Annotated in this window: 43 protein-coding genes; 19 read left to right on the plus strand and 24 right to left on the minus strand. The window is 63.4% G+C overall.

Going from position 1 to position 42,488, the window contains the following annotated elements; translation table 11 throughout:
• Positions 1–46: 46 nt before the first annotated feature.
• Positions 47–1,543, plus strand: a complete 1,497-nt coding sequence (locus tag LPW29_RS09370; RefSeq protein ID WP_238627777.1) for an SLC13 family permease — start codon at positions 47–49, stop codon at positions 1,541–1,543.
• A gap of 238 nt (positions 1,544–1,781) precedes the next feature.
• On the opposite strand, the gene pgi is transcribed toward LPW29_RS09370, so the two are convergent.
• Positions 1,782–3,458, minus strand: a complete 1,677-nt coding sequence (gene pgi / locus LPW29_RS09375; protein WP_238627778.1) for a glucose-6-phosphate isomerase — start codon at positions 3,456–3,458, stop codon at positions 1,782–1,784.
• Between the two features lie 375 nt (positions 3,459–3,833).
• Here pgi and glgA point away from each other — a divergent pair, with 375 nt between their 5' ends.
• The 3 genes from glgA (at position 3,834) to LPW29_RS09390 (ending at position 8,512) form a co-directional block, all read left to right on the plus strand.
• Complete coding sequence (gene glgA / locus LPW29_RS09380; protein WP_238627779.1) at positions 3,834–5,282, plus strand: glycogen synthase GlgA; 1,449 nt, start codon at positions 3,834–3,836, stop codon at positions 5,280–5,282.
• Positions 5,282–8,122, plus strand: coding sequence for a phosphoenolpyruvate carboxylase (ppc, locus tag LPW29_RS09385; protein WP_238627780.1), 2,841 nt, complete (start codon positions 5,282–5,284; stop codon positions 8,120–8,122). Before glgA ends, ppc begins: the two co-directional genes overlap by 1 nt.
• A 192-nt stretch (positions 8,123–8,314) precedes the next feature.
• Positions 8,315–8,512: an SAP domain-containing protein gene (locus LPW29_RS09390; RefSeq protein ID WP_143050449.1), complete on the plus strand. Its 198-nt coding sequence runs from the start codon at positions 8,315–8,317 to the stop codon at positions 8,510–8,512.
• Between the two features lie 84 nt (positions 8,513–8,596).
• On the opposite strand, the gene panD is transcribed toward LPW29_RS09390, so the two are convergent.
• The 7 genes from panD to LPW29_RS09425 all read right to left on the minus strand — a co-directional run bounded on the left by panD (position 8,597) and on the right by LPW29_RS09425 (position 14,339).
• A complete protein-coding gene (gene panD / locus LPW29_RS09395; RefSeq protein WP_090253187.1) occupies positions 8,597–8,977 on the minus strand; it encodes an aspartate 1-decarboxylase in 381 nt (126 codons plus the stop codon).
• Positions 8,978–9,045: 68 nt separating this feature from the next.
• Positions 9,046–9,906: a pantoate--beta-alanine ligase gene (gene panC, locus LPW29_RS09400; RefSeq protein WP_238627781.1), complete on the minus strand. Its 861-nt coding sequence runs from the start codon at positions 9,904–9,906 to the stop codon at positions 9,046–9,048.
• Between the two features lie 2 nt (positions 9,907–9,908).
• A complete protein-coding gene (panB, locus tag LPW29_RS09405; RefSeq protein WP_238627782.1) occupies positions 9,909–10,724 on the minus strand; it encodes a 3-methyl-2-oxobutanoate hydroxymethyltransferase in 816 nt (271 codons plus the stop codon).
• A gap of 49 nt (positions 10,725–10,773) precedes the next feature.
• On the minus strand, positions 10,774–11,436 hold the full coding sequence (locus LPW29_RS09410) for a deoxynucleoside kinase (protein WP_238627783.1): 663 nt from the start codon (positions 11,434–11,436) through the stop codon (positions 10,774–10,776).
• Between the two features lie 340 nt (positions 11,437–11,776).
• Complete coding sequence (gene folK, locus LPW29_RS09415) at positions 11,777–12,268, minus strand: 2-amino-4-hydroxy-6-hydroxymethyldihydropteridine diphosphokinase (protein WP_238627784.1); 492 nt, start codon at positions 12,266–12,268, stop codon at positions 11,777–11,779.
• Positions 12,265–13,623: a polynucleotide adenylyltransferase PcnB gene (pcnB, locus tag LPW29_RS09420; protein ID WP_238627785.1), complete on the minus strand. Its 1,359-nt coding sequence runs from the start codon at positions 13,621–13,623 to the stop codon at positions 12,265–12,267. The genes folK and pcnB overlap by 4 nt, the downstream gene beginning before the upstream one ends.
• Before the next feature lie 80 nt (positions 13,624–13,703).
• Positions 13,704–14,339 carry a TetR family transcriptional regulator gene (locus tag LPW29_RS09425; RefSeq protein ID WP_238627786.1) on the minus strand — a complete coding sequence of 212 codons (636 nt, stop codon included), beginning with the start codon at positions 14,337–14,339 and terminating at the stop codon, positions 13,704–13,706.
• Positions 14,340–14,446: 107 nt separating this feature from the next.
• Between LPW29_RS09425 and LPW29_RS09430 the strand changes: the two genes are divergently transcribed.
• Together LPW29_RS09430 and LPW29_RS09435 are read left to right on the plus strand one after the other, a co-directional pair.
• Entirely contained in the window at positions 14,447–15,598 is a 1,152-nt protein-coding gene (locus tag LPW29_RS09430; protein WP_238627787.1) for an efflux RND transporter periplasmic adaptor subunit, read from the plus strand.
• A gap of 5 nt (positions 15,599–15,603) precedes the next feature.
• Complete coding sequence (locus LPW29_RS09435) at positions 15,604–18,738, plus strand: efflux RND transporter permease subunit (protein ID WP_238627788.1); 3,135 nt, start codon at positions 15,604–15,606, stop codon at positions 18,736–18,738.
• 188 nt (positions 18,739–18,926) lie between these two features.
• Here LPW29_RS09435 and LPW29_RS09440 read toward each other — a convergent pair whose 3' ends face one another.
• The 6 genes from LPW29_RS09440 to LPW29_RS09465 form a co-directional block, all read right to left on the minus strand.
• A complete protein-coding gene (locus LPW29_RS09440) occupies positions 18,927–19,214 on the minus strand; it encodes a hypothetical protein (protein WP_090253171.1) in 288 nt (95 codons plus the stop codon).
• Between the two features lie 131 nt (positions 19,215–19,345).
• Positions 19,346–20,647, minus strand: coding sequence for a peptidoglycan DD-metalloendopeptidase family protein (locus LPW29_RS09445; RefSeq protein WP_370642801.1), 1,302 nt, complete (start codon positions 20,645–20,647; stop codon positions 19,346–19,348).
• A gap of 524 nt (positions 20,648–21,171) precedes the next feature.
• Positions 21,172–21,918: an acetoacetyl-CoA reductase gene (gene phbB / locus LPW29_RS09450; protein ID WP_090253166.1), complete on the minus strand. Its 747-nt coding sequence runs from the start codon at positions 21,916–21,918 to the stop codon at positions 21,172–21,174.
• Positions 21,919–21,974: 56 nt separating this feature from the next.
• A complete protein-coding gene (locus tag LPW29_RS09455) occupies positions 21,975–22,343 on the minus strand; it encodes a phasin family protein (protein WP_238627790.1) in 369 nt (122 codons plus the stop codon).
• A 134-nt stretch (positions 22,344–22,477) separates the two neighbouring features.
• Positions 22,478–23,032 carry a polyhydroxyalkanoate synthesis repressor PhaR gene (gene phaR / locus LPW29_RS09460; RefSeq protein ID WP_238627791.1) on the minus strand — a complete coding sequence of 185 codons (555 nt, stop codon included), beginning with the start codon at positions 23,030–23,032 and terminating at the stop codon, positions 22,478–22,480.
• Positions 23,033–23,148: 116 nt separating this feature from the next.
• Positions 23,149–24,336, minus strand: coding sequence for an acetyl-CoA C-acetyltransferase (locus tag LPW29_RS09465; protein ID WP_090253161.1), 1,188 nt, complete (start codon positions 24,334–24,336; stop codon positions 23,149–23,151).
• A 321-nt stretch (positions 24,337–24,657) separates the two neighbouring features.
• Between LPW29_RS09465 and phaE the strand changes: the two genes are divergently transcribed.
• A complete protein-coding gene (phaE, locus tag LPW29_RS09470) occupies positions 24,658–25,863 on the plus strand; it encodes a class III poly(R)-hydroxyalkanoic acid synthase subunit PhaE (RefSeq protein ID WP_238627792.1) in 1,206 nt (401 codons plus the stop codon).
• A 14-nt stretch (positions 25,864–25,877) separates the two neighbouring features.
• Positions 25,878–26,951, plus strand: a complete 1,074-nt coding sequence (locus tag LPW29_RS09475) for a class III poly(R)-hydroxyalkanoic acid synthase subunit PhaC (RefSeq protein WP_090253156.1) — start codon at positions 25,878–25,880, stop codon at positions 26,949–26,951.
• A gap of 57 nt (positions 26,952–27,008) precedes the next feature.
• Here LPW29_RS09475 and LPW29_RS09480 read toward each other — a convergent pair whose 3' ends face one another.
• Positions 27,009–27,422, minus strand: coding sequence for an NUDIX domain-containing protein (locus LPW29_RS09480; protein ID WP_090253153.1), 414 nt, complete (start codon positions 27,420–27,422; stop codon positions 27,009–27,011).
• A 7-nt stretch (positions 27,423–27,429) separates the two neighbouring features.
• A complete protein-coding gene (locus LPW29_RS09485) occupies positions 27,430–27,822 on the minus strand; it encodes an RNA-binding S4 domain-containing protein (protein ID WP_090253149.1) in 393 nt (130 codons plus the stop codon).
• Between the two features lie 49 nt (positions 27,823–27,871).
• Here LPW29_RS09485 and LPW29_RS09490 point away from each other — a divergent pair, with 49 nt between their 5' ends.
• Positions 27,872–28,543, plus strand: coding sequence for a glutathione S-transferase family protein (locus tag LPW29_RS09490; RefSeq protein ID WP_238627808.1), 672 nt, complete (start codon positions 27,872–27,874; stop codon positions 28,541–28,543).
• A 9-nt stretch (positions 28,544–28,552) separates the two neighbouring features.
• Here LPW29_RS09490 and LPW29_RS09495 read toward each other — a convergent pair whose 3' ends face one another.
• Both LPW29_RS09495 and LPW29_RS09500 read right to left on the minus strand, forming a co-directional pair.
• Positions 28,553–29,014, minus strand: coding sequence for a YcgN family cysteine cluster protein (locus LPW29_RS09495; protein ID WP_338018688.1), 462 nt, complete (start codon positions 29,012–29,014; stop codon positions 28,553–28,555).
• Positions 29,011–29,691, minus strand: coding sequence for a hypothetical protein (locus tag LPW29_RS09500; protein WP_238627793.1), 681 nt, complete (start codon positions 29,689–29,691; stop codon positions 29,011–29,013). Before LPW29_RS09500 ends, LPW29_RS09495 begins: the two co-directional genes overlap by 4 nt.
• A gap of 210 nt (positions 29,692–29,901) precedes the next feature.
• Here LPW29_RS09500 and LPW29_RS09505 point away from each other — a divergent pair, with 210 nt between their 5' ends.
• From LPW29_RS09505 to LPW29_RS09525, 5 genes are all read left to right on the plus strand, one after another.
• Entirely contained in the window at positions 29,902–30,138 is a 237-nt protein-coding gene (locus tag LPW29_RS09505; RefSeq protein WP_238627794.1) for a hypothetical protein, read from the plus strand.
• 16 nt (positions 30,139–30,154) lie between these two features.
• A complete protein-coding gene (locus tag LPW29_RS09510) occupies positions 30,155–30,673 on the plus strand; it encodes a hypothetical protein (protein WP_238627795.1) in 519 nt (172 codons plus the stop codon).
• 111 nt (positions 30,674–30,784) lie between these two features.
• On the plus strand, positions 30,785–31,168 hold the full coding sequence (apaG, locus tag LPW29_RS09515) for a Co2+/Mg2+ efflux protein ApaG (RefSeq protein ID WP_090253138.1): 384 nt from the start codon (positions 30,785–30,787) through the stop codon (positions 31,166–31,168).
• Positions 31,169–31,248: 80 nt separating this feature from the next.
• Positions 31,249–31,911, plus strand: a complete 663-nt coding sequence (locus tag LPW29_RS09520; RefSeq protein WP_238627796.1) for a class I SAM-dependent methyltransferase — start codon at positions 31,249–31,251, stop codon at positions 31,909–31,911.
• A complete protein-coding gene (locus LPW29_RS09525) occupies positions 31,911–32,741 on the plus strand; it encodes a symmetrical bis(5'-nucleosyl)-tetraphosphatase (RefSeq protein ID WP_238627797.1) in 831 nt (276 codons plus the stop codon). The genes LPW29_RS09520 and LPW29_RS09525 overlap by 1 nt, the downstream gene beginning before the upstream one ends.
• A 39-nt stretch (positions 32,742–32,780) precedes the next feature.
• Here LPW29_RS09525 and LPW29_RS09530 read toward each other — a convergent pair whose 3' ends face one another.
• Complete coding sequence (locus tag LPW29_RS09530) at positions 32,781–33,548, minus strand: lysophospholipid acyltransferase family protein (RefSeq protein WP_238627798.1); 768 nt, start codon at positions 33,546–33,548, stop codon at positions 32,781–32,783.
• Positions 33,549–33,625: 77 nt separating this feature from the next.
• Here LPW29_RS09530 and LPW29_RS09535 point away from each other — a divergent pair, with 77 nt between their 5' ends.
• The 4 genes from LPW29_RS09535 (at position 33,626) to LPW29_RS09550 (ending at position 36,826) form a co-directional block, all read left to right on the plus strand.
• Entirely contained in the window at positions 33,626–34,138 is a 513-nt protein-coding gene (locus LPW29_RS09535; protein WP_238627799.1) for a protease complex subunit PrcB family protein, read from the plus strand.
• A gap of 512 nt (positions 34,139–34,650) precedes the next feature.
• Positions 34,651–35,466 carry a prolipoprotein diacylglyceryl transferase gene (gene lgt / locus LPW29_RS09540; RefSeq protein ID WP_238627800.1) on the plus strand — a complete coding sequence of 272 codons (816 nt, stop codon included), beginning with the start codon at positions 34,651–34,653 and terminating at the stop codon, positions 35,464–35,466.
• A gap of 3 nt (positions 35,467–35,469) precedes the next feature.
• The gene (locus tag LPW29_RS09545; protein ID WP_238627801.1) at positions 35,470–36,303 is read left to right on the plus strand and encodes a thymidylate synthase; all 834 of its coding nucleotides are present in this window, start codon (positions 35,470–35,472) and stop codon (positions 36,301–36,303) included.
• Between the two features lie 10 nt (positions 36,304–36,313).
• Positions 36,314–36,826 (plus strand): dihydrofolate reductase, encoded by a 513-nt coding sequence (locus tag LPW29_RS09550; RefSeq protein ID WP_255705617.1) that lies wholly within the window; start codon positions 36,314–36,316, stop codon positions 36,824–36,826.
• A gap of 28 nt (positions 36,827–36,854) precedes the next feature.
• Here LPW29_RS09550 and znuB read toward each other — a convergent pair whose 3' ends face one another.
• Positions 36,855–37,667 (minus strand): zinc ABC transporter permease subunit ZnuB, encoded by an 813-nt coding sequence (gene znuB, locus LPW29_RS09555; RefSeq protein ID WP_370642799.1) that lies wholly within the window; start codon positions 37,665–37,667, stop codon positions 36,855–36,857.
• Complete coding sequence (locus tag LPW29_RS09560) at positions 37,667–38,470, minus strand: ATP-binding cassette domain-containing protein (RefSeq protein ID WP_238627803.1); 804 nt, start codon at positions 38,468–38,470, stop codon at positions 37,667–37,669. The genes znuB and LPW29_RS09560 overlap by 1 nt, the downstream gene beginning before the upstream one ends.
• Positions 38,471–38,736: 266 nt before the next feature.
• Between LPW29_RS09560 and znuA the strand changes: the two genes are divergently transcribed.
• Entirely contained in the window at positions 38,737–39,720 is a 984-nt protein-coding gene (gene znuA, locus LPW29_RS09565; RefSeq protein WP_238627804.1) for a zinc ABC transporter substrate-binding protein ZnuA, read from the plus strand.
• A gap of 152 nt (positions 39,721–39,872) precedes the next feature.
• Here znuA and LPW29_RS09570 read toward each other — a convergent pair whose 3' ends face one another.
• The 3 genes from LPW29_RS09570 to gcvPB form a co-directional block, all read right to left on the minus strand.
• Positions 39,873–40,376, minus strand: a complete 504-nt coding sequence (locus LPW29_RS09570) for a GlcG/HbpS family heme-binding protein (RefSeq protein ID WP_238627805.1) — start codon at positions 40,374–40,376, stop codon at positions 39,873–39,875.
• Positions 40,377–40,498: 122 nt separating this feature from the next.
• Positions 40,499–40,861 (minus strand): diacylglycerol kinase, encoded by a 363-nt coding sequence (locus tag LPW29_RS09575; RefSeq protein ID WP_238627806.1) that lies wholly within the window; start codon positions 40,859–40,861, stop codon positions 40,499–40,501.
• The gene (gene gcvPB, locus LPW29_RS09580) at positions 40,861–42,357 is read right to left on the minus strand and encodes an aminomethyl-transferring glycine dehydrogenase subunit GcvPB (protein WP_255705618.1); all 1,497 of its coding nucleotides are present in this window, start codon (positions 42,355–42,357) and stop codon (positions 40,861–40,863) included. The genes LPW29_RS09575 and gcvPB overlap by 1 nt, the downstream gene beginning before the upstream one ends.
• Positions 42,358–42,488: the final 131 nt, after the last annotated feature.

The following is a 42,488-nucleotide window of genomic DNA, read 5'->3' on the forward strand; positions in this document are numbered from 1 at the left end:
CCCGGTCTACAATCCAACCGACTGACACACGAACGGATACATCACCATGAGCGAATCCCAGGACACCACTGCGCCCGCGCCACCCAAGCCGCAGCCATCCCTGTGGCGTCCAAGGCTGGGCCTGGCACTGGGCCCGATCATCTTTGCCACCATGCTGCTGCTGGGCCCGCCCGGCGATATGGCACCCGAGACCTGGGCCGTGGCGTCGCTGACGGCGTTGATGGCCATCTGGTGGGTCAGTGAGGCCATCCCCATACCAGCCACCGCGCTGCTCCCGGTGACCCTGCTGCCCCTGCTGGGTGCCAGCACCATCTCCGACGCAGCGGCGCCCTACGCCAATCCCATGTTCTTCCTGTTTCTGGGCGGCTTCATGATCGCCCTGGCCATACAGCGCTGGAACCTGCACCGGCGCATTGCCCTGTTGATCCTGGGCCTGGCGGGCAAGCGCCTGGATCACCTGGTGGCCGGCTTCATCGCCGCCACCGCCGGGCTGAGCATGTGGGTGAGCAACACCGCCACGGCGGCCCTGATGCTGCCCATCGGCATCTCCGTGCTGGTGCTGCTGGAGGACAAGGGCGTCGAGAGCGAACAGATCCGCAACGTGGGCCTGGCCCTGCTCCTGGGGATCGCCTTTGGCGCCAACATCGGCGGCATGGCCACCCTTATCGGCACGCCGCCCAACGCCCTGCTGGCGGCCTACATGACCGAAAACTACGACGTGAACATCGGCTTCGTGCAGTGGATGATGGTGGGCCTGCCCCTGGCCATCACCCTGCTGATCATCACCTGGTGGGTACTGTGCCGCTGGGCCTTCCCGGTCTCGCCACGGCCGGTCGAGGGCATTGAAACCCTGCTGCAGCAACAGCGCTCGCAACTGGGTGCCATGACCACGCCGGAAAAGCGGGTCGCCCTGGTCTTTCTGGGCGTTGCCCTGGCCTGGATCTGTCGTCCCCTGCTGGAGAAGGCCTTCCCCGGCATGGCCATCACTGATGCCGGCATCGCCATTGCCGGCGCCCTGGCCCTGTTCCTGATCCCGGCCAATTTCAAGCGCCACCAGTTTTTGCTGGACTGGGAATCCACCCGTCAACTCCCCTGGGGCGTGCTGGTCCTGGTGGGTGGGGGCCTGAGCCTGGGCACAGCCATCGGCACCAGCGGCCTCTCGGACCATGTGGCCACGGCCTTGAGCCAACTCAGCAACTGGCCTACCTGGACCCTGGTGGGTGTCGTGGCCCTGAGCGCCATGCTGCTCAGCCATGTCACCAGCAACACGGCCACGGCAGCCACGGTGCTGCCCCTGGCCGCCACCCTGGCGGTCTCCCTGGGTCATGACCCGCTGCTGCTGGCCATCCCCGTGGCCCTGGCGGCCTCCTGCGCCTTCATGCTGCCGGTGGCCACGCCGCCCAACGCCATTGTCTTCAGTAGTGAACGCATCACCGTGCCGGACATGGTGAACGCGGGGTGGCGTTTGAGCCTGATTTCGATCGTGCTGGTCACCCTGGCGGTCTTCGGGCTGGCCATGCCCCTGCTGGGGGGCGGAGCATAGACTATTGTTTTACCTATTTTTTTCGTAGGGGCGCTTCGAGAAGCGCCCGGCGGGGGCAGCCAACATCATCACCCCCGCCACAAGCTCGTTGACCTCGGGCACACTGCGCGGGCCGTTCGCGAACGGCCCCTACAGAATCAGTTGTCTCCTTGGAAGCCCGGAGTCTCGCCGCTGCAGCGTTTCAAGCTCGTTGACCTCAGGCACACCGCGCGGGCCGTTTGCGAACGCCCCTACGGAGTCAGTTGTCTCCTTTGAAGCCCCCAGGTTCGCCACTGCAGCGTTTGTAGTAGTTGATCAGGCCATTGGTGGAGGCATCATGCCCTTCCACCGGATCCGGGTCACGCAACTCCCGCAGCACCGTGCGGGCCAGTTGCTTGCCCAGTTCCACGCCCCACTGGTCGAAGGAATTCACGTTCCAGATGACCCCCTGCACGAAGATTCGGTGCTCGTACAGGGCAATGAGCGAACCCAGGGTGCGTGGTGTCAGGCGCTCGAACAACAGGGAATTGCTGGGCCGATTGCCCTCGAAGACCCGGTGCGGTGCCAGTTCCATGATGCGCTCCTCCTCCATGCCCGCGGCGCGCATCTCCGCGCTCACCTCCTCCAGGGTGCGCCCACACATCAGGGCCTCGGTCTGGGCAAAGAAGTTGGACATGAGGATGGCGTGATGCTCGCCCAGCGGGTTGTGTGACCGGCAGGGGGCGATGAAATCACAGGGCACCAGCCGCGTCCCCTGATGGATCAACTGGTAGAAGGCGTGCTGGCCATTGGTTCCCGGCTCCCCCCAGATCACCGGCCCCGTGTGCCAGGACACGCGGCGACCCTGGCGATCCACCGACTTGCCGTTGCTCTCCATGTCCCCCTGCTGCAGATAGGCGGGGAAACGGTGCAGATACTGGTCGTAGGGCAGGATAGCCTGGGTGTGGGCGCCGAAGAAATTCACATACCACACACCCAGCAGCGCCATGATCACCGGCAGGTTTCGCTCCAGCGGCGCGGTGCGAAAGTGCTCGTCCATGGCTTGGGCGCCCTCCAGCAGCTCTTCGAAGCGATCCATGCCCAGATAGAGCGCAATGGGCAGACCGATGGCCGACCACAGGGAATAGCGCCCCCCTACCCAGTCCCAGAACACGAACATGTTCCGCGGATCGATGCCAAAGTCACGCACCTGGGGTTCGTTGGTGGACACCGCCACAAAATGCCGGGCGATGGCCGACTCATCCACCAGATGCTCCAGGAGCCAGGCCCGGGCGCTATGGGCATTGGTGAGGGTCTCCTGGGTAGTGAAGGTCTTGGAGGCGACGACGAACAGGGTGGTCTGCGGGTCCAATTGTGCCAGGGTCTCGGCCAGGTGAGTGCCGTCCACGTTGGAGACGAAATGCATCGTCAGGCGCTCGTGTCCATAAGGGCGCAGGGCCTCGCAGACCATCAACGGCCCCAGATCCGAGCCCCCGATGCCGATATTGACCACATGGCGGATGGGCTGGCCGGTATGCCCCATCCAGGCCCCGGAGCGCACCTGCTCCGTGAACTCCCGCATCCGGGCCAGCACCGCCCGCACCCCGGGCATGACGTCCTCACCGTCCACCGTCATCGGCCGGTCGCTGCGGTTGCGCAGGGCGGTGTGCAGCACCGCGCGGCCCTCGGTGGCGTTGATGGCCTCGCCCGCGAACATGGCCTCCCGCCACTGGGGGACGCGCGCTGTGCGGGCCAGCCCCATGAGCAGATCCATCGTCTCCTCGTTGACCCGGTTCTTGGAGTAGTCCAGCAGCATGTCCTCGAACTGCACCGTGAAGCGCTGAAAGCGCTGCGGATCACGCTCGAACAGCGTGCGCATGTGCACGTCGCGGATCGCCTCGAAATGGCTCTCCAGGGCTTGCCAAGCCTGGGTCTTGTTGGGGGAGTGCGTGGTCATGGGTATCCCGGGATGGATTGAGAGCAGAGCATCGTGGACAAGATACAAGAGACCCGGGACAGCGGCAAAACTGCCCGGCGGCCGTGGCGCGCCTCCCCCCTCATCCCCAGCCCTTCTCCCCCAAGGGGAGAAGGGAGCTCAAGCTCTCACTCGAACGGGACATTTGAGCCCCCTCCCGCTGGAGGGCTCTCACTTGAAGGTGGCATTTGAGACCCCCTCCCGCTGGCGGGAGAGGGGTTGGGGTGAGGGTGGGGGGCACCATCCACGTCAACGGTTCACCCCCCCATGGTTATTTCTTTATGATGGGAGGCAACATCAACCACCATCAGGGAGCCATGCCCGCGTCACGCACCAAGGGACGGGGCAGACATCACCATGCGCATCCTCTTCGCTTCCAGCGAGGCCCACCCGCTGATCAAGACCGGTGGGTTGGCAGACGTATGCGGCAGCCTGCCGCCGGCCCTCAAACGACTGCGGCACGATGTGCGGCTGATATTGCCCGCCTATCCCTCGGCGATCGCGGCGGCCGGCAAGATCAGCCCCGTGGCCGAATTCCAGGTGCCCGGCTGCGATGCCCCGGTGCGCATCCTGGAAGGGGTGCTACCCAAGACCCGGGTCAAGCTCTACCTGGTGGACTCCCCTCTGCACTTCGACCGGGCCGGCGACCCCTACCGGGCCTCGGACGGTCGTGACTGGCAGGACAACCACCTGCGGTTCGGGGTGTTTGCCCGGGCCCTGGTGAAGCTGGCCATGAACCAGGCAGGTCTGGATTGGGCACCGCAGATCCTGCACTGCAACGACTGGCAGACGGGCCTGGCACCCGCCCTGCTCAGCCAGCATCCCAACCGGCCGGCAACGGTGTTCACCATCCACAACCTCTCCTACCAGGGGTTGTTCCCGCGTCATGCCATGGAGGACCTGATACTGCCGCCGGAATTCTGGGATCTTCACGGGCTGGAATACCATGGCCAGCTCTCGTTCATCAAAGGCGGTCTGGTCTTCGCCGACCATCTCACCACCGTGAGCCCCACCTACGCGCGAGAAATCCAGACGGCGCAGTTCGGCAACGGCCTCGACGGCCTGCTGAACGCCCGGGCCCACGATCTGACGGGCATCATCAACGGTGCCGACTATCGCCACTGGGACCCGAGCAAGGACAAACTGCTACCGGCCCGTTACCACGTGGACAACCCAGCGGGCAAAGCCATCTGCAAACAGCGGCTACAGGAGCGCCTGGGTCTGGAGGTGCTGCCGGATCGGCCCCTGCTGGTCCATGTGGGCCGCATGGTGGCCCAGAAGGGCGTGGACCTCATCCTGGCAGCCTGCGAGCCACTGCTGGCCGCTGGCCAGATTCAGCTGGCCATCCTGGGCAGTGGTGACAGGAACCTGGAGGCCCGCGCCCGGGCCATGGCCTCACGCCACCCCGGACGCATGGGCCTGCAGATCGGTTACGACGAGGGCCTGGCCCACCAACTGGAGGCCGGCGGGGACATCTTCCTCATGCCCTCGCGCTTCGAGCCCTGCGGCCTCAATCAGATGTACAGCCTGCGCTACGGCACCCTGCCCCTGGTGCGCCGCACCGGTGGGCTGGCGGACACGGTGGTGGATACCCATGCCCAGACCCTGGCTGAGGGCACGGCCACCGGCCTCGTCTTCGAGGCACCCACCATCGAAGCCCTGAGCGAGGCCATTGGCCGGGGGCTCTCCCTGTACCAGGACCAGGCCCTGTGGAGTGAACTCATGCACCGGGGCATGACCCAGGAATTCAGTTGGGACCGCAGTGCCCAGGCCTATCAGGAACTCTACCGGGAGTTGACCCGCTGATGACCCTACCGCCAGATCGCGTACAGAACGGCAGCCCTGGGGACAAACCCCTGAGGGCTCGCGTGAAACTCTTCGGCAAGCTGCTGGGCAACATCATCCGACGTCTGGAAGGCCCGGAGGTCTTCCGTGCCGTGGAAACCCTGCGGCGCGGCTTCGTCGCCCTGCGCCAGCAGGAAGATCCGGCGAAGCGCGCGCGCCTGATGCAGCTGATTGACGAGTTGGACCCAGACCGTCTGGAGACCATCATCCGGGCCTTCAGCATCTACTTCAGTCTCGCCAACCTGGCGGAAGAGGATTTTCTTTACCGGGAGCGTCGGCGCCAGGTCACGCGGGGCGGCCCCCTGTGGCTGGGTTCCTTTGACCATACGGTGCGGGAATTCAAGGCGGCCGAGGTCAGCCCCGAGCGATTGCAGTCCCTGCTGGAGCAGGTGAAGTACATGCCCGTATTCACCGCCCATCCCACCGAGGCGCGACGACGCACCATCATGGAGGCCCAGCGCCGCATCTTCCTGGCTGCCGAGCCCCTCAACAGGGGGCGCATCGGTCGCGAGGAGCGACGCGAGGTGATTCGTCATCTGGAAACCCAGATTCAGGTGCTGTGGCGCACCAACGAGGTACGGGTGACCAAGCCCGAGGTCCTCGACGAGATCAAGTATGGGCTGTTCTACTATGTGGAGAGCCTGTTCACCGCCGTGCCCCTCACCTACCGGCTGCTGGAGAAGGCCATCCGCCGTACCTATGGCACGGACGAGGCAGGCCAACCCACGGTGCGTATCCCCAGCCTGCTGCGTTTTGGTTCCTGGATCGGCGGTGATCGGGACGGCAACCCTTACGTGACCCCGGCGGTCACCGAGAAGGCATGCCGCCTGGCCATGGAACAGGTGCTATCGGAGTATCTCAGGCGGGTGCACGACCTGCGCTTCGTGCTGACTCACTCCTCCCTCATGTGCCAACCCACCCAGGCCCTGATGGACAGCCTGGCCGAGGATGACAACATTGCCTCGGTGGTTTTCCGGGAGGGGCTCAATGAGATGAAGACCGAGCCCTACCGTCGCAAGCTGTACTTCATCCGCCACCGGCTCTCCGAAACCCTGAACACTGTACGCCGCCGCCTCGAGGGTGAGGCCGCCGTGTTGCCGGGCCAATCCGCCTACCATGGCCCGGAGGATCTGCTGCGGGATCTCTATGTGATCCGCGACTCACTGGAAAGCCATGGGGACGGCAATATCGCCAGTGCTGACCTGACCGACCTGATCCGGCTGGTGGAGACCTTCGGGTTCCACCTGCATCACCTGGACATTCGCCAGGAGTCGCTGGTGCACACAGCAGCGGTGACCGAGATCCTCGCCAGCACCGGAGAGGTTGCCGATTACGACAGCCAGGATGAGTCCGAGCGCCTGGCGCTGCTGGGGCGCCTGCTGACCCGGGAGGATTTCACCTGTGACCCACAGGCCCTGTCGGCGGAAGCACGTCAGACCCTGGACGTCTTCCACACCATGACCAGACTGCGCGATGAGGTGGGCGGCGATGGTATCGGCACCTATGTGATTTCCATGACTCACGCCGCCTCCCATGTCATGGAGGTGATGTTGCTGGCCCGCCTGGCAGATCTGGCTCGGCTGGGCCCCGGAGAGGCCTCCGCAGCCGATGTCTGTCATGTGCGGGTCTCGCCCCTGTTCGAGACCATCGAGGATCTGCATCACGTGGAGTCAGTGCTGACTTCCCTGCTGGGCGATTCGGTCTATGCGCGCCTGCTCAAGGCCTCCGGCAATCGCCAGGAGGTCATGCTGGGCTACTCCGACTCGTGCAAGGACGGCGGTATCCTGGCCTCTGCCTGGAACCTCTACGATGCCCAGCGGAAGATCATCGACATCACCCAGGCCCATGGCGTGGAATGCCGTCTGTTCCATGGCCGGGGTGGCACCATCGGCCGGGGGGGTGGCCCCACCCACGAATCCATCATGGCCCAGCCCCCCGGTACCGTGCAGGGCCAGATCAAGTTCACCGAACAGGGGGAGGTGCTGTCCTACAAGTACAGCAACGTGGAAACCGCCGTTTACGAACTGAGCATTGGCGCCACCGGCCTGATCAAGGCCAGCCGGGGCCTGATTGGCCAGGGTGGCCGGGACAATCCGGATTTCCTCGGCGTGATGGACGCTCTGGCACAGCGTGGTGAGCAGGCCTATCGGGATCTCACTGACCACACCCCCGGCCTGCTGGACTATTTCTACGAGGCCACCCCCGTGGAGGAGATCGGCCTCATGAATATCGGCTCGCGTCCCTCGCATCGGCGCAAGGCGGAGCGTTCCAAAAGCTCCATCCGGGCCATCCCCTGGGTGTTCGGCTGGGCCCAGTCCCGGCACACGGTCCCCGCCTGGTACGGGATCGGCACGGCCCTGGAGACCTGGCATAACGGTGATCCCGAACGGCTGGCTCAACTGCAGTCCATGTACCGGGAATGGCCCTTCTTTCATTCCCTGCTGTCCAACTGCCAGATGTCCTTGTCCAAGGCCGACATGGGCATTGCCGAGGAATACGCGGAGCTGTGCCAGGATCAGGCTCAGCGGATCTACCGGGTGATCCGGGACGAGTACCAGCGCACGGTGGCTCAGGTGCTGGCAGTCTCGGGCGCTGGCTCTTTGTTGGAGGAAAACCCCAGGCTGGCCCTATCACTGACCCGCCGCGACCCCTATCTGGATCCGTTGAACCATATTCAGATCATCCTGCTGCGCCGATATCGGGCACTGCACGCCCAAGGCGAGAAGGCGGAGGATCCCTGGATATCGCCGCTGCTGCGCTCCATCAATGCCATTGCCGCGGGCATGCGCAATACCGGTTGACCAGCGGACAGAAAAAACCGATAACTGATAGACAGTTAGGAGGTAAAAAACTGGCACCGGCGGGAGAAACAGCCATACTTAGGCGTGGCAATCAAGACTCTCGCCCATGCCACCCGCCCCGATGGGGCGCACCCTGAGGACAGGATGACATTCCGGCGAGGCAGGCTCACCGTCATTGAGGATGTCCGACCCATGAACCTTGCCACTGTTCGCTACATTGCCCAAAACAAAGGGGTTACACCGGGTTCGCTGTGCAAGCAGGATCTGATCCGGACGATACAGGTCAATGAGGGTAACGTGCCCTGCTTTGCGACTGCCGAGGAGGGGTTCTGCAAGGAGGTGGAATGCCACTGGCACGAGGACTGCCTGAGGCGGTCGCGGCGTCGCTGAGCCGCACCGAGAATCTGGGAATCGTGCCCGCCGCGGCCCCTCATCCCCGGCCCTTCTCCCCAGAGGGGAGAAGGGAGAAGCATCTCAAGCCGCCTGGGTGGCGATCTCGTCGCCCGTGCCTGTTACCTGGTTGGACTCATTCAGGTAGATCAGCGTCGGCTTGAACAACTCCACCTGCTCCTCGCTCATCTGCGCATAGGCACAGATGATCACCCGATCGCCGGGGCTGGCCTTGTGGGCTGCGGCGCCGTTCACGGAGATCACCCGGCTACCCGCCTCGGCGCGGATGGCGTAGGTGGTGAAGCGCTCACCATTGGTCACATTGTAGATCTGGATCTGTTCATAGGGGCGGATACCGGACATCTCCAGCAGATCCGAGTCAATGGCACAGGAACCTTCATAGTCCAGTTCGGCATGGGTGACCGCGGCGCGGTGAAGCTTGCATTTGAGCAGGGTCAGAAACATGGGTAAACACATCCTCCAGGTCTTCGGCCCCCCTGGTCATCCCCCGGGGCCCACGTGATGCCGGGTGTTCAGTCTCCGGTCGGCACGTCCATCATCAGGTTGTCGATCAGGCGGGCCCGGCCAAGCCAGGCTGCGGCCAGAACCACCAGTTGAGAATCCTGCGGCCCAGGGGGCAGCAGGTCGGCGCTTCGCCGCACTGCAACATAATCAGGCTCAAAGCCTCGTATTTCAAGCCCTTTCATCGCTTCATCCTCCAGACGGAGGTAATCCCTTGCCCCTTCAGCCACCTGCCGCCCCACCTCGGAGAGGGTCTGGTACAACCCCGGGGCTCTCTCCCGCTGGGGCCTGTCCAGGTAGGCATTGCGGGAACTCAAGGCCAGGCCATCGGGCTCGCGCACCGTTGCACCGCTGAGCACCTCGACCGGGAGATCCAGATCATCCACCATGCGACGGATGAGCATGAGTTGCTGAAAATCCTTTTCTCCAAAGATGGCCAGGTCCGGCTGCACCAGGTTGAAGAGCTTGCATACCACCGTGGCCACCCCAGCAAAATGCCCGGGCCGGTGGGCGCCTTCCAGCAGGTCCGACAGGCCGGGCACCTCCACCCGGGTGATATCGCTTCGGGGGCGGCGATAGAGTTCGTCATCCCCCGGTGCAAAGACCAGATCCACGCCTTCCCGGGCCAGCAGTTCACAATCCTCCGCCAGGGTACGCGGGTAGGCTGCCAGATCCTCCGGCCGATCAAATTGCAGGGGATTGACGAAAATGCTCACCACCACCCGATCCGCCTGAAGGCGGGCCTGGCGCACCAGGGCCAGATGGCCCTCGTGCAGATTACCCATGGTCGGCACCAGTGCCACGGAATCGTGAGCGTCGCGCCAGCCAGCGCGCACATCACGCAGTGATGTCACCCGATGTATGGTATCCATGATCAGGAGGAAAAGGCGTGTTCCGGGGCGGGAAATTCGCGACGCTTGACGGACCACACGTAGGCGGCCAGCGCATCCTGGATGCTGTTGTGACCCACCAGGAAGTTGTGGGAGAACCGGGGGGCGCGGGCGGTCATACCCAGCACATCGTGCAGCACCAGGATCTGACCGTCGCAATCCACACCGGCACCAATCCCGATCACGGGGATGCGGGCCATGGAACGAATCTCGACGGCCAATTTGGACGGCACACATTCCAGCAGCAGGATATCGGCACCGGCTTCTTCCAGGGCCAGGGCGTCCTTCAACATCTGTTCCGCCTCGTTTGCGGCACGGCCCTGCACCCGGTACCCACCCAACTTGTGGATTGATTGCGGCCGCAGGCCCAGGTGCGCGCACACCGGAATCCCGTGATGAGAGAGCGCGCTGACCACGGCCACCTGCTGGGCATCGCCCTCCAGCTTGACCACCTGCGCCCCCCCTTCCTGCATGAGTCTGGCTGCGGTGGTCACGGCCTGATCAATGCTGGCATAACTCATGAACGGCATGTCTGCCATCAGCAGGGCACGATTCAGCCCTCGGGACACGGCCCGGGTGTGGTAGATCATGTCATCCACCGTGACGGGAATGGTGGTGTCGTGGCCCAGCACCACCATCCCCAGGGAGTCACCCACCAGAACCACGTCCACTCCCGCCTCGTCCAGCAGACGGGCCTGGGTGGCATCATAGGCGGTGAGACTGGCGATGGGCTCGGCCTGCTCTCGCAAGCCCTGCAGGTCGCGCAGGGTCAGTTGCTTTGTCTGAGTCTGTACGCTCACGCTTTATCCGCGGGTTTAACACTGTGAAGGGGCGGCGCCCCGGCGCCATTCAGACGGCGGAAGGCAGGGGATTGAAATAATGACGTCCGGCACGGACCGTGCGCATGAAATCCAGCAATTGCTGGAAATCGTCATCCCGATTGACCCAATCGATCTCACCGGCATTCACGATCAGCAAGGGCGCCTCTGCATAATGATAGAAGAAACTCGCATAGGTATCACTCAGGCGCTGAAGATACACGCTATCCATGAGTTTTTCATAGGGCCGCCCCCGCTGGGCAATGCGTTCGCGGAGAATTTCCACAGGTGCCTGCAGGTAGATGACCAGATCGGGGCGGACCACATCCCGTTGAAGGCCCTGACGGATACGTTGGTACAGGCGATATTCCTCTTCCTCCAGGGTCACCTGGGCGAAGAGGTCATCCTTGTCCAGCACAAAGTCGGTCACTCGCAGTGCCGGCATGTCGCTTGCGTTGCGCCGCAGCCCCTGCCATTGATCCAGCCGCCGGGTCAGGAAGAACAACTGCGTGGCCAGGGCCTGATGACGTGGATCCTGATAAAAACGCTCAAGAAATGGATTGTGATCCGGAGATTCCAGTACCCGTTCGGCTCCAAGGGCCTCGGCCAGGCGGGTGGCCAGACTGGTCTTGCCCACGCCAATGGGGCCTTCCACCGCAATCAGGCTCGGTTCCGTCAATTCAGTCTGGTTCATGGCAGAGGGTTCGGGGCGTTAGGGGGACAAAGGGTCTATGAGGCGGATCTTACTAGGCATGCGCGGGGCAAAGCCAGTCCGCAGCGGCCAAACATGCTTGCGTGGGAGCGGCCCTGGCCGCGAAGGACCCACACGGTAATTCTAGTGCCCGGATACCCAGGTGTGCCCGGGTTCAAGCTACGTGGCAGAACCCTGGCGAGGTGGGGTCCCTGTCCGCGGGACGCCGTGAATACGTCCCTGTAGGCTTGACCGCCGCATCCATGCGGCGAACACCCGCAGACAGGGACCCCACCCCGCCAGGGTTCGCAGGGTTGTGAGGCTTCGTGGAATACCCTTCGTTTCAGCCGGAGAGAGGCTGGAGGCCATCCCCTGGACAGTGTTTCAACAACTCTTGCAGCGCGCCGAGCCCGGGGACACTCAGGTCCGGAGCAATCTCCGCCAGAGGATAGAGCACAAAGGCGCGCTCGGCCATGCCGGGATGGGGGATCTTCAAGTGCTCTTCCTGGATGGACTCGTCCCCGTAGAGCAGGATATCCAGGTCCAGGGTGCGCGGGCCCCAGCGGGTACCGTCCCGCAGGCGACCGTGCTGGGCCTCCAGGGCCCGCAGTGCGTCCAGCAGGGCCTCGGCAGAGAGCCTGGTGCTCAGGGCGCAGACGGCGTTGATGTAGTCAGGCTGATCCGGTGGTCCCATGGGATCACTGCGATAGAGCGCTGAACGGCTCACCTGGCGAGTATCGGGCAACTGGCACAATTCCTCCAGGGCCCGGCTCACATGGGCGATGGGGTCATCCAGATTGGCGCCCAGGCCCACATAGGCGATGACCGGGTTCATGTGGAGGCGGGTTTGCGACGTCGCCGCCGACGCTTGGAGCGAGCGGACTTGGACTTGCCCTGTGCCTCCACCATCCGACGCTGCTCGGCCTCGTTCACCTCCTGCAGGCGCGTCCACCATTCGCAGCCGTCCTCAAGGGCCTCCCCGGAGCGACCCCGCAGGCAGTAGAAGTCATAGCCGGCACGAAAGCGTGGATGGGTGATCAGTTTCAGGGGGCGGACACCCTGGCGTATCTCGAAACGTGGCTGCATCTCCCAGATCTCCCGCACGGGCAGGGAAAATCGCTTGGGGATGGAAATGAATTGGGCCTGCTCGGCGAGGATCTGACCGCCGGCCCGTTGTAATGCGGGCAACTCGGAGGCACCGTCCTCCATGAACCGCTCCGCCAGGTGGCGCACCGGCTCCCACAGAAGGACCGCATAGAGAAAGGCAGGATTCACGCCCTTGCCGCACTGGATGCGATCGTCTGTGTTGCGCAGGGCATTGGCCACAAAGGTGATGGGAAACCCCTGTTCCTCGTGTTCCAGCGATTCTTCCGTCAGCGGGAACAGGTACTGGAACAGGTCGTAGTGACGCAGCATCTCGAAGGTCTGCAGGGCATGCCCCCCATGGAAGAGCTTGACCACCTCGTCAAACAGTCGTGCCGGCGCCACGTCTTCCAGCAAATCCCCCAGTTCAACCATCCCCTCCTCGGCCGCCGGATCCAGGCGGAACCCGAGTTTGGCGGCAAACCGGACTGCCCGAAGCATGCGCACCGGATCCTCCCGGTAACGCACCTCCGGATCGCCGATCAGCCGCAGCACGCCATTCTTGAGGTCCTCCATGCCATCGGTGTAATCCACCACGGAGAAATCATTGATGTCGTAGTACAGGGCATTGATGCTGAAATCGCGGCGCCAGGCATCCTGCTCGATGGTGCCGTAGACATTGTCGCGGATGATGCGGCCATCCTCCACCAGGGCCTGCCGGCTGCCGGCGTCGTCGGCCTCCAGATCCTGATCATCGGTGGAGTCTTCGTGGGGGGCACGGAAGGTGGCCACCTCGATGATCTCGCGCCCGAAATACACATGGGCCAGACGGAACCGACGGCCGATCAGGCGGCAGTTGCGAAAGACCTTGCGCACCTCCTCCGGATGGGCGTCGGTGGCCACATCGAAGTCCTTGGGCTCGCGCCCCAGCAGCAAGTCGCGTACCCCGCCACCCACCAGGCAGGCGCGGAAGCCCGCGTCCTTGAGTCGGTAGAGGACCTTCAGGGCATTGTCGCTGATATTGGCGCGGGAGATGCCGTGTTCGGCGCGGGCGTACACCCGAGGGGAGCGCTGTTCAGGGGGATTGAAACGGGATTCTTCGGGCACGCATGTCATCGTGATGCTTATGGACTTATGCATGATAACAGCTTCGGGCGGCCATGAGGATTGCCCCGTGTCCCTGGGGGTCAGGACTGGGGCCAAGACTGAGGGACCGGGCGGATCATTCCTTCCAGAAATACCCGGAACAACGGCCGCGCCTGGTCGGCCATATTCATGCTCCCCGGTTCCAGCAACCAGCGGTAGATCAATCCCGTGAAAAAGGCCATCAGGCCATCCACCGCCGCATCGACACTCAGCAGGGGATGCAGTCGCCCGGCGCTCTCCACGGATTGAAGGCAATGACGGAACAGATCTTCGCCCTGCTGGCGTTTTTCCAGCTCCCCTACCGGCTGGGGTTCCCCGGGGCAGCGCTCCTGCCGGTGCAACACGATGGTGTAGACGCGTCGCGCACGCGCGTCCGTCAGCAGATGGGTGATACCCGAGAGGCAGACCCTTTCCAGCGCGGCCACAGGGTCCTGATCCACGTCCCGGGCGTAGGCAGCGTCGACAACCTCCAGGGGGAAGACCACCCGACGCACCATGGCGTTGTAGAGATCATCCTTGTCCTGAAAGTGCCAGTAGATGGCCCCCCGGGTCATGCCTGCCGCTGCGGCAATATTGGCCAGGGTCGTGCCCGACACCCCTTTGCTGAGAAATACCTGCTCGGCGGCATCCAATAAATTTTGACGGGTTTGTTCTGCCTGTTCTTTGGTTCTGCGCATAATGCCTATTCTGCCACGAGAGCGGGCGAACAGTTTATACCTGCATGTTTGTATGTTAAATTCTTCCCCGTCCCTCTCCCCGCCTGTCCCTCCAGAGGCATTCTTATATGGCCCCGTTACGCACCCCGCCCCCCCGATCCCGGCACCTGGCAACCCTAACCCTGTGCGCCGCCCTGGCCTTGATGCTGGCCCCGGCCGCCGCGCAGCAGGGAGGCGATCGCCCGCCGGTACCCGTCACCCTGGCACCGGCTCAGGTGGATTCTCTCCAGGTTCAGGGCGTATATGCCGGTCGCGCCCGAGGTTCCCGCGAGGTGGAGGTGCGGGCCCGGGTCGATGGCATCCTGGAGGAGCGCCTGTATGTGGAAGGGCAGACGGTGGAACAGGGTGATGCCCTGTTCCGCATCGAGGAGGAACCCTACGAGATTGCCCTGCAGCACGCCCAGGCCCAACGGGCCAACGCCCAGGCCGCCCTGAATCAGGCCCAGCGGGAGTGGGACCGGATCTCATCCCTGTATGCACGCGATGCCGTCAGCCAACGGGAACGGGATCGCGCCCTGTCGGACAGGGAGCTGGCCGAGGCACAGATGGCCGTGGCCGCCGCCGCCGTGAACGATGCCCGCCGTAACCTGGGCTATACCCAGGTTACGGCGCCCATCACCGGGGCCACCGAGCTGGAGGTGCTGCCGGAGGGCAGCCTGGTGGAACGAGGCACCCTGCTCACCATCCTCACTCAGCATGACCCGGTGCACATCCGCTTCGCCCTGCCGGAGGATGATGCCACCGTGCAGCGCGCGGCCCGCCAGGCCCGTATCGCCGCCGGTGACCCCCTGCGCCATGAGGCCACGCTGCGCCTGGGCGACGGGAGCGCTTATGAACACACCGGCACCGTGGACTTCACCTCCACCACCATCGAGCCCCGCACCGGCAGTGTCACCGCCCGGGCCGTCTTCCCCAACCCCGACCGGCGTATCGTCCCCGGCCAGTTCCTGCGAGTGCGCCTGGTACTGGAGCAACTGGAGGATGTGGTGGTCGTGGATGAGTCCGTGGTCAGCGAAGGCCGGGAAGGTCCACAGGTGTTCGTGGTGGATAACGACAACGTGGCCCATGCGCGCAGCGTGACCCTGGGCCCGGTTCACGAGGGCCGCCGGGTGATCCTGGATGGATTGAAGCCGGGCGAGAAGGTGGTGGTCCGGGGCCATGTGGCCCTGGATGATGGCATGACCGTGGATCCCGGTAACACCGCAGGCCAGAGGGAGTAAGTCGAATGCTACGTTTCTTCATCGACCGGCCAATCTTTTCCTCGGTCATCTCCCTGATCATCGTCTTCGCCGGCCTGGCCGGACTACGCGCCTTGCCGGTGGAACTGTATCCGGACGTGGTACCGCCGGAGATCGTCGTCAGCGCCCAGTATCCGGGCGCCAGCGCCGACGTGCTGGCGGATGCCGTGGCGGCACCGCTGGAGCAAGAGATCAATGGGGTGGACGACATGATCTACATGCAGTCCACCAGTACCGACGCAGGCACGTTGCAGATCGCCGTATCGTTTGCCATGGGCACGGATCCGGACCAGGCAGAGATCAACGTCAACAACCGGGTGCAGGCCGCCCTGCCCCGCCTGCCCCAGCAGGTGCGCGACCAGGGCGTGCGCGTGGAGGCCCGCTCCACCAACATCCTCATGGTCGCCGTGCTGCGCTCTCCCGATGGCAGTCATGACACCATCACCCTGAGCAACTATGCCCTGCTCAACGTGATCGATGAACTGGTTCGCCTGCCGGGCGTGGGCGATGCCTCCCTGTTCGGAGCCCAGGACTACTCCATGCGCGTGTGGCTGCGACCAGACGCCCTGGCCCAGTACGATCTCACTCCCGCCGATGTAGCCAGCGCCATCCGCGAGCAGAACGCCCAGTTTGCCGCCGGCAGGATGGGTGCTGAACCGGCACCTGACGGGCAGGCCTTCACCCTCACGGTCACCACCCGCGGCATGCTGGCTGACGTGGAAGGGTTCGAGAACATCATCCTGCGGGCCGACGACAGTGGCGGCACCCTGCGACTGAAGGACGTGGCTCGCGTGGATCTGGGAGCTCAGAACTACGCCTTCTCAGCCACCATGAACGGTGAGCCCGGCGTGCCCATCGGGATCTACCAGGCGCCGGGGGCCAACTCCCTGGATGCCGCTGACCGGGTACGCGAGGCCTTTGAAGAGATGTCCGGGCGTTTCCCCGAGGGCATGGAATACGTCATCCCCTATGACACCACCGAGTTCGTGGATGTCTCCATCCGCGAGGTGTTCGTCACCCTGTTCGTCGCCATCGTCCTGGTGGTGGCGGTCACCTTCCTGTTCCTGCAGCACCTGCGGGCCACCCTGATCCCGGTGGCGGCCATCCCGGTGTCGCTCATCGGCACCTTCGCCGGCATGCTGGCCCTGGGCTTTTCCATCAACCTGCTCACCCTGTTCGGCCTGGTACTGGCCATCGGCATCGTGGTGGACAACGCCATCATCGTCATGGAGAACGTGGAACGCCTCATGCGTGAAAAAGGCCTGCGCGCCCGGGAGGCCTCCATCGAAACCATGCAACAGGTGGCCGGCGCCGTGGTGTCCTCCACCCTGGTGCTGGTGGCCGTGTTTGCCCCGGTGGCCTTCCTCGGAGGCCTCTCCGGCGAACTCTACCGGCAGTTTGCGGTGACCATTGCCGTGTCTGTGGTGGTGTCGGGTATCGTGGCCCTCACTCTGACGCCGGCCATGTGTGCCCTGCTCCTGGACAAACAGGCCCATCGTGTCGCCAAACCCTTCGAACTATTCAACCGGGGCTTTGAACGCGTGACTCAGGCCTTCGTCTGGACCGTGGGCTTCCTGCTGCGCAACCGCATTCTGGGCGTCGGACTGTTTGCCCTGTTCGTGGGCGCGGCGGCCCTCATGATGGATCGCCTACCTTCGGGCCTGGTGCCTCAGGAGGACCAGGGCTTTGCCCTGGTGGTGGCGCAACTCCCTCCCACCTCGGCCCTGTCGCGCACGGAACGGTTCCGTGACGAATTCTCCGCGCAACTCACCTCCCTGGATGATGTGGACATGTTCACGGCCTTCGCCGGCTTTGACATCATGGCCGGTTCTCTGCGCACCAACGCGATGGTGGGCTTCATGAACCTCACCGACTGGTCCGAACGACGCCAGGTTGACCAACACGCCTCAGCCCTGGCCCAGCAGGCCATGGGCATGGGCTTTGGCCATCAGGACGCCAATGTGTTTGCCTTCGTGCCACCGCCCATCCCGGGGCTGTCGCTTACAGGCGGCGTGGAGGGTTTCCTGCAGGTTCGCGATGACCTGTCGGCTCGGGAGATGGACGACCTGCTCCAGCGCATCGTGCAAAAGGCGAGTGAACGTCCCGAACTGATGAATGTGCGCACCACCCTGGACACCCGCATCCCTCGCTATCGGGCAGAGGTGGACCGGGAGAAGTCCATGGCGGCCGGCGTGCCCATCAATGCTGTCTTCAACACCATGCAGGCTACATTCGGCTCCATGTACGTGAATGACTTCACCCGCCAGGGGCGGCTGTGGCAAGTGAACCTGCAATCCGAAGGAGAGTTCCGCAGCCATCCGGACGACCTGCGCCACGTGTTCGTGCGTTCCCACTCTGGTGACATGGTGCCCATCAGCTCCCTGGTCACGATGGAGCGGGAATCCGGTGCCGACATCATCAACCGCTTCAACCTGTTCCCCGCCGCGCGCATCATGGCCGACCCGGCCCCAGGCTTTACCACCGGGGAGGCCAAGGAGGCCCTGGATCAGATTGCCCTGGAGATGAGCAACGAAGCCAACACCCTGATGGGCTGGATCGGCGAGGCTTATCAGCTGGAAGTCGCCTCGGGCGCCGGCGGGATGGCCTTTACCGTGGGCCTGCTCATGGTGGTGCTGATCCTCGCCGCCCAGTACGAGCGCTGGACCCTGCCCCTGGCAGTGATCTCGGCCGTGCCTTTCGGGGTGCTGGGAGCGGCGCTGTTCGCCCTGATTCGGGATTTCCCCAACGACATCTACTTCCAGGTGGGCCTGCTGGTACTCATTGGCCTGGCCGCCAAGAACGCCATCCTGATCGTGGAATTCGCAGCCCAGAACCGATCCGAGGGACTGAACTCCACCGAAGCGGCGCTGGCCGCGGCCCGACAACGTTTCCGGGCCATCATGATGACCGCCCTGACCTTCATCATCGGCACCCTGCCATTGATGTTTGCCACTGGGGCCGGCGCGGCAAGCCGTCAGGAGATTGGCACCGTAGCCGTGGGTGGCATGATCGGCGCCAGCACCCTGGCCTTGCTGTTCGTACCTTTGTTCTACAAGCTGCTGAACGATGCTGCCACCTGGCGCGAGGAACGGCGGGATCGCAAGCGGGGTGAAGCGAGCTGATGGTGGGCGCAGTGCCCGCCGTCCCCTCATCCCCGACCCTTTTCCCCCAAGGGGAGAAGGGAGAGACCGTATCTAGCCCAAGGGGGGAAGGGAGAGGCCGTATCTGGATTCAGGGGCGGAGTCGTTCAACCCCTCTCCCGCTGGCGGGAGAGGGGCTGGGGTGAGGGGGGGAGGGTGAGAAAATCCTCTTACTTGAAGCGGTTCATCGCATCCTTGAAGGCCTGACTCATGCTCTCCCAGGCCGACTCCATGCCCTCCCGCATGCGATCCCAGGCATCCTCGCTGGCATCCTGCATCTCACGCATTTTTTGTTTGCCCTCTTCCTGCTGCTTCTTGAGCTCCTGGATCTGTTCCTGGTACTTCATCTTGGCATCCGCCTCGGCCTGCTCGGCCTTGGCGGATAACTTGTCGATCTCGGCCTGCCATTCATCCAGCTTGGCCTGCATCTTCTGAATCCACTCGTCACGTTCACTCATCCGGCGTCCCTCCAGTCAGGTTTGAATTGAACCCTGGGGCTCCGCGGTGGTGGAGCATTCCGCCCTCCGCGAAACCCCCTGTCGAGACGATAGGATTGACAAGGCAGGAGTGTCAAGCGCCCACGCGCGGATTACATCGCCATATCGGAGAAGGGAGACATGGCCACGCGGCGCGTTTCACCGGATTGCTTCACCTCAGCCAGCAAGGCGCTGCTGATCTCCTTGAAACGCTCGAGTTCTTCCCCGGCCAGTGAATCACTTTCTGGCAGTTCGGCGCGCATGGCGTCCACCGGGCGACCGCTGACGTGCAACTCATAATGCAGATGCGGGCCAGTGCTCCGGCCGGTATTGCCAGAGAGGGCAATGCGATCGCCACGCTCCACCGTCTGCCCCGGACGCACCAATGCACGGCTCAGGTGCAGGTAGCGGGTGGTGTACCCCTGTCCGTGCTCAATGACCAAAAAACGCCCTGCCAGGGGGTGACTGTCAACACGTGTGACACGACCGTCTGCCGGGGCCTGGATGAGCGTACCGATGGGCATGGCGAAGTCGGTACCGTGGTGGGGTGCCACCCGACCCGTGATCGGGTGCCGCCGACGGGTATCGAAGGGAGAACTGATGCGATAATGGCCCGCAAAGGGACGCCGATCAAACGGCGGCAACAGACCCTCGCCATCCGGGGTGTAGAAGCGGCCATTGGCATGCCGGGCGGCGGTGGCGCTCAAGTGCTCCCCCCGGTAGTCAAAGGCCAGCAAGCGCAGATGGTAAGGCTCATCCTCACCCGGCAGGGTCTCCTGTTCCACCAGCAGGGTGAAGCTGTCGCCGGTGCGGGCACGCGCCCGCACCGGCAGGTGTCGGTCCAGCAACACGGCCAGTGCGCCGGCGGCCCGCCCGGAGAGCTCCTGTCGCTGGGCGAGCGCGGCGGAGATACTGCCATCCACCTGAGCGGTGATCACCAGATGACTGATCTCGCCCTGGTTTTCGACTGTCTTTCGGGTGAAGTCCCAGCCATCCTCCTCCCGCTGCCACTCGGTTCCCTCGGTACGGGATGTCCATATGCGCAGGCGGGTGAGGTAACCCTCTTCATCGGTTTGCCACTCTACGCGCTGGCCATCGCGCACCCGATTCAGGACGCGCGCATTATCCCGGTCATTCAGTAGTCGATACAGGGTGGCCCGGGGCAGATCCCAGTCGTTCGCCCACAGTGCGGAGAGCCGGTCCCCGCGCCTGAGCGTGTACTCATTCCATTCCGGGCGGGCAACTTCGGTGTCTTCCAGTTCAAAGGACTCGTACGAGGTGGGGTTCTCCGGTGCATCCAGCGCCGTGCGGATATCATCCTCCTGGATCATGGCCGCCTGCTGGGCGAGGGCGGGGTTTTCCAGGGAACCGGAGGACCCGGGCGGGTCAGCCGGACCCCGGGAAGAACGCGCCATGGCCACCTGAGTGTGCGCACTGGCGTCTGCACCCTCCACAGGCAGGGCCAGGGATTGGACCATTCGCGCGGAGGAATCCCCCTCGTCCATGCCAAAACCGGAGAGGATCTTGGGATATATCCCGGTGATGATGAGGCCAACGGCCACCGCGGCCATGACGATCTTGAAGCTGGGCGCCTTCAGACGCGATTTGGCAAACGGCATGGTGCCCCCATTGTTCTTGGAATCAACCGCCTGGGGTCCACTTCCAGCAGTCGAATTGATTGCCCTGAGCGGCTGCCATCCGGAAACCCCCAAAGCACGCAGGAGAATAACACCATCGGTGCGTGCATGAGAATAATGATCAGCAAATCAAGCGGGACCAATGCTTTTTTATCAGACGACTTTCACTTTTTTGAAATATGATTTGCGGATAAAGAGGCGTCAGGGAGGAAACAAAGACGCACAGACAACGGGCCCCTGAAGAGGGGCCCGTTGCGGAACAGCCTGACCGACAAGCGCCCAGGGCGCCCACCGGGAATGGCTTAGAAGGACGTGAACAGACCGCCGTTCACGGGGAGGTTGGCACCCGTGATGTAGCCAGCATCCTCGTCACACAGCATGGCCACCGCGAAGGCGATGTCCTTGGTGCTGCCCATGCGGCCCGCCGGAACCTGCGCGACGATGGCATTGCGCACATCCTCGGGCATGGCTTCGGTCATGGCCGTGGCGGTATAGCCGGGGGACACGGTATTCACGGTCACGCCCTTGGCAGCGGTCTCCTGAGCCACGGCCATGGTAAAGCCGTGCATGCCTGCCTTCGCGGCCGAGTAGTTGGCCTGACCGAACTGGCCCTTCTGACCATTGACGGAAGAGATGTTGACGATGCGGCCAAAGCCGCGGGAGGTCATCCCTTCCACCACCTGACGCGTCGTGTTGAAGACGCTGTTCAGATTGATGTTGATGACGTCCGTCCACTGCTTCTCTTCCATCTTGCGCAGAGTCTTGTCCCGGGTGATACCGGCACAATTGACCAGGATATCGATGGGGCCGACGCGGGACTCCACATCCTTGACCATCTCGGCACAGGATTCGAAGGAGGACACGTCGCCAGAGGCGATATCCATCTCGAACCCTTCATCCTTCATCTGCTTCTGCCAGGCTTCCGCCTCGTCCTTCAGGGCAGGCAGGTAGTTGGCCACGACCTTGTGGCCCTGCTGGGCCAGCTTCTTGCAGATCTCGCCACCGATACCACCGGTACCGCCGGTCACTAACGCTACTCGTTTGCTCACGATTTCAGGCTCCTAGGCTTTGGGGTTATGGCCATCAAGGCTGACGGTCACCGTGCTCAGGCAGCCTTCTTGATGCTCGTGGCCTGCTTGACGGTCTCTTCAGCGGACTTCACGGACTCGTCCATCAGCTTGGTCATGGACTCACGTGCCTCGTTGAGGACATCGTGACCCTGCTTGTAGCTGGTCATCAGGGTCTGGCTGCAATCGCGAGCCAGATCGGCCTGGCCACTCAGGAGTTCCTGGTAGCCCTTGGCCTTGGAGACCAGTTCAATGTTCTTCATGCTCACATCGACCATGGCCGTGGTCAAGTCCAGTTGCTGGGACAGCAGCTTTTCCATGGCCTTCTGATTGATCTCGTTCACCTTGCACAGGGTATCGAACACGGACTGGTTGGCCTTGCTGAAGGTTTCGAACATTTCATTCATGAGATAAGCCTCCTGTTTGCTGAAAGGGACGCGGGCCGCCTTTGCTGCACCGCGGCATTGCTGCAGTGCAACGTATAACCTCACTTCCCCCTCGCGTCAAGCCCGACCCCCGGCTCCAGCACGCGTTTTGAGAACTACTTCTTACGATCCGAGCCCGGGGACTTCCCCCCTTTGTCGCCGCTCGGCATCTCCTTGCCGTGGCTCTGGGTGGACGACTTGCCAGAAGGCGAATCCTCCTCTCCGTTGAAAACGGTTGCCTTGAAGAACTGCCCCTGCATGTCCTGCCAGAATTCCAGGTTGCGGCGCGTCATTTCAGCCATGTCCCAGGCCGCCCGCCCACCCAGGACATCACGCATCCGCTCGTTGAACTCTCGCTGCTGATCGGCGAAGAACTTGAGACTGTGATCCAGGTAGTTGGAAAAGGCGTCGTGCACGGCCTCGTCGTAAAAACGAATGAAACGGACCAGCATCTCCGTGGTGAACAGGGGCTCCCCTCCGGTCTCCTGCTCCGTGATGATCTGGATCAGGATGCCCCGGGTGATGTCGTTGCCCGACTGGCTATCAATCACCTTCACCTCGACCCCGCGCCGCACCAGCTGCTGCACGTCGGCCAGGGTGACATAACGACTCTCTTCCGTATCGTACAGGCGCCGGTTAGGGTACTTCTTGACTATTCGCGGCTCGTTCACCCGTTTCTCCCATCTACAGATTGGTTTTGCAAAACACATTAACGGGCGGCCCCCGGAGGTGCCGCCCGTCGTGGCGGCCAGGCGCCCTTGTAGTGATGTTGTCGGCAGGAGCCGGATCAGACGCTCTCCACCGCCAGCGCCACGCCCTGTCCACCACCGATGCAGAGGGTTGCCAGCCCCTTCTGGGCCCCCGTGCGCTTCATGCCATGCAACAGGGTGACCAGCACACGGGCACCCGAGGCGCCGATGGGGTGGCCAATGGCAATGGCACCACCACTGACATTCACCTTGGACAGATCCCAACCCAGGGACTTGTTCACAGCGATGGCCTGGGCCGCAAAGGCCTCGTTGGCCTCCACCATGTCCAGGTCTCCGGGCTTCCAGCCAGCCTTTTCCAGACACTGGGTGGCCGCCGGGATGGGGCCGGTCCCCATGATGGCCGGATCCACGCCCGCCGAAGAGAACGACACGATGCGTGCCAATGGGGTCAGACCCAGTTCACGCGCCCTGGACTCGGGCATCACGATCACGGCTGCGGCGCCGTCGTTGATGCCGGAGGCATTGCCGGCGGTCACGGTACCGTCACGACTGAAGGCGGAGCGCAACCGGCCCAGACCCTCTGCAGTGGTGCCATGCCGGGGGAATTCGTCGGTATCGAAAACCGTGAATTCGCCCTTCTTGCGACCGGGCACTTCCACGGGAATGATCTCATCCTTGAAGTGACCGGCCTTCTGGGCCGCCTCGGCTCGCTGTTGCGACTGGGCGGCAAAGGCGTCCTGCTCTTCGCGGCTGATCTTGAACTCGGTCGCCACATTTTCGGCGGTGGTGCCCATGTGATAGTCATTGAAGGCGCACCACAGACCGTCGCGGATCATGGTGTCCACCATCTTCCAGTCACCCATCTTGGTGCCCTGACGGGAGTTGGGGAGCACGTGAGGCGCGGCGCTCATGTTCTCCTGCCCGCCTGCGATCACCACACCGGCATCACCACAGCGAATGGCCTGCCAGGCCAACTGAACCGACTTGAGGCCGCTACCGCAGACCTTGTTGATGGTCATGGCTGGCGAGGTATAGGGAATGCCTGCCTCCACGGCCGCCTGGCGGGCGGCGTTCTGGCCCACGCCAGCCTGGAGCACCTGCCCCAGGATGATTTCGTCGACCTGTTCGGGGGACATCCCCGAGCGTTCCAGCAGCCCCTTGATGACCAGGGCTCCCAGGGTGGAAGCGGGAATCTTCGCCAGTGAGCCGTTGAAGGTACCGACGGGGGTGCGGCCGGCACTGACGATGACCGTGGAATCAGCCATAAATCCTCCTGCTTTGGAATCGTTATCGAAAAATTCGTCACACGACACACACCGTCGGGGTGAACATCTACAATGTTGTCGTGCACAACAGCTTGTTTATACCAGAACCAGGACACGCGTGACCAATGAACCCACGATGGATACCCGCAGCATTGTTGCAGTGCACAACCAGTATGCTAATCTTGACCCATCAAGCCGGGTAAGCGTTGGGTTCCTGGCTTTTGCCGTTATGCTTAATAACCGAGCAATGGCTTTATACACTCGCAAACCCGACCCACCGGGGCCCTCCCGGTGATGACAGGATCCACAGGAGAAGACTGAATGGCTGATTCGAACCCTTTTGCTCCCGATGAATGGCTGGATGCCCAGCGCAAGTACTGGGACGCCTGGCTGGACATGAGCCGCAAGGCGATGGGCGGCCAGAGCAACGCGCCCAGTTGGCCACAGGGGCTCGATCAATGGTGGCAGGCCGCCTCCCAGGGCCTGCCTGGCGGCAACAATCAGATGATGGATCAGATGATGCAGATGGGCCGCAACTACTTCGCCATGGCGGAGAACTTCTACAAGGGCACCAATGGCCAGGCGGATGCCGGTCAGGCCGTCACCCAGTGGCTGGACCAGATGACCAACGCCTTCAAGAACATGGGTCTGGGCCAGATGCCTGGCAAGAGCATCAACCCCTTCTGGCAGATGCCCATGGACACCTGGAGCCGCGCCGGTTCCAGTTTCATGCCCATGCCAGGCGACTTCATGCAGGCCCTGCGCCCCGCGGCCCGTCCGCCCTACGGCGATGTGGTACAGGAACAAATGGACCGCTTCCTCTCCGTGCCGGGCGTGGGCTACACCCGCGAATCGCAGGAGCAGTACCAGAACCTGGCCAAGCTGATGATGGAGTACCAGCAGGCCATGCAACAGTACCAGCAGGCATTCGCCAAGGTGGGTCTGGACTCGGTGGATCGCTTCCGTGCTCGCCTCGACGACGCCGGTCGCCAGGACACGCCCATCACCTCCATGCGCGGCCTGTACGATGAGTGGGTGGATGTCTCCGAGGAGGTCTATGGCGAGTTCGTCATGTCCGAGGAATATGCCAAGGTTTACGGCGACATGGTCAACAGCCTGATGGCGGTGAAGCGCCAGGGCACCCGCCTCATGGACGAGGTGACCGAAAGCCTCAACATGCCCACCCGCCGCGAAGTGAATACGCTGCACCGTCGCCTGCAGGAGAGCCGCCGCGAGATGCATCAGATCAAAGCGGCCCTGCGCGAACTTCAGCAGGAAGACAAAAAGGAAAAGGCCAAGGCCACCCCCAGCCGCAAGACCTCGTCGACCCGGTCCAGCACCCCCAAGTCGGGTAGCACCGGCACCCAGAACAAGGCCGCCAGCACGCAGTCCTCGGCCAAGGCGGACAGCACCAGTGCAGGTGGTTCCAGCGCAGGCAGCGCCAGCAACACCACCAGCAACGCATCCTCCGCCGCGAAGACCCCGAATGCGGGCGCCGCCAAAAAGGCTGACGAGCCCAAGAACTGAAGGAGAGACAGGACATGATCCCGATTCAGATCCGCCCCGATCAGGTGATGGATGAGATTTCCACATTCCAGAAGAAACTCACCACTGGCCTGCAGAACCTGGCCGACGCTGACGACATCCCCAGTGGCGTGACGCCCAAGGAAGCCGTCTATCGCGAGGACAAGCTGACCCTGTACCGCTTCCAGCCTTCCACCTCGGCAGTCCAGAACCCCGTGCCGGTGCTGATTGTCTACGCGCTGGTGAACCGCCCCTACATGACCGATCTGCAGGAGAACCGCTCCACGGTTCAAGGCCTGCTGGACGCAGGCATGGACGTGTACCTGATCGACTGGGGCTATCCCGACCGCGCCGACCGGTTCCTGACCATGGACGACTATATCAACGGCTATGTGGACCGTTGCGTGGACGAGATCCGCTGGCGCCATGGCGTGGACAAGGTCAACCTGCTGGGCATCTGCCAGGGGGGCACCTTCAGCCTGTGCTACAGCGCCATGAACCCGGAGAAGGTGCAGAACCTGATCACCATGGTGACCCCGGTGGACTTCCATACGCCGGACAACATCCTCTCCCACTGGGTCAAGCATGTGGACGTGGATACCCTGGTGGATACCATGGGGAACATTCCGGGTGAACTGCTCAACTGGACCTTCCTCAACCTCAAGCCCTATCAGCTCATGGGCCAGAAGTACCTGGACATGGTCGAAGTGCTGCAGGACAAGGACAAGCTGGACAACTTCCTGCGCATGGAAAAGTGGATTTTCGACAGCCCCGACCAGGCTGGCGAGACCTACCGACAGTTCATCAAGGACTTCTACCAGCAGAACAAGCTGATGAACGGTGGTCTGCACATTGGCGATCACGAGGTGGACCTGTCCAACGTGACCATGCCGGTGCTGAACATCTTTGCCGAGCAGGATCACCTGGTGCCACCCGACGCCTCCAAGGCCATGGGCAAGAAGCTGGGCACCAAGGACTACACCGAGCTCTCCTTCCCCGGTGGCCACATCGGCATCTACGTGAGTGGCAAGGCCCAGAAGATGGTGCCCCCAGCCATCGGCAAGTGGGTGAACGAGCGCACCGAGAAGTAAGCAGGCAAAGGCCCTTGATCGGTGGCTTGGGCCATGCCCATGCCACCGACCCACCGCTCAGGAGGCTCGCTGGTCCAGATAATCGGCCAGGATACGAGCATGATCGAAGGCCAGCGGCACCCCCGGTGCCGCTGGGTCCACCCACCTGACGGCTGCTGCGTCATCGGCTGCCTGGGGCTCACCCCGGGCACTGGCCAGATAGACGGCACTGACCGTATGCCCCCTGGGATCCCGCCCGGGATCCGAATACAGCCCCAGCAATCCCTCCAGACTGACCTCAAGGCGTGTCTCTTCCAGCGCCTCGCGGACGGCTGCCTGCTCCACGGTCTCCCCTACATCCACAAAGCCTCCGGGCAAGGCCCATCCATGGGGTGGATGAAGACGCTCGATCAATAGGATGCGGCCATCCTCGTCTTCATGACGACGGATGATCAGATCGGCGGCAATCAGGGGTGTCACGGGTCTGGGCATGGGGACTTCAATCCTTGCCGATGAAACGGCGGATATGACGACGATCCCGGCGGTCCGGGCGATGATCGGTATGGGGCGTGGCCAGGCGGGCCAGACGCCGAGCCTCGGCTTCCTTCTCCCGGGCGGCCTGCCCCTCCGGGGTTTCCTCATACAATTCCCGAGCCTCGGCAGCCGGGCGACGCTTGTCATTGAGGCCCAGCACATCCACAACCCAACTCTCACCCGAGCGGTTGATCCGCAACCGATCCCCCACCCGCACCCCCCGGGAGGGTTTTACGCGGTCCCCGTTCACATGCACCCGTCCGCCACTGACCGCTTCGGCCGCCAGGGAACGGGTCTTGAAAAATCGTGCGGCCCAGAGCCATTTATCCAGACGCACGGATGTCGCGGGTTCGTTCATGGTTCCCCCTTTCGGACTGCTAGACTCTCACACCAGGCCCACATCCTTGATACCCATGCCACTGAAACTCATCAGCTTCGACCTTTGCCCCTTCGTGCAACGCAGTGTCATCACCCTGCGGTACAAAAAGGCGCCTTATGAGATCGAGTACATCGACCTGGAAAATCCACCCGCCTGGTTCTCGCGGGTATCGCCTACCGGCAAGGTGCCGGTGCTGGAAGTGGATGGCAACACCCATTTATTCGAGTCGGCCGTGATCAACGAGTATGTGGATGACATCACTCCACCCACCCTCAAACCCGCCGACCCCCTCACCCTGGCCTTCAACCGCGCCTGGATCGAGTTTGGCTCCACGGCCATCATTGACCAGTACCGGATCATGACGGCCGAGACCGAGCAGGACATGGAAGACCACCTGGCCTCGGCCCTCGCCGGACTGCACCGCCTCGAGGCGCAACTGGGCCAGGGGCCCTGGTTCAACGGCGCGGACTTCTCCCTGGTGGACGCCGCCTTTGCCCCGCTGTTGATGCGTTACCGCCTGATGAATGCCAGTACCCCGCTGTTCGATGAGGATGAGTTCCCCCGCATCAAGGCCTGGGGCGATCAGTTGCTCGGCCTGGATGCCGTTACCGGCTCGGTACCCGACGACTTCCCACAGCGGCTGCGCCACTACCTGAGCGGAAAGGATGGCTACGGGCCAAAACGCTTCAGCAACGCCTGAGCCATTGGCTCAGGCTGGCCAATCAACGATGTGATCTTCCCAATCACCGGTCATGGCCTCTTCGTCCACGATGCGCCCTCGTACCGAGATCCCGGCGGCATGCACACTGTCAGGATCTCCGGTGATCAGGGGATGCCACTGGGGCAGGGGTTGCCCCTCTGCCAGCAGCCGGTAGGCGCAGGTCCGCGGCAACCAGGGGATCTGCTTCACCTCCCTGGCCGTGAGCGAGACACAATCGGGAACCTCACGGGCCCGATGATCATAATCTCCGCAACGGCACGAGTGCCCATCCAGCAGGCGGCAGGCCACATCCGTGTAGTAGATCTCGTCCGTGTCCTCGTCCTGGAGCTTGTGCAGACAACAGCGCCCACAACCATCACACAAGGCCTCCCACTGCCGTGTGTCCATCGCCTCCAGGCTCAGTGCCTCCCAGAAACGGGCCCCCGCCCTGGACCGGGTTCCGTCGGTCACGGCAGGGGCCTTTGCAGGGATTCACCCTCTTCGATGCGCGCCCGCAAGGCATCGAAATGCCGAGGCGAAACAAAATGCAGGGTATCCCGTCCACCGGGCGTCAGCAGGATGGCCACCCCAGACTCGGGGTACAGGAAATACTGGCGCCCGTCATCCATGGTCAGCTTCTGAGGCTCCCGACCAAAGCGCTCCAGCACGGTCTCCTCGTCATACCGGGCACGTGGCACATAGGACAGCTCAGCCACCGGCAGATCCAGGGCCCGGCGGGTATCCTGCTCCGAGAGCGTCAGTCGACGCGCACCGCTGGGCATGGGCTTGTCATTCACGGAACGCGCAGCCATGGCGTCCAGGGTGCCCTCATCCACCTTGAGGCGCGCCAGCAGATTGGTCTCGAACGGCCCCAGCTTCACCGAACCAAAATAGGCCTCCAGTCGCCGGTCCCCGTCGGGGGAAACAAACAGCGCCAGACTCGGGAACAGCTTCAGGCGCTCGCGCAACACCTGGAGCGGTGTCTGCTCCAGGGTGACACCGAACACCCGCGACTTGCCGTCTTCCAGAACCTCCACATTCCAGGGCAACTCATCCTCGTGGGGCTGGGGCGGTGGCCCCGTCAACAATAGTGACAGGCCAAAAAAAGGAATGGCCAGAACCAGGAAAATCAGGGTTTTTCTAAGCATGGTGGGGTCAACTGGAAAAGTGGAGACAGAAAACGGTAAGCGCAAGGTTATCACCCCCAAACAGGGAACGCAGGGGATCTATCCAGGTCATAGAAACAGGCGCCCGGGTAGACGTGACGCTCCAACGGCACCGCCCTGCCGGCGGACGGACTGCATGGGCGCCCTGTATCTTCTATACTTGGTAGTAAGCGACATTCTTACGAGGAGGCCATGACCGTCTCAATCACATCAAGTTACGCCCTGACGGGCATTCAGGCTGGCATGCAGGGTCTGCGCGGTAACGCGGTCGAGATCGCCAGTGCTGCCGCACTGGGCGGCCAGGGCACTCGCGGCATCGAGCAGCCGCTGGTGGAGCAGCGCATGAATGCCAATCAAGTGGAAGCTTCAGCCAAGGTTCTGCAAACGGAAAACCAGATGCTTGGCACATTGATTGATATGAAGGTCTAGGCAAAAGGTGGAAACCATGAACGTCAATATGCCCGCATTCAACCCGGTGATGCCCGCCACCACCAATCCGGTGATGCCGACCCCCACGGATCGCCTGGGAGGTGGAGGGACCGCCGTGGAAATGGAGACCGCCCGTCCTGTCTCGGATGCTCAGGAAACCCAGCAGAGCAACCCCAATCCCGGCCAGAACGCCCCCCAGAATGCCCAGGACGAAGGCAGCCAGGCAGCAGCAGCGCGGGACGATGCGGCCCTGGCCGCTGAGGCGCGCCTACAGGTGGCTCGAGAAGGCAGCGATGCCCCGCAGGGGGCTGCGGTGGATGCAGGCAGCTTGAACCCGGCGCCCGCCAACGAGGCACCTCAGGGGCAGTTGAATGAGGTCCAGACCAGCCAACAGGGCCAGGATAACCCCGCTGGTCGACCCGACAGCGAACAGGCGGCCTTGCAGCAGCGACTGGAGGACCGCCTGGAGCGGGCTGTCGACGTTGCTGCTCCTCAGGCCCAGGAGGCTCGGAGCACCCTGAACGAAGTGGTCTGACGGACACCCTCCCCGGCCGGACCCATGGCCGCCGTCCGCACACGCGGATGGCGGCTTTTTTTATGATACCTTGAGGTATCCCCCAATCCAGGCTGGAGGCATCTCCGTACCATGCCGGCAAGCAGCGAACACCCGATCCGCGTCGATGTGCAAAGCACCTATGTGGAATCCCAGTCCGACCCCATGCACGGGCGCTTTGTCTTCGCCTACACCGTGACCATCCACAACCAGGGCCCGCAGCCCGCCAAGCTTGTCAGCCGTCACTGGGTCATCCACGACTCCAACGGCAAGGTGCAGGAGGTGCGCGGCGAGGGCGTCGTGGGTGAGCAGCCCCACCTGCAACCCGGTCAGGGCTTCAAATACACCAGCGGCGCCATGATCGAGACGCCGGTAGGTACCATGCAGGGCAGTTACCGGATGATCGGAGACGATGGCGTGGAGTTTGATGCCCCCATCCCCTCCTTCACCCTGTCGGTGCCTCGCGTGCTGCACTGAGGCCCTTGACCCTGCTTTAGACAGGGGAATTCACGGGGACTACAATCGGCAAGGTCAACCCCCAACCACAGGCAATCCGTATGCGCATTCCATACACACTCTGGGCCCCCATCTACGATCGTTTTGTTGAAAAACCCACTCGCCATGCCAGAGAACGCAGCCTGGAAAGGCTGGGCAATGTCGAGGGGCAATCCATCCTGATCGTCGGATTGGGTACAGGCCTGGATCTACCCCACCTACCCCAGGGGGCTGATTACCATGGCCTTGACCTGACACCCGCGATGCTGAAAAAAGCCGAGGAGCGCGCTGCTACCCTGAACCTTTCCATCGACATGCGCCAGGGCAATGCCATGGACCTGCCTTATGAAGATGAGCGCTTCGATGTGGTGATCCTGCACACCATCCTGGCTGTGGTCCCCAAACCGCATCTGGCGCTGGCCGAGGCCTCCCGGGTGCTCAAGCCCGGCGGGCGCATCCTGGTCATGGACAAGTTCCTCAAGCCCGGCGAGAGCGCCCCCTTCCGACGCCTGGTGGGCCTGGTATCCGGCCCACTGGCCTCTCGCACCGACGTGGTCTTCGAATCCCTGATGAAAAAGCGTCAGGAACTCAAGATTCTGGAAGACAGCCCGGCCATGATGCGTGGCTGGTTCCGGCACATCACCCTGGAAAAGCCCGTTACTCAGGCGACCAGCCCCGAGCCATCAGCTGAAGCCGCCCCCACCCAGGACAACCCGGCCTCCTGATGGCGCTATATGCCGTTGGCGACCTGCAGGGCTGCCTTGATCCTCTGAAACGACTCCTGGACCGGGTCTGCTTTGACCCGGCCCGGGACCGGCTGTGGCTGGTGGGCGATCTGGTCAACCGGGGGCCTGAGTCTCTGGGGTGTCTGCGCTTCGTGCGTGATCTGGGCGATGCGGCCGTGGCCGTTCTGGGCAATCATGACCTGCACCTGCTGGCCATTCATGCCGGCCTCCACAAACCCCGGCGCAAGGACACCGTCCAGGCCATTCTGGACAGCCCCGATCGAGAGGAACTGATGGAGTGGCTACGGCACAGGCCCATCCTCCATCACGACGCCGCAGCGGGCTGGACCATGGTGCATGCCGGTCTGCCACCACAATGGGATCTGGAGACGGCCCTGGCCTGCGCCGATGAGTTTCACCAGGTCTTACGAGGACCGGGGCATACCCAGCTACTGCAGCGCATGTATGGCGACCAACCGGATCGCTGGGCCCCCACCCTCACCGGCTGGTCGCGGCTTAGGTTCATCACCAACAGCTTCACCCGGATGCGCTACTGCACCCGGGACGGGCGACTGGACATGAACTGCAAAGCGGCTCCGGGCCAGCATCCGCCGCACCTGATCCCCTGGCATGCCATGGAGGACCGCCGGACCCAGGATCACCGTCTGGTGGTGGGCCACTGGTCCACGCTGGGCTACCGGTTCGAGCACAACGTGCTCTCACTGGACACCGGCTGCATCTGGGGCGGAAAGATGACCCTGGCCCGCCTGGACGCCCCTGAACCGGAAATCACCCAGTGGCGTTGCCCCACGCACCAGCCCCCGGGATAACCCCATCCCAGGGGGGGCCCAGGGGCTGCCTGACCTGACTCAAGAACGAGACAACGCCTCCTGACCGGCTGCCACCACCTCAGCCACCCCCTGCTCGGCGGTGCGGGCCAGGGTGCGGCGATCCACATCCTCCACCGGGATCGGTGGCTTGAAGACCAGGTCCACATCCAGGTGTGGCTCCGCCAGCACGCGCCAGGTATGCGGCACCAGCGTGTCATTGTTCACGAAGGGCGCCGGCGACTGGCTGCCATCCGACAGGGCACGGTAGTACAGCCCTACCGGCTGCACCGGACACTGGGCGCGCTGGGCGGCGGAGAACAGGCGATGATGAAACCGGCGCACCGACTCGCCGCGGGTGGTGGTGCCTTCCGGAAAGACGTGCACACTCCCCCCCGCCTTCAGGTGGTCCGCCATCTGGTCCGTCACCTGATTTGCCGCCCCATGCTCCCCACGACGAATGAAGACCGTCCCATTGCGCTGCGCCAGCCAGCCGATCACCGGCCAATGACGCACCTCCGACTTGGAGAGGAACCCAGCGGGCACATAGGCCCCCAGCACCGGAATATCCAGCCAGGAAACGTGATTGGAGACCGACAGCACGGTCTGCGACGTTGGCTCACCCTGCACATGAATCCGCAGTCCGACAATCCAGCAGAAAATCCGATACCACAGCAGGATCGCGCGGCGAAACCGTGGTCGGGGCAAACCGGACTCATCCGGCCGCCCCAGTGCCAGGGTGATCAGGACCCCCAGCAGCACATGGGGCAGGAGCAGCAGGATGCGATAGAGTCGTCGAATCAGTCTCATGGGCAGTGCTTCAGTGAGGGTTTATACTGAATCGTACTAAGGAGACCGGCTTCAAAGCCACTGTCCCGAGGGCAACCATGACCTACATCCGCCAGACACTGCTGCTCACCGCCTGCGTCGCCATCCTGCCCGCCCTGGGGGGCTGCCCCGGCGCCCTACCCGAGAACGCCTCCCAGGCCGCCCAGGTCCGCGTGCTCGCCTCCGGCGCCCATTGCGGCCATGACGAAGCCACCCCCCGCGTCCACATCCTCCGGGATGCCACCGCCCTGCAACAGGCGCTGGACCATACCGGCTTGCGCGTCGAGAATAATGCCCGACCCGACTTCGATGATGAACGGTTGATCCTGATCCACCAGGGCCAAAAGCCCACCCTGGGCTACAGCCTGGAGCTGGCCGACAGCTCGGTGCGCATCCTCAATCAGGTGGGTCGTCTACAGGTGCTGAACCGGGAGCCACCCGCGGATGCCATCGTCGCCCAGGCCCTGAGCAGCCCCTGCCTGCTCCTGGTCATGGAACGCCGCCCCATGGAGTCCCTCCAGGTCAAAGACCAACACGACACCCTGCTCGGCGAGTCCGCGCTGAAACCCTAGCGGCCCGCCCTCACCCAGGCAGAGGATCCGTAGGTGGCCGTTCGAGAACGGCCCGGTCGAAAATGCCCGACCGCCAATGGCCAAAGGGTGGGCGAGGATGTGCCCGATGCCCCGGCCGGGGAAAAGGGGACAGACCCCTTTTTTGAGCAATGGCGAAGCCCCAAAGAGGTCCGAACCTTGGCGGGGCCATGCCTCCGGGAGCGGGTGTTCGTCGCATGGATGCGACGGTCAAGCCTACAGGGACGTATTCACGGCGTCCCGCGGACGGAGGCATGGCCCCGCCAAGGTGCCCACCCCGATGCCAAAACCCTGGAAAAGGGGACAGCCCCCTTTTTTAGTTGCCCCGGCCGGGCGCTTCGCGAAGCGCCCCTACGGACGAGGGAAACGGAAAAGGGGTCTGTCCCCTTTTTTCGCGCACACAAACGACCCCCTCGCGGCGAGGGCCGATTTATAGCCGGGCAGGATGCTGTTAAGATCTGCCTGCCCAGAGGCCAACGAAAGTCCCCCTGCCCATGTACCCCACGCATCCCTTCATCGACCCCGTTGCCATCAGCCTCGGGCCACTGGATATCCACTGGTACGGCCTGATGTATCTGGTGGGTTTTGCCGCGTTCTGGATCCTGGGGCTGATCCAGGTACGTCAGCCCTGGAGTCCACTCAATGCCACCCAGTTGAGCGACCTGCTCTTCTACGGTGTGGTCGGTGTCATCATCGGTGGCCGACTGGGCTACGTGCTTTTCTACAACCTGGAAGCCTTCGCCAGCGATCCGCTGCTCCTACTGCGCCTCTGGGAGGGGGGCATGAGTTTCCATGGGGGGTTGATCGGCGTGCTCGTCGCCAGCGCCCTGTTTGCCCGTCATCTGGGGGTTTCCTTCTTCCAGCTCACTGACTTCGTGGCCCCGCTGATTCCTGTCGGCCTGGGGGCTGGACGCATCGGCAACTGGATCAATGGCGAACTCTGGGGCAAACCGGCGGAGTTGCCCTGGTCCATGATCTTTCCCGCAGTGGACATGTTGCCCCGCCACCCCTCACAGCTCTACCAGGCCGTCCTGGAGGGCGTTGTCCTGTTCCTCATCCTCTGGTTCTTTGCCCGGCGCTGGCGCCCGGTGGGTGCGGTCTCGGGGCTGTTCCTGATCTTCTATGGCCTGTTCCGCTTCCTGGTGGAATTCGTGCGCGAACCCGATGCCCATATCGGCTACCTGGCCTTTGGCTGGGTCACCATGGGCCAACTGCTCAGCCTGCCCATGATCCTGGCCGGCATCGCCATCATGGCCTGGGCCTACCGGGGACGCGGCCAGGCCAGCAGCGGCGCCAAGGCAAAGGGCTGAGCGATGAAACCCTATCTGGACCTGCTTGAATACCTGCTGAACCACGGCACGGAAAAGACCGACCGCACCGGTACGGGTACCCGCTCCCTGTTCGGCCATCAGATGCGCTTCAACCTGGAGGAAGGCTTCCCCCTGATCACCACCAAGAAGCTGCATCTGCGATCCATCATCCATGAACTGCTGTGGTTCCTGCGCGGCGACACCCGGATCGACTACCTGCGCGAGCATGGCGTGCGTATCTGGGATGAATGGGCCACCGAAGAAGGGGATCTGGGACCCATTTACGGGGCTCAGTGGCGCGCCTGGCCCACGCCCGGCGGCCACCACGTGGATCAACTGAGTGAGGTACTGGAACAGATCCGCACCCGTCCCGATTCCCGACGCCTGATCGTCAACGCCTGGAACGTGGCCGACCTGCCGGACGAAGGTACATCCCCCCAGGACAATGCCCGGGCAAACCGCATGGCCCTGGCCCCCTGTCACTGCCTGTTCCAGTTCTACGTGGCCGATGGGCGGCTGTCCTGCCAGTTGTACCAGCGCAGCGCGGACATCTTCCTGGGGGTGCCGTTCAATATCGCCTCCTATGCGTTGCTCACCCATATGGTGGCACAGGTCACCGGCCTCAAGCCGGGAGACTTCATCCACACCTTCGGCGATGTGCACCTGTACCTGAATCATCTGGAACAGGCGCGGGAACAACTGACCCGGGCCCCCTACCCCCGACCGCGGCTGGTGCTGAATCCGCAGGTCACCTCACTGTTCGATTTCCGCTACGAGGACATCACCCTGGACGGCTATCAGGCCCATCCCCATATCAAGGCCCCGGTCGCCATATGACGGTATCCCCATGAGTCAGCAACAACCCATCCTCACCTGCGTGGTGGCCATGGATCGTCAACGCCTCATCGGCGCCGACAACCGCCTGCCCTGGCATCTGCCGGCAGACCTGGCCCATTTCAAGCGCCTCACCCTGGGTGGCACCCTGCTCATGGGGCGCCGCACCTGCGAATCCATCGGCCGCCCCCTGCCCCAGCGGCGCAGTATCGTGCTCAGTCGCGATCCGGGATTTCAGGCCGAGGGCTGCACGGTGGTGGGCTCAGTGGAAGAGGCCCTGGACGCCGCGGGGGACATCCCGGAGATCTTCGTCATCGGTGGTGCCCGGTTGTTCGAACAACTGCTCCCCCGATGCCAGCGTCTGCACCTGACGATCATCGATCATGCATTCGAGGGGGACACCTGGATGCCGGAGTTGGACGAGGGCTGGCAGGAGGTCTCTGGTGAGGCACACGCACCGGACGAGCGTAACGCCTGGCCGTACCGGTTCATCACCCTGGAACACCCAGGAATGGCCGGACGCTGAGAAACCCCACCCGGGCCCGGCAAGGGGTTCAGCGACGCGCCACGACCCGCTTCAGCGCGCCCATCCCGGGCAGGGCAAAGATCACCGCGAACAGCACGGCGGCCGCTACCACGATGGAGGGGCCCGTCGGTGTATCCCATTCCAGAGACCCCCAGATCCCCCCGGCCACCGCCAGCGAGCCGATCACCGCGGCCAGCAAGGCCATCTGTTCCGGGGTGGATGACAGGCGCCGGGCCGCTGCCGCCGGGATGATCATCAAGGAGGTGATCAGCAGGATCCCCACCACCTTCATGGCCACGGCGATCACCAGGGCGATGAGCAGCATGAAGCCGATGCTCACCAGGCTCACCCGCACGCCCTCCACTCGGGCCAGGTCCTCGTGTACGGTCACGGCAAGCAGCGGGCGCCACAGCGCCAGGAGCAACAACAGGGCCACCAGCCCACCGGCAAAGATCCACCACAGGTCATTCCAGGACACGGCCAGGATGTCGCCGAAGAGATACGCCATCAGGTCGATACGCACCCCCTCCAGGAAAGAGATGGCCACCAGGCCCAGGGACAACGCACTGTGGGCGAGGATGCCGAGCAGCGTATCCGAGGCCAGGCGACGCTGACGCTGCAACACGACCAGTAACATGGCCAGTGAGACGCATAGCAGGATCACCGTGAGACTCACGCTGATGCCGATCAGAAACCCCAGAGCCACACCCAGCAGGGCCGAGTGAGCCAGGGTATCACCGAAATAGGCCATGCGTCGCCAGACCACGAAGGAGCCCAGCGGGCCGGCCACCAGGGCCACGGCCAGCCCACCCAACAGGGCCCTGAGAATGAAATCATCCATCAGCATTCCTCCCGATCCGGTGCCACGTCCTTGACCACATCACCGTGAAGATCATGACGATGGTCGTGATGATGGGTGTAGACCGCGACCCCCGGCGGGATGGAATGACCAAACAGTCGCAGATAGGCCGGATCCTGGCTCACCGCCTCGGGACGCCCGGTGCAACAAACGTGCTGATTCAGGCAGACCACCGAGTCGGCCGCCTCCATCACCAGATGCAGCTCATGGGACACCATCACCACCCCGCAGCCATAGCGATCCCGCAGGGCCGCGATCAACTGAAAGACCTCGCCCTGCCCCGAGACATCCACCCCCTGGGCGGGCTCGTCCAGTGCCAACAGATGCGGACGGCGCAGCAGCGCCCGGGCCAGGAGGATGCGCTGCATCTCGCCACCGGACACCGACTGCACCGGTTGTTCCAGCAGGTGCGACACACCGACCTCGCCCAGTACCCGGCGAAGCTCATCCCGGGGCGCACGCCCACCCAGTGCCAGAAAACGCTGTACGGTGATGGGCATGACCTCATCCACCACGATGCGCTGAGGCATGTAGCCGATGCGCAGCCCCGGACGACACAGCAACCGGCCCTCGGTGGGTGCCTGCAGACCCAGCAGGATACGCAGCAGTGTGGTCTTGCCGGCGCCATTGGGTCCGATGATGGTAGTGATCCGCCCGGGCTCCACGGTCATGTCCACATCCCGCAGGATGCGCCGCCCACTCAGTTCCAGACCGATCCCCCGGGCTTCCAGGAGGCGGCCTTGCAGGCCTGCAGCCGACGGGGATTTCTTGAAGAGTTCAAACACTGGATGAAATCCGGTTTTCTGGTGAATCGTTATAGTATATCGTCTTCACTGTAGACGAGGAGGACCGAAGCCCCCGCCACCGGGCGGCCCAGGGGAAGAAAAGGGGACAGACCCCTTTTTGCTTTTTCTCAAAAAGGGGTCTGTCCCCTTTTCTTGGTAGGCTTGGCAGCCGCATCCATGCGGCTGACACCCGCTCCCGAAGAAACGGCCACGACGAGGTTCGGATACACCCGGGTTTCGCCTGAAAAAAGACAAGAGGAATCCACATGAAACTGTCACGCCTGACGATCTCTGCTGTCCTCGGTGCCCTGTTGATCGGGCCGGTCACGACCTCTGCCGCCCCCCAGGTGGTGGTAAGCATCCCGCCCATCCATAACCTGGTGAGTGGCGTGATGGATGGCGTCGGGGAACCCACCCTGCTGGTGCCGGCGGGCGTCTCGCCGCACAGCTACAGCATGCGCCCATCGGATCGGCGACACATGCAATCCGCCGATGTCCTCGTCTGGGTCGGGCCCCACCTGGAAACCTTCCTGGAGCGCCCGATCGCGACCCTGCCAGAGTCGGTCCGAAAAGTCACCCTGCTCAAGGACGCGGATCTGACCGTGCACTCAGGCCGAGAGGGGGGCGTCTGGGAAGCCCATCGCCATGATCATGGTGAAGACCATGCCCACGGCGACGACGGCCATCAGGATCACGGGCACGCGGAGGATGATTACGCCCATGGACACGATATGGACGCTCACATCTGGCTGAGCCCTGACAATGGCGCCGCCATCGTGCGTCACGTGGCCACGGTACTGGCGGAATCGGACCCGGACAATGCCGGGCGCTACGAGGCGAATCGGGATCGCATGCTGTCGCGCCTGGAGGCCCTGGACGAGGAACTGAAATCACGACTGGCCCCGATCAGTGATCGTCCCTTCATCGTCTTTCACGATGCCTACCAGTATTTCGAGAAACACTACGGCCTGACGCCTGCCGGCTCCATCACGGTGGACCCTTCCCGCAGCCCCGGTGCCCAACGCATATCGGCGCTTCGGGATCGCATCCAGGGATCGGATGCCATCTGCGTGCTCACGGAACCCCAGTTCCGCCCGGCCATCGTGGAAACCCTGACCGAGGGGACCGGTGCACGGGTTGGAATCCTGGATCCCATCGGTGCGAAGCTGCCGCCGGGCGAGGAAAGCTACTATCAATTACTGGAGAATCTGACCGATGGTCTCACGGACTGCCTGGGCCACGGCCAGTAGTCATGGACGGAAGCAGACATTCGCAAGCCCCGGTGCAGCGGGCCTGACCGCGAAAGGGAGGCACACGAAGACACCGCCGTTCGCGGCCGAGGGCCGCTCCCACAATGATCCTGCTTTCGGGGAGCCCTGCTGGCACCTCGCTCAGTGAGGCCTTACTGCATCATCTCCAGATCCATCTGCACGGCGTCGATGCCGGCGCGGGCGCACATCTCATCGGTCTCACCCGAAGGCGCCCCGCTGACGCCCACTCCGCCAATGATGCGGCCTGCGGCATGAATGGGCAGGCCGCCGGCAGAGAACACCAGGCCATCCACCTTGCCCACCTGGAAGGGCTTGGTGAAACGATCCTCCATCCCGGAAAGGGGGCCATTGAAGGACATGGCGGTGTAGGCCTTCTGCCGGCTGATGGCCAGGGTGATATCCATGGCCAGGGTATCCCGCAGGACCACCTGGGTGTTGCCGCCACGGTCGACCACGGTCACCGCCACATTCACCCCCTCCTCGCGACAGGCCTCCAGGGTGGCCCGGGCCAGATCGTAGGCCGTATCCAGGGTCATCACCTTGATATTCAGGGCAGGGGATTCCTGAGCCTGGGCGACGGATCCCATGGCCAGGACAAGCGGGGCGGTGGCAAGGGCTGCCGAGAGACGTTTCATGGTGTTCTCCTCTGTGTGGTGATCAAACGGGCACCGATACGTCGCCGGTGCCTTCACATGCCTCACAGAGTGTAGACCGGAACTTGCGCCTGAGAAAGATCAATATCCCCGGCACATCAGCATCAACCCCACAACACCAGCATCCAGACCATCACCGCATGGGCGATGGCCAGGAAGACCGCCGCCGAGCCCATGTCCTTGGCCCGGGCCGAGAGTGGATGAAGCTCTTCGCCAATACGATCGATGGCGGCCTCCACGCTGCTATTGAGCAACTCGACAATGAGCACCAGCAACAAAGACCCCAGCAGCAACGCCCGCTCCAGACCGGTGTCCCCCAGCCACAGGGCCAGGGGCATCAGGATCAGCACGGCCATCAGCTCCTGGCGGAAGGCCGCCTCATGCTTGAAGGTGCTACGCAGGCCTTTCCAGGAATAACCGGCGGCCTTGATCATGCGGGTCAGGCCCCGGTGACCACTGTATGCCATCAGCCCACCGACGCCTCGCGTATTGAACCCGACCAGGCCACGTCCAGCTCCTTGGCCGCACGCACTTCGTCGAACCGACGATTGGGCTGGGTATAAGGCGCACCCTTCACCGTATCCGGATCGTTGCGGGCCTCATCCAGGATCTGGCCCATGGCCTCCACGAAGGCATCCAGGGTTTCCTTGCTCTCCGTCTCCGTGGGCTCCAGCAGCAGGCACTCGGGCACCAGCAGCGGGAAGTAGGTGGTAGGCGCATGGAAACCGTAGTCCAGCAGGCGCTTGGCCACATCCATGGCCGTGACCCCATTCTCCTTGGCCTGGCGGCGCAGGGTGACGATGAACTCGTGGGTGGCGCGGCGATTCGGGAAAGCCAGGTCGAAACCCTTCTCCTTCAGACGGGCCATCACGTAGTTGGCGTTCAGGGTGGAGAAGTCCGCCACCCGCGGCATCCCTTCCCGACCCAGCAAGCGCATGTACACATAGGCCCGCAGCAGCACACCGGCGTTACCGGCGAAGGCAGACAGACGACCGATGCTCTCGGGCAGGTCCTTGTCCGTCAACCAGCGGTAGGCATCCCCCTGCTTGTCCACCACCGGCACCGGCACGAAGGGACGCAGGCGCTCGCTCACGCCCACGGCCCCGGCACCTGGACCGCCGCCCCCGTGGGGTGTGGAGAACGTCTTGTGCAGGTTCATATGGATGACGTCAAAGCCCATATCGCCGGGACGCACCTTGCCCAGGATGGCATTGAGGTTGGCGCCGTCGTAGTACAGCAGGCCGCCGGCGTCATGGACCACCTCGGCGATCTCCTTGATGCGCCGCTCGAACACACCCACAGTGGAGGGATTGGTGAGCATGATGCCCGCAGTGGTGGGCCCCACTGCCTCTTTCAGCGCCTCCATGTTCACATCCCCATCGGCATCAGTGGGGATCTCCCGTACCGTGTAGCCACACATGGTGGCCGTGGCCGGGTTGGTGCCATGGGCGGCGTCGGGGACGATGATCTCCGTGCGCGCCTCATCGCCCCGGGACCGGTGATAGGCACGAATCATGGCCACGCCGGCGAATTCGCCCTGCGCCCCCGCCATGGGGGTAAGTGACACCCGTTTCATCCCGGTCACGTCCATGAGCATCTCCTGCAACTCATACATGCAGGCCATGAACCCCTGACTCGCCTGATCCGGGGCATAGGGGTGACGACGCAGGAAGCCCGGCAGCATGGCCAGGGTGTTGCTCGCCCGCGGGTTGTACTTCATGGTGCACGAGCCCAGCGGATAAAAATGGGTGTCGATGGAGAAATTCTTCTGCGACAGCCGCGTGTAATGACGCACCACATCCAGTTCCGAGACCTCGGGCAAAGGCACCCGGCTGCCCCGCCGGAAACGCTCGGGCACGGCCGGCGCGGCGGGTGCGGCCAAGGGCGCCTGGCTGGTGGCCCGACGCCCGGGACGGGAGAGTTCAAAGATCAACATACCTTGCTCCTGGGTCTGGAAAATCATGTTCGGTACAGGGGGCGGGGATGGCAATGTGCCCACCGCTCCCCCTCATCCCCGGCCCTTCTCCCCTCAGGGGAGAAGGGAGTACAACCGTCTGGCCCTTCTCCCCTCAGGGGAGAAGGGAGTACAACCGT

This window comes from Ectothiorhodospira sp. 9100, from assembly GCF_022227565.1.
Taxonomy (GTDB): domain Bacteria; phylum Pseudomonadota; class Gammaproteobacteria; order Ectothiorhodospirales; family Ectothiorhodospiraceae; genus Ectothiorhodospira; species Ectothiorhodospira marina.

Bases quoted from the DNA above. Each gene is read 5' to 3' on its own strand.
- LPW29_RS09570 (WP_238627805.1), bottom strand. From the start codon at position 40,376: ATGAAACGTCTCTCGGCAGCCCTTGCCACCGCCCCGCTTGTCCTGGCC.
- LPW29_RS09475 (WP_090253156.1), top strand. From the start codon at position 25,878: ATGATCCCGATTCAGATCCGCCCCGATCAGGTGATGGATGAGATTTCC.
- LPW29_RS09525 (WP_238627797.1), top strand. From the start codon at position 31,911: ATGGCGCTATATGCCGTTGGCGACCTGCAGGGCTGCCTTGATCCTCTG.
- LPW29_RS09465 (WP_090253161.1), bottom strand. From the start codon at position 24,336: ATGGCTGATTCCACGGTCATCGTCAGTGCCGGCCGCACCCCCGTCGGT.
- LPW29_RS09370 (WP_238627777.1), top strand. From the start codon at position 47: ATGAGCGAATCCCAGGACACCACTGCGCCCGCGCCACCCAAGCCGCAG.
- apaG (WP_090253138.1), top strand. From the start codon at position 30,785: ATGCCGGCAAGCAGCGAACACCCGATCCGCGTCGATGTGCAAAGCACC.
- folK (WP_238627784.1), bottom strand. From the start codon at position 12,268: ATGAACCCGGTCATCGCCTATGTGGGCCTGGGCGCCAATCTGGATGAC.
- gcvPB (WP_255705618.1), bottom strand. From the start codon at position 42,357: ATGATTTTCCAGACCCAGGAGCAAGGTATGTTGATCTTTGAACTCTCC.
- LPW29_RS09455 (WP_238627790.1), bottom strand. From the start codon at position 22,343: ATGAATGAAATGTTCGAAACCTTCAGCAAGGCCAACCAGTCCGTGTTC.
- panC (WP_238627781.1), bottom strand. From the start codon at position 9,906: ATGGATACCATACATCGGGTGACATCACTGCGTGATGTGCGCGCTGGC.
- LPW29_RS09485 (WP_090253149.1), bottom strand. From the start codon at position 27,822: ATGAACGAACCCGCGACATCCGTGCGTCTGGATAAATGGCTCTGGGCC.
- ppc (WP_238627780.1), top strand. From the start codon at position 5,282: ATGACCCTACCGCCAGATCGCGTACAGAACGGCAGCCCTGGGGACAAA.
- LPW29_RS09435 (WP_238627788.1), top strand. From the start codon at position 15,604: ATGCTACGTTTCTTCATCGACCGGCCAATCTTTTCCTCGGTCATCTCC.
- LPW29_RS09520 (WP_238627796.1), top strand. From the start codon at position 31,249: ATGCGCATTCCATACACACTCTGGGCCCCCATCTACGATCGTTTTGTT.
- znuA (WP_238627804.1), top strand. From the start codon at position 38,737: ATGAAACTGTCACGCCTGACGATCTCTGCTGTCCTCGGTGCCCTGTTG.
- LPW29_RS09575 (WP_238627806.1), bottom strand. From the start codon at position 40,861: ATGGCATACAGTGGTCACCGGGGCCTGACCCGCATGATCAAGGCCGCC.
- glgA (WP_238627779.1), top strand. From the start codon at position 3,834: ATGCGCATCCTCTTCGCTTCCAGCGAGGCCCACCCGCTGATCAAGACC.
- LPW29_RS09390 (WP_143050449.1), top strand. From the start codon at position 8,315: ATGAACCTTGCCACTGTTCGCTACATTGCCCAAAACAAAGGGGTTACA.
- LPW29_RS09530 (WP_238627798.1), bottom strand. From the start codon at position 33,548: ATGAGACTGATTCGACGACTCTATCGCATCCTGCTGCTCCTGCCCCAT.
- phaE (WP_238627792.1), top strand. From the start codon at position 24,658: ATGGCTGATTCGAACCCTTTTGCTCCCGATGAATGGCTGGATGCCCAG.
- LPW29_RS09500 (WP_238627793.1), bottom strand. From the start codon at position 29,691: ATGCTTAGAAAAACCCTGATTTTCCTGGTTCTGGCCATTCCTTTTTTT.
- LPW29_RS09445 (WP_370642801.1), bottom strand. From the start codon at position 20,647: ATGGCGCGTTCTTCCCGGGGTCCGGCTGACCCGCCCGGGTCCTCCGGT.
- znuB (WP_370642799.1), bottom strand. From the start codon at position 37,667: ATGGATGATTTCATTCTCAGGGCCCTGTTGGGTGGGCTGGCCGTGGCC.
- pgi (WP_238627778.1), bottom strand. From the start codon at position 3,458: ATGACCACGCACTCCCCCAACAAGACCCAGGCTTGGCAAGCCCTGGAG.
- LPW29_RS09430 (WP_238627787.1), top strand. From the start codon at position 14,447: ATGGCCCCGTTACGCACCCCGCCCCCCCGATCCCGGCACCTGGCAACC.
- LPW29_RS09535 (WP_238627799.1), top strand. From the start codon at position 33,626: ATGACCTACATCCGCCAGACACTGCTGCTCACCGCCTGCGTCGCCATC.
- lgt (WP_238627800.1), top strand. From the start codon at position 34,651: ATGTACCCCACGCATCCCTTCATCGACCCCGTTGCCATCAGCCTCGGG.
- LPW29_RS09425 (WP_238627786.1), bottom strand. From the start codon at position 14,339: ATGCGCAGAACCAAAGAACAGGCAGAACAAACCCGTCAAAATTTATTG.
- panD (WP_090253187.1), bottom strand. From the start codon at position 8,977: ATGTTTCTGACCCTGCTCAAATGCAAGCTTCACCGCGCCGCGGTCACC.
- LPW29_RS09480 (WP_090253153.1), bottom strand. From the start codon at position 27,422: ATGCCCAGACCCGTGACACCCCTGATTGCCGCCGATCTGATCATCCGT.
- LPW29_RS09510 (WP_238627795.1), top strand. From the start codon at position 30,155: ATGAACGTCAATATGCCCGCATTCAACCCGGTGATGCCCGCCACCACC.
- LPW29_RS09550 (WP_255705617.1), top strand. From the start codon at position 36,314: ATGAGTCAGCAACAACCCATCCTCACCTGCGTGGTGGCCATGGATCGT.
- LPW29_RS09410 (WP_238627783.1), bottom strand. From the start codon at position 11,436: ATGAACCAGACTGAATTGACGGAACCGAGCCTGATTGCGGTGGAAGGC.
- LPW29_RS09505 (WP_238627794.1), top strand. From the start codon at position 29,902: ATGACCGTCTCAATCACATCAAGTTACGCCCTGACGGGCATTCAGGCT.
- LPW29_RS09440 (WP_090253171.1), bottom strand. From the start codon at position 19,214: ATGAGTGAACGTGACGAGTGGATTCAGAAGATGCAGGCCAAGCTGGAT.
- LPW29_RS09545 (WP_238627801.1), top strand. From the start codon at position 35,470: ATGAAACCCTATCTGGACCTGCTTGAATACCTGCTGAACCACGGCACG.